The 55,561-nt window shown below is 68.5% G+C and carries 57 protein-coding genes and 1 other annotated feature (1 of these 58 cut by a window edge); of the genes, 31 read left to right on the top strand and 26 right to left on the bottom strand.

Annotated elements, in window-relative coordinates; all coding sequences use genetic code 11:
- Together QH470_RS06200 and QH470_RS06195 are read left to right on the top strand one after the other, a co-directional pair.
- On the top strand, positions 1-971 hold the 3' portion of the coding sequence (locus QH470_RS06200) for a thiolase family protein (RefSeq protein ID WP_280271299.1). Its footprint begins 175 nt before the window's first position; the window shows 971 of its 1,146 coding nt (coding positions 176-1,146); the start codon falls outside the window, past its left edge; it ends in the stop codon at positions 969-971.
- Positions 972-984: 13 nt separating this feature from the next.
- A complete protein-coding gene (locus tag QH470_RS06195) occupies positions 985-2,133 on the top strand; it encodes an acyl-CoA dehydrogenase family protein (RefSeq protein ID WP_280271298.1) in 1,149 nt (382 codons plus the stop codon).
- A gap of 8 nt (positions 2,134-2,141) precedes the next feature.
- Here the strand turns inward: QH470_RS06195 and QH470_RS06190 are convergent, their stop codons facing one another.
- On the bottom strand, positions 2,142-2,351 hold the full coding sequence (locus tag QH470_RS06190) for a hypothetical protein (RefSeq protein WP_280271297.1): 210 nt from the start codon (positions 2,349-2,351) through the stop codon (positions 2,142-2,144).
- A gap of 61 nt (positions 2,352-2,412) precedes the next feature.
- Positions 2,413-2,763 carry a hypothetical protein gene (locus tag QH470_RS06185; RefSeq protein ID WP_280271296.1) on the bottom strand — a complete coding sequence of 117 codons (351 nt, stop codon included), beginning with the start codon at positions 2,761-2,763 and terminating at the stop codon, positions 2,413-2,415.
- A gap of 246 nt (positions 2,764-3,009) precedes the next feature.
- Between QH470_RS06185 and QH470_RS06180 the strand changes: the two genes are divergently transcribed.
- Positions 3,010-3,921 (top strand): helix-turn-helix domain-containing protein, encoded by a 912-nt coding sequence (locus QH470_RS06180; protein WP_280271295.1) that lies wholly within the window; start codon positions 3,010-3,012, stop codon positions 3,919-3,921.
- Positions 3,918-4,109 carry a DUF397 domain-containing protein gene (locus tag QH470_RS06175; RefSeq protein WP_280271294.1) on the top strand — a complete coding sequence of 64 codons (192 nt, stop codon included), beginning with the start codon at positions 3,918-3,920 and terminating at the stop codon, positions 4,107-4,109. The genes QH470_RS06180 and QH470_RS06175 overlap by 4 nt, the downstream gene beginning before the upstream one ends.
- Before the next feature lie 99 nt (positions 4,110-4,208).
- Here the strand turns inward: QH470_RS06175 and QH470_RS06170 are convergent, their stop codons facing one another.
- Positions 4,209-5,159 (bottom strand): NADP-dependent oxidoreductase, encoded by a 951-nt coding sequence (locus QH470_RS06170; protein WP_280271293.1) that lies wholly within the window; start codon positions 5,157-5,159, stop codon positions 4,209-4,211.
- Between the two features lie 139 nt (positions 5,160-5,298).
- Between QH470_RS06170 and QH470_RS06165 the strand changes: the two genes are divergently transcribed.
- Both QH470_RS06165 and QH470_RS06160 read left to right on the top strand, forming a co-directional pair.
- Entirely contained in the window at positions 5,299-5,751 is a 453-nt protein-coding gene (locus QH470_RS06165; protein ID WP_280271292.1) for an ester cyclase, read from the top strand.
- A 41-nt stretch (positions 5,752-5,792) separates the two neighbouring features.
- A complete protein-coding gene (locus QH470_RS06160) occupies positions 5,793-6,422 on the top strand; it encodes a TetR/AcrR family transcriptional regulator (RefSeq protein WP_280271291.1) in 630 nt (209 codons plus the stop codon).
- A 13-nt stretch (positions 6,423-6,435) separates the two neighbouring features.
- On the opposite strand, the gene QH470_RS06155 is transcribed toward QH470_RS06160, so the two are convergent.
- On the bottom strand, positions 6,436-6,756 hold the full coding sequence (locus QH470_RS06155) for a TetR family transcriptional regulator C-terminal domain-containing protein (protein WP_280271290.1): 321 nt from the start codon (positions 6,754-6,756) through the stop codon (positions 6,436-6,438).
- A gap of 114 nt (positions 6,757-6,870) precedes the next feature.
- On the opposite strand from QH470_RS06155, the gene QH470_RS06150 reads away from it, so the two are divergent.
- The gene (locus tag QH470_RS06150) at positions 6,871-7,107 is read left to right on the top strand and encodes a hypothetical protein (protein WP_280271289.1); all 237 of its coding nucleotides are present in this window, start codon (positions 6,871-6,873) and stop codon (positions 7,105-7,107) included.
- A 10-nt stretch (positions 7,108-7,117) separates the two neighbouring features.
- Here QH470_RS06150 and QH470_RS06145 read toward each other — a convergent pair whose 3' ends face one another.
- The 3 genes from QH470_RS06145 to QH470_RS06135 all read right to left on the bottom strand — a co-directional run bounded on the left by QH470_RS06145 (position 7,118) and on the right by QH470_RS06135 (position 8,771).
- Positions 7,118-7,369, bottom strand: coding sequence for a hypothetical protein (locus QH470_RS06145; RefSeq protein WP_280271288.1), 252 nt, complete (start codon positions 7,367-7,369; stop codon positions 7,118-7,120).
- 1 nt (position 7,370) lies between these two features.
- Entirely contained in the window at positions 7,371-8,045 is a 675-nt protein-coding gene (locus QH470_RS06140) for a TNT domain-containing protein (RefSeq protein ID WP_280271287.1), read from the bottom strand.
- Positions 8,046-8,165: 120 nt separating this feature from the next.
- The gene (locus tag QH470_RS06135; protein ID WP_280271286.1) at positions 8,166-8,771 is read right to left on the bottom strand and encodes a TetR/AcrR family transcriptional regulator; all 606 of its coding nucleotides are present in this window, start codon (positions 8,769-8,771) and stop codon (positions 8,166-8,168) included.
- Between the two features lie 194 nt (positions 8,772-8,965).
- Here QH470_RS06135 and QH470_RS06130 point away from each other — a divergent pair, with 194 nt between their 5' ends.
- From QH470_RS06130 to QH470_RS06085, 10 genes are read left to right on the top strand one after another with little or no spacing between them, the layout of a single operon-like run.
- Positions 8,966-9,760 (top strand): SDR family NAD(P)-dependent oxidoreductase, encoded by a 795-nt coding sequence (locus QH470_RS06130; protein WP_280271285.1) that lies wholly within the window; start codon positions 8,966-8,968, stop codon positions 9,758-9,760.
- Positions 9,757-10,371: a carboxymuconolactone decarboxylase family protein gene (locus QH470_RS06125; protein ID WP_280271284.1), complete on the top strand. Its 615-nt coding sequence runs from the start codon at positions 9,757-9,759 to the stop codon at positions 10,369-10,371. The genes QH470_RS06130 and QH470_RS06125 overlap by 4 nt, the downstream gene beginning before the upstream one ends.
- Positions 10,368-11,639 (top strand): aromatic ring-hydroxylating oxygenase subunit alpha, encoded by a 1,272-nt coding sequence (locus tag QH470_RS06120; RefSeq protein WP_280271283.1) that lies wholly within the window; start codon positions 10,368-10,370, stop codon positions 11,637-11,639. The genes QH470_RS06125 and QH470_RS06120 overlap by 4 nt, the downstream gene beginning before the upstream one ends.
- Before the next feature lie 5 nt (positions 11,640-11,644).
- Entirely contained in the window at positions 11,645-11,980 is a 336-nt protein-coding gene (locus tag QH470_RS06115; RefSeq protein WP_280271322.1) for a hypothetical protein, read from the top strand.
- Between the two features lie 14 nt (positions 11,981-11,994).
- On the top strand, positions 11,995-12,834 hold the full coding sequence (locus QH470_RS06110; protein WP_280271282.1) for a TauD/TfdA dioxygenase family protein: 840 nt from the start codon (positions 11,995-11,997) through the stop codon (positions 12,832-12,834).
- Between the two features lie 30 nt (positions 12,835-12,864).
- The gene (locus QH470_RS06105) at positions 12,865-14,139 is read left to right on the top strand and encodes an aromatic ring-hydroxylating oxygenase subunit alpha (protein WP_280271281.1); all 1,275 of its coding nucleotides are present in this window, start codon (positions 12,865-12,867) and stop codon (positions 14,137-14,139) included.
- Positions 14,136-14,468: a hypothetical protein gene (locus QH470_RS06100; RefSeq protein WP_280271280.1), complete on the top strand. Its 333-nt coding sequence runs from the start codon at positions 14,136-14,138 to the stop codon at positions 14,466-14,468. The genes QH470_RS06105 and QH470_RS06100 overlap by 4 nt, the downstream gene beginning before the upstream one ends.
- On the top strand, positions 14,465-15,709 hold the full coding sequence (locus tag QH470_RS06095) for a metal-dependent hydrolase family protein (RefSeq protein ID WP_280271279.1): 1,245 nt from the start codon (positions 14,465-14,467) through the stop codon (positions 15,707-15,709). The genes QH470_RS06100 and QH470_RS06095 overlap by 4 nt, the downstream gene beginning before the upstream one ends.
- Positions 15,710-15,741: 32 nt before the next feature.
- The gene (locus QH470_RS06090; RefSeq protein ID WP_280271278.1) at positions 15,742-17,217 is read left to right on the top strand and encodes an aldehyde dehydrogenase; all 1,476 of its coding nucleotides are present in this window, start codon (positions 15,742-15,744) and stop codon (positions 17,215-17,217) included.
- Between the two features lie 2 nt (positions 17,218-17,219).
- Positions 17,220-18,392, top strand: a complete 1,173-nt coding sequence (locus QH470_RS06085; protein WP_280271277.1) for an acyl-CoA dehydrogenase family protein — start codon at positions 17,220-17,222, stop codon at positions 18,390-18,392.
- Positions 18,393-18,398: 6 nt separating this feature from the next.
- On the opposite strand, the gene QH470_RS06080 is transcribed toward QH470_RS06085, so the two are convergent.
- The 8 genes from QH470_RS06080 to QH470_RS06045 all read right to left on the bottom strand — a co-directional run bounded on the left by QH470_RS06080 (position 18,399) and on the right by QH470_RS06045 (position 29,432).
- Entirely contained in the window at positions 18,399-19,823 is a 1,425-nt protein-coding gene (locus QH470_RS06080; protein ID WP_280271276.1) for an aldehyde dehydrogenase family protein, read from the bottom strand.
- Complete coding sequence (locus QH470_RS06075) at positions 19,823-21,529, bottom strand: thiamine pyrophosphate-binding protein (protein WP_280271275.1); 1,707 nt, start codon at positions 21,527-21,529, stop codon at positions 19,823-19,825. The genes QH470_RS06080 and QH470_RS06075 overlap by 1 nt, the downstream gene beginning before the upstream one ends.
- An 8-nt stretch (positions 21,530-21,537) precedes the next feature.
- Positions 21,538-22,449 carry an SDR family NAD(P)-dependent oxidoreductase gene (locus tag QH470_RS06070; protein WP_280271274.1) on the bottom strand — a complete coding sequence of 304 codons (912 nt, stop codon included), beginning with the start codon at positions 22,447-22,449 and terminating at the stop codon, positions 21,538-21,540.
- Between the two features lie 34 nt (positions 22,450-22,483).
- On the bottom strand, positions 22,484-24,310 hold the full coding sequence (locus QH470_RS06065) for a flavin-containing monooxygenase (protein WP_280271273.1): 1,827 nt from the start codon (positions 24,308-24,310) through the stop codon (positions 22,484-22,486).
- A gap of 49 nt (positions 24,311-24,359) precedes the next feature.
- On the bottom strand, positions 24,360-25,754 hold the full coding sequence (locus tag QH470_RS06060; protein ID WP_280271272.1) for an aromatic ring-hydroxylating oxygenase subunit alpha: 1,395 nt from the start codon (positions 25,752-25,754) through the stop codon (positions 24,360-24,362).
- Between the two features lie 27 nt (positions 25,755-25,781).
- Complete coding sequence (locus QH470_RS06055) at positions 25,782-26,627, bottom strand: SDR family NAD(P)-dependent oxidoreductase (protein ID WP_280271271.1); 846 nt, start codon at positions 26,625-26,627, stop codon at positions 25,782-25,784.
- Between the two features lie 6 nt (positions 26,628-26,633).
- Positions 26,634-28,289, bottom strand: a complete 1,656-nt coding sequence (locus QH470_RS06050) for an SMP-30/gluconolactonase/LRE family protein (protein WP_425302618.1) — start codon at positions 28,287-28,289, stop codon at positions 26,634-26,636.
- A 336-nt stretch (positions 28,290-28,625) separates the two neighbouring features.
- Positions 28,626-29,432, bottom strand: coding sequence for a FadR/GntR family transcriptional regulator (locus tag QH470_RS06045; RefSeq protein ID WP_280271269.1), 807 nt, complete (start codon positions 29,430-29,432; stop codon positions 28,626-28,628).
- Between the two features lie 122 nt (positions 29,433-29,554).
- On the opposite strand from QH470_RS06045, the gene QH470_RS06040 reads away from it, so the two are divergent.
- The 7 genes from QH470_RS06040 (at position 29,555) to QH470_RS06010 (ending at position 36,929) form a co-directional block, all read left to right on the top strand.
- Complete coding sequence (locus QH470_RS06040; RefSeq protein WP_280271268.1) at positions 29,555-30,724, top strand: acyl-CoA dehydrogenase family protein; 1,170 nt, start codon at positions 29,555-29,557, stop codon at positions 30,722-30,724.
- Positions 30,725-30,762: 38 nt separating this feature from the next.
- Positions 30,763-31,713 (top strand): acyl-CoA dehydrogenase family protein, encoded by a 951-nt coding sequence (locus tag QH470_RS06035; protein ID WP_280271267.1) that lies wholly within the window; start codon positions 30,763-30,765, stop codon positions 31,711-31,713.
- Positions 31,710-32,486, top strand: coding sequence for an enoyl-CoA hydratase/isomerase family protein (locus tag QH470_RS06030; protein WP_280271266.1), 777 nt, complete (start codon positions 31,710-31,712; stop codon positions 32,484-32,486). Before QH470_RS06035 ends, QH470_RS06030 begins: the two co-directional genes overlap by 4 nt.
- Positions 32,483-33,643: an acyl-CoA dehydrogenase family protein gene (locus QH470_RS06025; RefSeq protein ID WP_280271265.1), complete on the top strand. Its 1,161-nt coding sequence runs from the start codon at positions 32,483-32,485 to the stop codon at positions 33,641-33,643. The genes QH470_RS06030 and QH470_RS06025 overlap by 4 nt, the downstream gene beginning before the upstream one ends.
- A gap of 11 nt (positions 33,644-33,654) precedes the next feature.
- Positions 33,655-34,770 carry an acyl-CoA dehydrogenase family protein gene (locus tag QH470_RS06020; RefSeq protein ID WP_280271264.1) on the top strand — a complete coding sequence of 372 codons (1,116 nt, stop codon included), beginning with the start codon at positions 33,655-33,657 and terminating at the stop codon, positions 34,768-34,770.
- 179 nt (positions 34,771-34,949) lie between these two features.
- A complete protein-coding gene (locus QH470_RS06015) occupies positions 34,950-35,303 on the top strand; it encodes a hypothetical protein (protein ID WP_280271263.1) in 354 nt (117 codons plus the stop codon).
- Between the two features lie 78 nt (positions 35,304-35,381).
- Positions 35,382-36,929, top strand: coding sequence for a class I adenylate-forming enzyme family protein (locus tag QH470_RS06010; RefSeq protein ID WP_280271262.1), 1,548 nt, complete (start codon positions 35,382-35,384; stop codon positions 36,927-36,929).
- An 8-nt stretch (positions 36,930-36,937) separates the two neighbouring features.
- Here QH470_RS06010 and QH470_RS06005 read toward each other — a convergent pair whose 3' ends face one another.
- The 5 genes from QH470_RS06005 to QH470_RS05985 form a co-directional block, all read right to left on the bottom strand.
- The gene (locus tag QH470_RS06005; protein ID WP_280271261.1) at positions 36,938-38,602 is read right to left on the bottom strand and encodes a class I adenylate-forming enzyme family protein; all 1,665 of its coding nucleotides are present in this window, start codon (positions 38,600-38,602) and stop codon (positions 36,938-36,940) included.
- Positions 38,603-38,631: 29 nt separating this feature from the next.
- Entirely contained in the window at positions 38,632-39,825 is a 1,194-nt protein-coding gene (locus QH470_RS06000; RefSeq protein ID WP_280271260.1) for a MaoC family dehydratase, read from the bottom strand.
- 13 nt (positions 39,826-39,838) lie between these two features.
- Positions 39,839-40,822, bottom strand: a complete 984-nt coding sequence (gene acuI / locus QH470_RS05995; protein WP_280271259.1) for an acrylyl-CoA reductase (NADPH) — start codon at positions 40,820-40,822, stop codon at positions 39,839-39,841.
- A gap of 138 nt (positions 40,823-40,960) precedes the next feature.
- The gene (locus QH470_RS05990) at positions 40,961-41,731 is read right to left on the bottom strand and encodes an SDR family NAD(P)-dependent oxidoreductase (RefSeq protein ID WP_280271258.1); all 771 of its coding nucleotides are present in this window, start codon (positions 41,729-41,731) and stop codon (positions 40,961-40,963) included.
- Entirely contained in the window at positions 41,728-43,248 is a 1,521-nt protein-coding gene (locus QH470_RS05985; protein WP_280271257.1) for a class I adenylate-forming enzyme family protein, read from the bottom strand. The genes QH470_RS05990 and QH470_RS05985 overlap by 4 nt, the downstream gene beginning before the upstream one ends.
- Positions 43,249-43,360: 112 nt before the next feature.
- Here QH470_RS05985 and QH470_RS05980 point away from each other — a divergent pair, with 112 nt between their 5' ends.
- The 3 genes from QH470_RS05980 to QH470_RS05970 are packed head-to-tail and all read left to right on the top strand — an operon-like array spanning position 43,361 to position 46,562.
- Complete coding sequence (locus tag QH470_RS05980) at positions 43,361-44,527, top strand: CaiB/BaiF CoA transferase family protein (RefSeq protein WP_280271256.1); 1,167 nt, start codon at positions 43,361-43,363, stop codon at positions 44,525-44,527.
- Complete coding sequence (locus QH470_RS05975; protein ID WP_280271255.1) at positions 44,524-45,795, top strand: acetyl-CoA hydrolase/transferase family protein; 1,272 nt, start codon at positions 44,524-44,526, stop codon at positions 45,793-45,795. The genes QH470_RS05980 and QH470_RS05975 overlap by 4 nt, the downstream gene beginning before the upstream one ends.
- Positions 45,795-46,562, top strand: a complete 768-nt coding sequence (locus tag QH470_RS05970; protein WP_280271254.1) for an enoyl-CoA hydratase/isomerase family protein — start codon at positions 45,795-45,797, stop codon at positions 46,560-46,562. The genes QH470_RS05975 and QH470_RS05970 overlap by 1 nt, the downstream gene beginning before the upstream one ends.
- 8 nt (positions 46,563-46,570) lie before the next feature.
- On the opposite strand, the gene QH470_RS05965 is transcribed toward QH470_RS05970, so the two are convergent.
- The 4 genes from QH470_RS05965 to QH470_RS05950 are packed head-to-tail and all read right to left on the bottom strand — an operon-like array spanning position 46,571 to position 50,780.
- Positions 46,571-47,425, bottom strand: coding sequence for an SDR family NAD(P)-dependent oxidoreductase (locus QH470_RS05965; RefSeq protein ID WP_280271253.1), 855 nt, complete (start codon positions 47,423-47,425; stop codon positions 46,571-46,573).
- Positions 47,422-48,336, bottom strand: coding sequence for an LLM class F420-dependent oxidoreductase (locus QH470_RS05960; protein ID WP_280271252.1), 915 nt, complete (start codon positions 48,334-48,336; stop codon positions 47,422-47,424). Before QH470_RS05960 ends, QH470_RS05965 begins: the two co-directional genes overlap by 4 nt.
- Positions 48,337-48,355: 19 nt before the next feature.
- Positions 48,356-49,606 (bottom strand): acyl-CoA dehydrogenase family protein, encoded by a 1,251-nt coding sequence (locus tag QH470_RS05955; RefSeq protein ID WP_280271251.1) that lies wholly within the window; start codon positions 49,604-49,606, stop codon positions 48,356-48,358.
- A gap of 34 nt (positions 49,607-49,640) precedes the next feature.
- Positions 49,641-50,780, bottom strand: a complete 1,140-nt coding sequence (locus QH470_RS05950) for an acyl-CoA dehydrogenase family protein (protein ID WP_280271250.1) — start codon at positions 50,778-50,780, stop codon at positions 49,641-49,643.
- A gap of 145 nt (positions 50,781-50,925) precedes the next feature.
- Between QH470_RS05950 and QH470_RS05945 the strand changes: the two genes are divergently transcribed.
- Genes QH470_RS05945 through QH470_RS05935 form a run of 3 tightly spaced genes read left to right on the top strand, consistent with a single transcriptional unit; the run spans position 50,926 to position 52,648 of the window.
- Complete coding sequence (locus tag QH470_RS05945) at positions 50,926-52,221, top strand: cytochrome P450 (protein WP_280271249.1); 1,296 nt, start codon at positions 50,926-50,928, stop codon at positions 52,219-52,221.
- The gene (locus tag QH470_RS05940; RefSeq protein ID WP_280271248.1) at positions 52,218-52,406 is read left to right on the top strand and encodes a ferredoxin; all 189 of its coding nucleotides are present in this window, start codon (positions 52,218-52,220) and stop codon (positions 52,404-52,406) included. Before QH470_RS05945 ends, QH470_RS05940 begins: the two co-directional genes overlap by 4 nt.
- An 11-nt stretch (positions 52,407-52,417) precedes the next feature.
- Positions 52,418-52,648, top strand: coding sequence for an HAD family hydrolase (locus QH470_RS05935; protein ID WP_280271247.1), 231 nt, complete (start codon positions 52,418-52,420; stop codon positions 52,646-52,648).
- A 34-nt stretch (positions 52,649-52,682) separates the two neighbouring features.
- Here the strand turns inward: QH470_RS05935 and QH470_RS05930 are convergent, their stop codons facing one another.
- Together QH470_RS05930 and QH470_RS05925 are read right to left on the bottom strand one after the other, a co-directional pair.
- Positions 52,683-52,997, bottom strand: a complete 315-nt coding sequence (locus QH470_RS05930; protein WP_280271246.1) for a 4a-hydroxytetrahydrobiopterin dehydratase — start codon at positions 52,995-52,997, stop codon at positions 52,683-52,685.
- A 168-nt stretch (positions 52,998-53,165) separates the two neighbouring features.
- Complete coding sequence (locus tag QH470_RS05925) at positions 53,166-54,056, bottom strand: phosphotransferase family protein (RefSeq protein ID WP_280271245.1); 891 nt, start codon at positions 54,054-54,056, stop codon at positions 53,166-53,168.
- 226 nt (positions 54,057-54,282) lie between these two features.
- Between QH470_RS05925 and QH470_RS05920 the strand changes: the two genes are divergently transcribed.
- A protein-coding gene (locus QH470_RS05920; RefSeq protein ID WP_425302617.1) for an IS3 family transposase occupies positions 54,283-55,529 on the top strand; the annotation gives its coding sequence in 2 pieces (ribosomal slippage) (positions 54,283-54,577 and positions 54,577-55,529; 1,248 coding nt in all).
- Positions 54,564-54,695, top strand: a sequence feature (AL1L pseudoknot). (Overlaps the previous gene by 132 nt.)
- Positions 55,530-55,561 lie beyond the last annotated feature (32 nt).

The following is a 55,561-nucleotide window of genomic DNA, read 5'->3' as shown; positions in this document are numbered from 1 at the left end:
TGGGCGATCAGTCCAGCAATATCGGGCGGTACGCGGTGCTGGCGGCGGGCTGGCCGGAGAGTATCCCGGGCACCACGGTGAACCGGGCGTGCGGATCCAGCCAGCAGGCAGTGGATTTCGCGGCGCAGGCGGTGCTGTCCGGGCAGCAGGAGGTCGTGGTCGCGGGCGGTGTCGAGGTGATGAGCCGGGTGCCGCTGGGCGCGGCCCGTGCCTCCGGTCAGCCGTACGGGCCGAAGGCGTTGGCGCGCTACGACGACTTCTCGTTCAATCAGGGTCTCTCGGCCGAATTGATCGCGCAGAAGTGGGGTTTCAGCCGCACGCGGCTGGACGAGTACTCCGCGCTGTCGCACGAGCGGGCCGCCGCCGCGCAGGATGCGGGCGTGTTCGCCGGTCAGATCGTCTCCGTCGCAACGGATTCCGGCGTGGTGACCGAGGATGAGGGCATCCGGCGGGGTACCACGGTGGAGAAGCTCGCCGGTCTGAAGCCCGCGTTCCGCGAGGACGGGGTGATCCATGCCGGAAATTCCTCACAGATCTCCGACGGCGCCGCCGCGCTGGTGCTGACCACCCCGGAGAAGGCTCGAGAACTCGGGCTGACCCAGTTGGTGCGCTACCGCGCGGGCGCGGTGGCGGGTTCCGACCCGGTGCTGATGCTCACCGGCCCGATCCCCGCGACCGAAAAGGTCTTGGGGAAGGCGGGTTTGGGGCTCGCCGACATCGGCGTGTTCGAGGTGAACGAGGCCTTCGCCTCCGTGCCGCTGGCCTGGCTGGCCGAGACCGGCGCGGATCCCGCACTGACCAATCCGCTCGGTGGCGCCATCGCGCTCGGCCATCCGCTGGGCGGGTCGGGCGCGGTGCTGCTGACCCGGATGATCCACCACATGCGCGACAACGGGATTCGCTACGGGCTGCAGACCATGTGCGAGGGCGGCGGTACCGCCAATGCCACTGTGGTCGAGCTGATTTCCTGAACGGAGGCACGGCGTGCGACGAGAATTGTTCACCGGCGACCACGAGGCGTTCCGGCAACTGGCACGGGACTTCATCGAGAAGCGGATCGTGCCGGACTACCCCGAGTGGGAGAAGTCGGGCGTCATGCCGTTGGAGATCTTCGCGGAGATGGGCGAACTCGGGCTGCTCGGGTTCGCGCTGCCCGAGGAGTACGGGGGTGCGGGGCTGCGCGACTACCGCTACAACGTGGTCCTGCAGGAGGAGGCCGCCCGCGCGCTGGTCACCCTCGGCACCGTGCGTACCCAGCTCGACGTGATCCTGCCGTACTTCCTGGAATACGCCGACGCCGCGCAGCGAGAGCGCTGGTTCCCGGGCCTCGCGGCGGGCCGGCTGCTCACCGCGATCGCCATGACCGAGCCGGGCACGGGTTCAGACCTGGCGGGCATGCGGACCAGCGCAGTGCGCGACGGGGACCACTATATCCTCAACGGCGCCAAGACCTTCATCACCGGCGGCCTGCTCGCCGATCTGGTGATCGTGGTCGCCCGCACGGCCACCGATCCGGACAATCGCCGCGCCGGACTCACGCTGCTGGTCGTCGAGGACGGCATGGCGGGTTTCACGCGCGGCCGCATGCTGGACAAGATGGGCTGCAAGGTGCAGGACACCATGGAGCTGTCGTTCACCGATGTCCGGGTTCCGATCGAGAACCGGCTCGGCGAGGAGGGTGCGGCGTTCGGCTACCTCGGCCACAACCTGCCGCAGGAACGGCTGACCGTGGCGGTCGGCTCGGTGGCCCAAGCCCGCGCCGCGATCGCCGCGACCATCGACTACACCAAGCAGCGCAACGCCTTCGGCACGCCGGTCGCCTCGTTCCAGAACACCAAATTCGAACTGGCCGCGATGTCCACGGAGGTGGAGGCGGCGCAGACGATGATCGACCGCGCGGTGCGCGATCTGATCGACGGCGTCCTGTCCGGCGCGGACGCGGCGCGCGTGAAACTGTTCTGCACCGAGGTCCAGGCCCGCGTGGTCGACCGCTGCCTGCAACTGTTCGGCGGATACGGGTACATGATGGAGTATCCGATCGCGCGCCTGTACACCGATGCGCGGGTGGCGCGGATCTACGCCGGCACCAGCGAGGTCATGAAGATGATCGTGGCGCGGGATCTGGGCTTGTAATTCCCGTGTCATGAGTTGAGGTAGTGCTCGATGTTCTCGAGGTGGCGGGACCGGATGAGTTCGTATCCGGTTTCGGCGTCGCACAGGCGGTAGCCGTCGGGGCCGGTGCCCGCGATCGAACGATCCATGCGGTATCCCGCCTTCTGAGCGCGCTTTTCGAGCCATGTCGCGCGTTCGCGGTCTGGGTCGTTGGTGAACATGTAGTCCGTGATCGGCATCAGTTGTAGCCGTCCGGGTTCACTCGCGCCGGCAGATCCAGCACCCTGCTTACGCACTGCTTCACAAAGTCCATGATTGTGGGGGCTCCCGATGGCTGTCCGGTTTTATGCGACCGGCTTCGATCAGTGTCTGTAGGGCGAAGCGCTGTCTCACGCAGCGGCATTCGCGATGTAATTGCATTTCCCGATGTGCTTCCGCGATGCTCAGCGGGCGTGTCGGTGCGGTACAGGTGGACAGGAATTCCTGTGCCGCATACGGATTCGCGTCGGCCGCGTGCGTGCGGTGCGTGGTGGTGATCGGGTGTTCGTCGTTGTTGTGGTCTGGGGGCCACAGGCAGGACAGTCCGATAGCGATAGGAAACGCGACCGCGGACACCGAGACGGTGGTCAGCGCGATGGTCCATGCGTTCATTGGATTGATTTCATTGGTGGTAGCCCCCAGATGCGTCTAACTTGGTGTGTCGTAACGGGAATCGCGCTCGAAAAGAACAGCACAGCCATGCGGTGACTGCCAGCGAAACAGGCTATTCAGTCCAATGTCGCTTGAATTTATGGTGTTTCCGCATGATCCGACTCATGTTGTACGACTCACCTTGCGTGTTAGCGTTGATTCGCTTTAGCGCGCGGAGTCATCACTAGGAACGGGGAGGTTCGGATAGTGACAGACCACAGCCAGGCAGAAGAGAGCCCACGGATACCCACGCTCCCCAGAAGGCAGCTCGCTCGGATCCTGCGGGACGGGCGCGACACGGCCGGACTCTCCATCGCGCGTGCCGCGATGTTGGTCGACCTGTCCAAAGCGGCGCTACAGCGGTATGAGACTGGACGGAACGCACGAATCTCGCGCCCGCACATCCGCGCGCTCTGTGAGCTGTACGAGTTCGACGGCGAGCGAACGAAGTTCATGCTGGAACTAGCGGAGGCGGCGAGGCAGCGCTCGCAGACCGAGAATTATGGGGACATCATCTCGGACACGTTCCAACTCTTCATCGGGCTGGAAACGATTGCTGTGAAACAGTTTTCATACTCACTCATTGTGCCTGGATTGCTGCAGACACGTGCATACGCTGAGGCGATCACAAGAAAGTACGTCGAAGAGAACGACGAGCTGACGGTTTTTGCAGTTGATCGGCTAGTGAATTTGCGGATCGACCGGCAACGCGCAATCAAACGATCCGTCGACCCGATGCGCTTGGAGGCGATAATCGACGAAGCGGCTCTCTATCAGCAGGTGGGTAACATGGATACCATGCGCGAGCAACTGGGCTACCTGCTCGATATGAGCCAGAGCCCCAGTGTGACACTCCGTATCCACCCGTTCTCCGCCGGATTTCCGCTCGGTATTCCGAACGCCACCTTCATGATTCTCGATTTTCCGAAGGCGCAATCGGGCGAAATACCGGAACCGCCACTCGCTTTTCTGGAGTCATCTTGGAGCGATGCCTACATGAACGACGCCAAAACGTTGGAACAATACATGAAGTTTGCTGAGTCGGTGCGCAAGGAGTCCTACAGTCAAAGCGATACCCGCAAGATCATAAGAACAGTAATCAAGAGGTATGAGAAATGAACTGGTTCAAATCAAGCTACAGCGCGAACGCCGGTCAGTGCGTTGAGGTTTCGTGGTTGCCTGACGGCCAGGTCGGCGTCCGTGACAGTAAGAACCCCGATGCGGGTCATCTGACGTTCGCGCCTGGTGAGTGGGACGCGTTCACGGCAGGCGTGGGGAGCGGGGAGTTCGAGCGTCCCAGCGCATAACCGCTATGCCGTAGGTTGCGCGGAAGTGATACGAGTCCGGTACCCGCCGAAGGGGTATCGGGCTCGTATCGTCTCTGGAGAACCCTCACCTGCGGCTCGTCATCGCTCGTGCTCGCCGATGGTTAGGACGAGTTTGCCGATGGTGCGGCCCTTTCCGACGAGTTGGTTGGCGGCGGCCGCGTGTTCCAGTGGTAGTTCCTTGTCGACGTGGACCCGCAGGGCGGAGTCGCGGACCAGGGTGGCGAGGGCCTCGAGCCCGGTGTGATCGGGCTCGACCAGATACGCGGTGGCTCGTACGCCCAATTCCGCTGCGCGGCGGGACATGCCGGGGGACCAGGCGCCCTGGGCGTTGACGAGAATGCCGCCGGGGCGCAGGCATTCGAGTGCGCGCAACGCGGCCTCGCCACCGAACATCTGGATCACGATGTCGGCGTCGCGGACCACCGTGGTGATGTCGGTGGTGGTGTAGTCGATGACCTCGTCGGCGCCCAGTGCGGTGACGAAGGCGTGTTTCGCGGCGCGGGCGGTGGCGATCACGTGGGCGCCGCGCGCCTTGGCGATCTGCACGGCCAGATGTCCGACGCCGCCCGCGGCCGCCGTGATCAGCACTCGGTCGCCCGGTCCGGCGTCGGCCACGTCGACGAGCATCTGCCACGCCGTGAGACCGGCCAGGGTGAGCGCGGCCGCCTGGGTGAAGCTCAGTTCGCCGGGCATGGGGGCGAGGTGGCGGGCGGGCGCGGTCACGTACTCGGCGTAGGCGCCCGCCGCGCGCGGGAACCAGGGCATGCCGAAAACCTTGTCGCCGGGACGGAATCGGGTCGTGCCGTATCCGACCTGCTCCACCACGCCGGCGACGTCCCAGCCGTTGACGAAGGGCAGGTCGAGCACGCTGTTGTAGGCCAGGCCGCGGGCGGTGTAGTAGTCGACCGGGTTCACGCCCGCCGCAACGACTTTGACCAGGACTTCGCCGAAAACCGGTTCAGGCCGGTCGATTTCGGCCAGACGCATGTTCTCGGGGTCGCCCCACTCCTGCTGTACCACTGCTCGCATGTGCCGTCCTTCCATCATGTATGTGGACGACCGTACTATTAGTTTTCGGGCTATGTCCAGTGTGTATTCATATATTGCGCGTTGAAGTGGGAAGATTTATAGTCCGATCGTCCAGAAAGTTCTGATTCGGAGGACGATGATGACCCCCACACCCACCGAGACGATCCAGGCCTATGCCGAGGCCAAGTCGCGGGCCGACACCGCGGCCGCCCTGGCCGTCTGTCACGACGAGGCGGTCTTCGAGACCATCCCGTTCCAGGCCGTCGCCCACGGCGCGACCGAGGCCGCGGCCCACTTCGACGGCTTCTTCCGCGCCTTTCCCGATTACACCGTCGAGCTCGAATATCTTTGCGAGGCAGGCGATCGTGTCTTCGGCGCGGGGCAGGTGCACGCCACGATGGCGGGTCCGCTCGCCGGTATCGCATCGACCGGGCGGCGCTTCCGGCTACCCTTCGCCTGCCACTGGCGGGTGCGGGACGGCCGCATCGTCCACGAGCGGTTCTTCTTCGATTTTCACCAGATGTGTGCACAGCTCGGCTTGTCCACCGACGACGCGGCGGCCCACTTCGCTGCTTGGCGGGCGGCCGCATAGGGCGCGGATTGTCCGGACGACCGTCCATTAGACTGGCCGATATGGATAAGCGGGTCCTGCGTGGTCTCCAGTCCCGGCAGCTCATTCTGGACCGGGCGATGGACATCGCCTCGGTGGAGGGGCTGGAGAGCCTGTCGGTGCGGCGGCTCGCCACCGAACTCGAGGTGAGCAAGAGCGGCGTGTTCGCGCAATTCGGCTCCAAGGAGGAGTTGCAGCTGGCGACAGTGCGGGCGGCCATCGACGTGTTCACCGCGAAGGTCGTCCGTCCGGCCCGCAAGACGCCGGCCGGGATCCGCCGGGTGCGGGCGCTGTCGGAGTCGTGGTTCCAGTACGTGCGGCAGCCGGTGTTCGAGGGCGGTTGCTTCTTCATCGCGACGGCACCGGAATTCGACTCCCGCCCGGGCCGCGTCCGGGACGCCATCGCCGCGGCTCGCCGCGATTGGCAGACCTTGTACGCCACCACGATCGCCGAGGCCCAGTCGATGGGCCAGATCCGCGCCGACTCGGATCCCGTCGATCTCGCCTTCGAGCTCGACGCCTTCGCCCGCATGGCCGCCGAGGACGCCGCCCTGTTCGATGACGACCAGCGTTACGACCGTGCCGAGGCCCTCATCCTCGCCCGCCTCCGCGCTGTCGCCACCGATCCCGCTCTGCTCGGCGAGAGTCGGTAGTCGGCGGGTCCGGCTAATGCGTTGTGCCGGTGAGCCGTTCGGCCAAGGTGAACAGTCCTTCGGTGATGTCGTGCGCGTCGGGCGTGTGGTCCGGATCGAGGGTCTGTTGCATCAAGACGCCGGACATCAGGGCCAGTTGGACCGCGCCGATGGTCTGGATGTCCCGGCTGTCGAGGGTGTCCTCGGGGATGCCGAGTAGTCCGGCGGCGAGTCCGCTGCGACCTTCCTGCATCGCGTGCGTCATGAGTTCGCGGACGCGAGGCGAGCGCTGGGCCTCGATACCGGCCTCGATCGAGACGAGCCACAGTTGCCGGTTCTCGGCGAGCACGCCCATGAGTTCCGGCCAACTCCCGCACTACCCCCTCCCCACAGCGGCGGCACACTGATCGGTCCTCAGTCACACTCGAATTGGTCACGCCTTCGGTACCGCGCGGGCAGCATTCACAGTGTGACCCACCATCTGTCGGTAAAGATCAGCGACGAACTCGAAGCCCGCTTGCGTGCCGTCGCAGGCGTCAACCGCTCGCAATGGGTGAGAGAAGCTCTCGAGGAGCGGCTCGAACGCGATATGTGGGAGCGGTCGAAGGAGGCTGACCGACTTCTCGGAATCGATGAAACTTGGCTGGAGCAGGAAAGAGCGGCCGTGGAGGCGGCGCAGCGCGCGGCAAGGTGGAATCTACCGTAGCGTGCGGGGTTCAGCTTGGCGCGTCGTGCCCGGTGAGGGACCGGTACAAGCAGGCCGACGCGGCCGGTTCGGTGCTGAACCGTTCTCGCACATCGTATTTGCCGCGTTCGTAGGCGCCGACCTCCCAGTCGCCGCTGGGGCCGGGCCGCAGGAACCAGAAATCGGTGGGCAGGGGGTCGTGGGTGTGCACGCCGTGGATCTGGAAGGACTCCGGCGGCAGCCCGGCCGCCAGCAGCGCGGCGCTGAGTTGTCGGCGATCCATCTCAGGCGGGCCTTTCTTCGACGAGGTATCCGTTCTGCAGCAGCCAGGTGACGTTCAGCGCCGCACCGGCCTCCGGCAGGTAGGTGGTCTGCAACAGGAACTGGGTTCCGCCGCCGGGCTGTTCGAACCATGCGGCGATGGGGCCCGCCTCGACCGTGAACGGCTTCAGCACACAGTAGAGGTGGTAGTTGCTCTGCGGGGTACCGGTGGGCGTGTTGAGGTTCTGCGGCGGCAGTGCGCGGGCCGGGAACGGGTCACCGGCCGGCGCGAGGAAACGCCCACCGGCGAAACCGAATCGGTCGATCCGCCGACCGGGCGACAATTGCTGCGGGTGCCGCACGGCGTGCCCGCCGATCACCTGGAAACCGTCTTCCGGCGGATAGATCCAGCCGGAGTCGTTGCGGTATTCGGCAACGAAATCGTCCGCGCCGAGCCCGCCGAACCGCTGATACCCGGCCAGCAGCGGCTGCACCGGCGGCCCCTGCGGCAGCGGATCCGGCCCGAGATACTGCCGGTCCGGGTCGTAGAAATTCGTCGTCGGTGGCGCGGTATCCGGAGTGCCGGGGTGGCAGGCCGCTTGCGAAGGCCCCGGTTGGGCATGTGCGGCGGGTGCCGGACCGGCCAGCAGAAGAAGCAGTGAGGCGAAGATCGCGGTGACGAATGACCGATAGCGCACGATTACCCCCAAGCTGTGAAAGTGATTGTGGCTCAGAGGGTAACGGGGGAGCGTGCCGTGTCGGTCCGGATCGGTGCGCCCGCGGGCGTGGCGTCGTGAGACACGCCAGAACTTCGTCGCTCAGGGTTGGGGAGTGGGGGGTTGGCGGTCGCCCTCCAGGTCGTGGAGGAGGGATTCGATGAGGTGGATGACGTCGGCGTGGCCGGCGGCTACCTCGAAGGCTTCTTCCATGCGGAGGAAGCGGGAGATGCTGGACATGAGCAGGACTACGGCGGCGGGGGTGTAGGTGTCGGATTCGTAGCCGTAGTCGGCGAAGATCTTGGTGACCGCTTCCAGTTGGAGGGTGCGGAAGCGCTTGGAGGATTCGGCGATTTCGGTGCGGATCGTCTTGCGGTGGTTGGCCAGGGCGACGAATTCCATCGTCAGCGCGTTCTGGGATTGTTCGTGGATCGACTCCCACAGCGACCACATCGGCTGCGGGGCGGACAGCGCCTCCACCTGTAGCTGGTAGCTGCGTTCGGCGCCGCGGCGGAACAACTCGGCGAACAGGTTGTCCATGGTGCCGAAGTAGTAGTACACGAGCGCGGAGTTGGCGCCCGCCCGTGCCGCCAGCCGCCGCGTGCTCACCGCGGCGTACCCCTCCTCGAGCATGATCTGCTGCGCCGCGTCGAGCAGGGCGGCGCGGGTGGCGGAGTTCTCGGGGTCGGCGCTGCGGCCCGGTTTCATCTGGTGGCCTCCTGGTCGGTGCGGCTCAGTGTACGGCCGTCCCGATCGGTGACCCGCCGGGGCGGCCGCGGGAAGTCCTCCGCGCGAAGGCTATTGACAGCCACGAACGGCCTGCCGTATATGTTAATCACTCGCCTAATTTAGGCAGTCGATTAACTCGGTCAGCCCGGTCCCCGAACAGAGGAGTCCGAACGATGAGCAGCTTCGCGGCCGCCGGCCGAACCTCTGATCCCGGCGGGCCGCCGCACGGCCGGGTCGCGGTCGTCACCGGCGGCGCATCCGGCATGGGATCGGCCATCTGCCGGGCCTTCGCCGGGCACGGCCATCGCACCGCCGTGCTGGACATCGATGCGGCCGCCGCGCAGCGGACCGCCGACGAACTGCGGGCCGCGGGCGGCACCGCGATGGCGTGCCCCCTCGATGTGACCGACCGCGGCGCGGTCGAGGAGGCGCTGGGCAAGGTCCGCGCCGAGTTCGGCCCCGTGGAGATTCTGGTGACCAGCGCGGGCGCGGTCGGGTTCGCGCCGTTCACCGAGATCACTCCGGCGCAGTGGCACCGCATCATCGAGGTCAACCTGACCGGCACGTTCCACTGCGTCCAGGCCGCGATCCCGGACATGGTGACCGGCGGCTGGGGCCGCATCGTGACGATCTCTTCGTCCAGCGCGCAACGCGGTTCACCGGGCATGGTGCACTACACCGCGGCCAAGGGCGGCGTCGTCGCCATGACCAAGGGCCTGGCGCGCGAGTACGCGACCCGCGGCATCACGGTGAACACCATTCCGCCCTCGGGCATCGACACCCCTATGTCGCGTCGCTCGCAGGACGCGGGCCACCTGCCCGACAACGCCACCATGGCGAAGGCGATCCCGGTGGGGCACCTGGGCACCGGCGACGATATCGCCGCGGCGTGCCTGTTCCTGTGCTCGGACGCGGCGGGCTACATCACCGGCCAGGTATTGGGCGTGAACGGCGGGTCCGTCATATGACCGCGGTACCCCGGCTGGCGCCGCTACCACCCGAGCAGTGGGACGAACACGCGCGAAATATGTTGCGGGGCAAGGTGAGCCTGGCCGACCGCTATCTGTCCGGCGCGCCCGACGCCCCGCCGATGCCGAACATCCTCGGCGTGCTCGGCCATCACGCCGAACTGGCCGGCGCCTGGCTGGCCTACAACGGCACACTGCTGGAGCGGTCCGCGCTCGACGCCCGGGACCGCGAACTGATCATCCTGCGGGTGGCGTGGCGCACCGACTCGTCCTACGAGTGGGTACAGCACGTGCGCCTGGCGACGCGCGCCGGTGTCACCGACGAGCAGATCGCCGCCGTGGCCTGCGGGCCCGGGTCGCCGGTGTGGACCCCGTCGGACCGAGTGCTGCTGTCGGCCACCGATCAGCTGCTCGACCGGCACGGCGTCGACGACGCCACCTGGGCGGAACTCGTGCGGCACTTCGACATTCGGCAGGTTCTCGAGGTGCTGTTCGTCGCCGGCTCCTACCTGTGCCTGGCGATGGTGTTCAACAGCGTCGGGCTGCAACTCGATCCGGATATGGCCCCGCCGCAGACTTTCGCACGACCGGAAACGGAGGAACGACCGTGACCCAATGGCCCAAGCCCGCCGAGGGCAGCTGGACGCAGCACTATCCCGACCTCGGGACGTCGATGATCTCGTTCGAGGATTCGGTGTCCCCGGAATTCTTCGAACTCGAGCGTGAGGCGATCTTCAAGCGCGCGTGGCTCAATGTCGGTCGTATCGAACAACTCTCGCGCACCGGCAGCTACTTCACCAAGGAGATCGAGGCCGCGCGTACCTCGGTGATCGTGGTGCGCGACCGCGAGGGGGAGATCAACGCCTTCCACAACGTGTGCCGCCACCGCGGCAACAAGCTCATGTGGAACGACTTCCCGCGCGAAGAGGTTTCGGGCACCTGCCGCCAGTTCACCTGCAAGTACCACGGCTGGCGCTACGACCTCGACGGCTCCCTGAATTTCGTGCAGCAGGAGGGCGAATTCTTCGACCTGAACAAGGACGAGTTGGGCCTGGTGCCCGTGCACTGCGACATCTGGGCGGGTTTCGTCTTCGTCAACCTGGACCCGAATCCGCAGCCGCGCCAGACGCTGCGGGAGTTCCTGGGCCCCATGGTCACCGCCCTCGACGGTTACCCGTTCGACAAGATGACCGAGTGGTACGTCTTCAGCGCCGACAACCAGAGCAACTGGAAGTTGTTCGCCGACGCCTTCCAGGAGTACTACCACGTCCCGGGTCTGCATCCGCAGCAGGTGCCCAATCCCGTCCGCACCGGAAAAGGCTTCGAGTGCGCGCACTTCCAGGTCGACGGCCCGCACCGGATGGTGTCCACGGGCGGCGCGCGCCGGTGGACGATGCCCGCGGAATACATGTATCCGATCGAGCGCATCACCCGCAGCGGCCTGGTCGGGCCGTGGGAGTCGCCGGATATCGGTGAGCTGCCGCCCGGACTGAATCCCGGTCGCATCGAACCGTGGGGGATCGACAATTTCCAGATCTTCCCCAATATCGAGATACTCATCTACCGCGGCTGGTATCTGCTCTACCGGTACTGGCCGACCTCCTACAACACCCACCGCTTCGAATGCGTGCTGGCCTACCAACCGGCCCGTACGGTGCGGGAACGGGTCGAACACGAGGTCTCCTCGGTGGTGTTCAAGGAATTCGCCCTACAGGACGCGGGCATGCTGACCGGCACCCAGACCGCGCTGGAATCGGCCTACCGCACCGCGGGCCTCACCCGATTCCCGGTCAACGACCAGGAAATCCTGGTCCGCCATTTCCACAAGGCCGTCGCCGACCAGGTCGGCGCGTACCAGCGCGAACTGGCGGGGGTGTGACCGTCGTGGCCGAGGACCTGCTACCCCCGGAATTCGCCGAGTTCGAGCCGTTCGCGCACACCTGGTGCCTGGCAACGGAATCCGAGCGCTGGGCGCGCCGCATGGCCGCCACCATGCCCGAGCTGGTGACCTTCCACGACGCCTTCCTGCCGCGTCTGGACGAGGCCATCGCCTACTGCGACAAATTCCCGCTCGACGACCTGCCCGACGACGCGCTGCACCTGCTGCACCTGGTGTATTCGCTGGTGATGGTCGCCATGGCGGTCGAGATCTTCCAGCAGACCAGACCGACCGACAGCGCCGACGCCGAGATCACCCGGGTCGCCGAGCCGCTGCCGTGAGAGGGACGAACGATATGACGATCACCATCGACAGGCTCGGCCACGAGGTCGGCGCGGAGGTCAAGGGCGTCGAACGCGATCAGCTGCTGGCCGACGACGCGGTCGCCGACGCGGTGCTGGCGGCCCTGGAGGACAACGGCGTGCTGGTCTTTCGCGACCTGCACCTGGACCCCGAGACGCAGGTGGCGTTCTGCCGCAAGCTCGGCGAGATCGACACCGAGGCCGGCCACCATCCGGTCAAGGGCATCTACCGGGTCAGCCTCGACACCACCAAGAACTCCTCGGCGAGCTATCTGCGCGCGACCTTCGACTGGCACATCGACGGCTGCACTCCGCAGGACGACGCCTACCCGCAGATGGCGACGATGCTGACCGCCAAGGCCGTGGCCGCCAAAGGTGGGGAGACCGAATTCGCCTCCACCTACAAGGCTTACGACAATCTCACAGAATCCGAGCGGACGCGGCTGGCGTCGCTGCGCGTCGTGCATTCGCTCGAGGCCTCGCAGCGGCTGGTGACCCCGGACCCGACGCCCGAGCAGCTGGCCGTGTGGCGCAGCCGCCGGGTGAAGGAACATCCGCTGGTCTGGACGCACAAAAGCGGGCGCCGCTCGCTGGTGCTCGGCGCCTCGACCGATCACGTCATCGGCATGGAGCCGAAGGAGGGCCGGGCGCTGCTGGACGACCTCCTGCAGCGGTGCACCGCCCCGGATCGGGTCTACCGCCACGAATGGTCGGTCGGCGACACCGTCATCTGGGACAACCGCGGCGTGATCCATCGCGCCGCGCCCTACGAGCCGGACTCGCCGCGAGAGATGTTGCGCACCACCGTGCTCGGTGACGAGCCGATCCGATAGCCACCGCCCCACCCACGCCAGGAGAACACCATGCCTCGTTGGCCCAAGCCCGCCGAAGGCAGCTGGACCCAGCACTACCCGGAACTCGGCACCGCACCGATGTCCTACGACGACTCCATCACCCCGGAGTTCTTCGAACTCGAGCGGGAGGCGATCTTCAAACGCGCCTGGCTCAATGTGGGCCGGGTCGAACAGCTTCCGCGCACGGGCAGTTATTTCACCAAGGAGATCGCCGCCGCGCACACCTCGGTGATCGTGGTGCGCGACCGCGAGGGGAACGTCAACGCCTTCCACAACATCTGCCGCCACCGCGGAAACAAGCTGGTGTGGAACGACTTTCCGCGCGAGGAGGTCTCCGGCACCTGCCGCCAGTTCACCTGCAAGTATCACGGCTGGCGCTACAACCTCGACGGCTCACTGAATTTCGTGCAGCAGGAAGAGGAGTTCTTCGACCTGGACAAGGACGCACTCGGCCTGGTGCGCGTGCACTGCGAGGTGTGGGCGGGTTTCATCTTCATCAATCTCGCCGCGCAACCGCGCCAATCCCTGCGAGAGTTCCTGGGCCCCATGGTCACCGGGCTGGAGGGCTACCCGTTCGACAAGCTCACCCAGCGGTTCACGTACCGGTCCGAGGTCGGCGCCAATTGGAAGCTGTACATGGACGCGTTCCAGGAGTTCTATCACGCGCCGGTGCTGCACGGTAAGCAGACGCCGGACAACTACTCCATGGCCGCCCAGCAGGCCGGTTTCGAGGCGCCGCACTACCGCCTCGACGGCCCGCACCGGCTGGTGAGCACGTCGGGCGTGGTCACCTGGGAACTCGATCCCTCGATGCGCAAGCCCATGGAGGACATCACCCGCAGCGGCCTGTTCGGACCTTGGGACGTACCGGATCTGGGGGAGATGCCCGCGGGGCTGAACCCGGCCGGTTGCGAACCGTGGGGCCTCGACTCGTTCCAGCTGTGGCCGAATTTCGTGATCCTGATCTGGTCCGGCGGGTGGTATCTGACCTATCAATACTGGCCGACCTCGCACAACACCCACACCTTCGAGGGCAACCTGTACTTCACGCCCGCCCGCAGCGCGCGCGACCGGGTGGCGCACGAGATGGCCGCGGTGACGTTCAAGGAGTACGGCTTGCAGGACAGCAGCACGCTGGAGGCGACCCAGATCATGCTGGAATCCCGTGCGGTGACGGCGTTTCCGCTGAACGACCAGGAGATCCTGCTCCGCCATCTGCACAAGGTGGCCGGCGACTGGGTCGAGGACTACCAGCGCGAGCGCGCGGAGGCGGTGCGGTCATGAGCAACCTGCTGCCGGCGGAATTCGCCGAACTCGAACCGTTCGCCGAAAAGTGGTGCCTGCCAACCGAAACCGAGCGCTACGCGCAACGGCTCGCCAGTACCATGGACGAGATGCAGCGGTTCTACGACGCGATCACTCCCCAGGCGGAGGAGGTGATCGGCTACTGCGACAAGTTCCCGCTCGACGATCTGCCCGACGAGGTACAGAACCTGCTGTACCTGCTGTATTCGATGGTGCAGGTGTCCTTCCCGGTGGAGGTCTGGAGCCAGCCCCGCATTCCGGACACGGGGGTGGCCGCGCTGGAGTGCGTCCTGGAGCCCAATCCATGAGCGAAAAACACACCGTCCTGCGCGCGGCCCGCTGGGTCGACGTGGCCACCGGCCAGGTGCACTCGCCCGCGTCGATCCTGGTGGAGGACAACGTCATTGCCGCCGTCGATCCGGCGGAGACGCCCGCCGACGCGCGAGTGGTCGATCTCGGTGACCTGACACTGCTGCCCGGGTTGATGGATATGGAGATCAACCTGCTCATCGGCGGCCCGGAGAATCCGTCGGGACTGCCCCACGCGATGCACGGCGTGCAGGACGACCCGGTGTACCGGACGTTGCGTGGCACGGTCAATGCCCGCACCACCCTGCACGCCGGATTCACCACGGTGCGCAATCTCGGCCTGATGGTGAAGACCGGCGGCTACCTGCTGGACGTCGATCTGGGCCGCGCCATCGAGCAGGGCTGGGTGGAGGGGCCGCGCATCGTCGGGGCCGGGCACGCCATCACGCCGACCGGCGGCCACCTCGACCCCACGATGTTCCAGCGCCTCGCCCCGCACATCATGCCGCTGAGCGTGGAGGAGGGGCGCGCCAACGGGGTGCCGCAGGTGCGGGAATGCGTGCGCTACCAGATCAAATACGGCGCCGAGGTCATCAAGATCTCGGCCTCGGGCGGGGTGATGTCGCACGGCACCGTCGCCGGCGCGCAACAGTATTCCGACGAGGAACTGGCCGCGATCGTCGACGAGGCGCACCGCGCCGGAGTCCGGGTCGCCGCGCACGCGCACGGCGACGCCGGGATCCGGGCGTGCATCCGCGCGGGCGTGGACTGCATCGAGCACGGGTCGCTGGCCTCCGACGACACCATCGCCATGATGGTCGAGCACGGCACGTTCCTGGTGCCCACCAGCTACCTGTCCGAGGGCCTGGACGTCTCCAAAGCCGCTCCCGCACTGCAGAAGAAGGCCGCCGAGGTCTTCCCGAAGGCGCGCGAGACGCTGCGCAAGGCGATCGCCGCCGGAGTCAAGATCGCCTGCGGCACCGACGCGCCCGCCGTTCCGCACGGCGACAACGCCAAGGAACTGTGGGCCCTGGTCGACCGGGGCATGACACCCGCCCAGGCCCTGCGCGCCGCCACCGTCACCAGCGCCGAACTCATCGGCGCGGACGACCGCGGGCGACTCGAACCGGGTCTGCTGGCCGACATCATCGCCGTACCGGGCGATCCCACGGCCGACATCACGGTGCTGCAGGACGTGCGGTTCGTGATGAAGGACGGCCGGATCGCCAAGCAGCCCTGAGCGACCGAGCACACCGACAAGGAGATCGCAACATGGCCAAGGCCGTGCCGTCACGGCAGCAGCTGTACATCGGCGGTGCGTGGGTCGCGCCCGGCACCACGGACACCATCGAGGTGATCTCACCGCATACCGAGCAGCCCGTCGCCCGGGTGCCCGCGCCGGGGCACGCGGATGTCGATCGCGCGGTCGCGGCGGCGCGCACGGCCTTCGACGAGGGACCGTGGCCGCGGCTGGACCCGAGCGAACGCATTGCCGTGGTGCGCGAATTGGCCGAGCTGTTCCGGCCGCGCCAGGAGGAACTCGCCCAGCTGATCACCACCGAGATGGGCGCCCCGATCACCTTTTCCCGCTCGGCGCACGCCCGGCTGCCCGGTGCGATGATCGGCGCCTTCGCCGATGTCGCGGCCAAACATCCGTGGCAGGAGACGCGCGCCGGAGCCTTCGGCGGTGTGGTCGAGGTGTATCGGGAACCGGTCGGGGTGGTCGCCGCGATCATCCCGTGGAACATGCCGATGTTCCTGACCGTGGCGAAACTGGTGCCCGCCTTGCTCGCCGGGTGCACGATCGTGCTCAAGCCCTCGCCGGAGACGGCGCTGGACGCCTACTTCATGGCCGATCTGCTCGAGCAACTGGACCTGCCGCCCGGTGTGGTCAGCATCCTGCCCGGCGACCGCGAGGTCGGCCGGTATCTGGTTTCGCACCCCGGCGTCGACAAGGTGTCCTTCACCGGGTCCACCGCCGCGGGCCGGGAAGTGGCCGCCGCGTGTGGTTCCGCGCTGCGGCGGGTCGGTCTCGAGCTGGGCGGTAAATCCGCCGCGGTCGTGCTCGACGACGCCGACCCCGAGACCGTCGCCACGGGGATAGCCGTGGCGGGCCTGATGAACAGCGGGCAGGCCTGCGTCGCACAGACGCGGATCCTGTTGCCGCGCAGCAGGTATCACGACTACGTCGACGCCCTGGCGGGCATGGTGGAGAACCTCCCCGTCGGTGATCCGTTCGACCCGGCGACCCGGGTCGGCCCGATGGTGACCGAGCGCCAGCAGCTGCGAGTCTCCGGATACATCGAGCAGGGGCGGCGCGAGGGCGCCCGGCCGTTGGTGGGCGGCATCGGATTCCCCGACGGCATCGACCGCGGCTGGTACGTGCGGCCGACGCTGTTCGTCGATGTCGACAACGCCATGCGGATCGCCCAGGAGGAGATCTTCGGGCCGGTGCTCGGGGTCATCGCCTACGACGACGAGGACGACGCCGTGCGTCTCGCCGACGCCACCGAATACGGGCTGTCCGGCTCGGTCTGGACCGCCGATGTCGACCGCGGGCGCGCCGTCGCACGCCGAATCCGCAGCGGCACACTGGGAATCAACGCGGCCTACAGCATGGACCCGGCCGCGCCGTTCGGCGGGGTGAAGGCCAGCGGCATCGGGCGCGAGTTCGGCCCGGAGGGACTGGACGGGTTCCTCGACACCAAATCGGTCTCCGTCGCGGCGGACGCCCGGAGCGGAGGATAATCGTGCGATTGAGCTTCGACGAGGACGTGGAGCGTTTCCGCGCGGAGTTCGTGGCCTTTCTCGACGAGCATCTGCCCGCCGAGGCCGAGGCGGTCGAACGAGCCCGCTCCACCGCGCACATCCCCGAGTGGGCACGCCGCTGGCAGCGCGTGCAATTCGAGCACGGCTGGCTGATCCCGGGCTATCCGCCGCGCTTCGGCGGCCGCAACGCCGGGGTCCTGGAGCAGTACGTGCATCAGGAGGAACTGGCCAAGCGGCGGATCTATCAGACGTTCAACCCGCAGGGACTGGGGATCGTCGCCGCCTCGCTGATCACCTTCGGCACGCCCGAACAGCAAGAGCAGTGGGCGATCCCGATCCTGCGCGGCGAGCGCACCGCCTCGCTCGGGATGAGCGAGCCCGGCGCGGGTTCGGACCTCGCGGGGCTGCGCACCCGCGCGGTGCTCGACGGCGATCACTTCGTGGTCAACGGCCAGAAGATCTGGACCTCCGGCGCGCACGACGCCGATGTGCTGCTCGCCTTCGTCCGGACCGACCCGGACGCGGCCAAGCATCGCGGCATCTCGGCCCTGCTGATCCCCACCGACACCCCGGGCGTGGAACGCCGCCCCTTCGCCTCGGTCACCGCCAGGCACGACGTGGACTTGAACGAGGTGTTCCTCAGCGATGTCGTGGTGCCCGCCGGGAATCTGGTCGGCGAGTTGCATCGCGGCTGGGCCGTGGCGAACGGCTCGCTGGGTCACGAACGCACCCTGCTGTGGCTCAGCTACGCCGACCGGCTCGACCATCTGGTCGAGCAGTTCCATCCGGTGACAGAACTGGACGCCGACCGCTATGCCGGTCTGGTCCTCGACAGTTACGCCCTGCGCCTGCTCGGCTCGGCCGCCCTGGCCCGCGCGGCCCAAGGCGACGTCGATGTCGCCGCCCTCTCGGTCCTCAAGCTGTTCGGCTCCGAAGCCATCCAGCGCGCCACCGAAAGCGCCCTCGCCGCAACGGGTTCCGACGGACTGGACCAGGACGTCGTCACCGCCCACTTCAGCCCGCTCAACCCCGAGGCCACCGCCCCCGGCTGGTTCGAACGCTACGCCCGCACCTTCGCCCACACCATCGCCGGCGGCACCTCCGAGATCCAGCGCAACATCATCGCCCAACGCGTCCTCGGCCTGCCACGATGACCGGGATCACTCGGTCGCGTAGCCCAGGATGGCCTTGGTTTCCAGGTACTCCTCGAAGCCGTTCTCGCCCCATTCGCGGCCGTTGCCGCTCTTGCGGTAACCGCCGAAGGGGGCGTGGAAGTCGAAGGCGTCGTTGACCGTTACCCAGCCGGCGCTGATGCGGCGGGCGACGGCGCGGGCCTGGTCGAGGTCGGCGCCGGCGACATTGGCGGCGAGACCGTACTCGGTGTCGTTGGCGATCTCCACGGCCTGGTCGAGATCGTCGTAGCCGAGGATGGTCAGGACCGGGCCGAAGATCTCCTCGCGGGCGATGGTCATGTCGTTGGTGACGTTCGCGAACACGGTCGGCTTGACGTAGTAGCCCTTGGTCAGGCCCTCGGGTCGGCCGGTGCCGCCCGCGACGAGAGTGGCGCCCTCGTCGATGCCCTTTTGGATGAGAGCCTGGATCTTGTCGAACTGCGCACCGGACACCACCGGACCCAGCGCGACGTCTCCGGTCGGATCACCCACGGACAGTTGCGAAGCCGCGTCCCGGGCCGCCGCGATCGCGTCGTCCATGCGGGTGCGCGGCACCAGCATCCGCGACAGCGCGCTGCAGGTCTGGCCGGAGTTGTTCATCAGGGTCGCGACGGCGCTGCCGACATTGGCCGCCAGTCCCGCGTCGTCGAGGACGACGTTCGGGCTCTTGCCGCCCAGCTCCTGGGTGACCCGCTTGACGGTGGGCGCGGCGTTCTTGGCGATCTCGATGCCCGCGCGGGTGGAACCGGTGAAGGAGATCAGGTCCACGCCGGGGTGCGCGGACAACGGCGCGCCCACACTCGGGCCGTCGCCCTGCACCAGATTGAACACCCCGGCGGGAATCCCTGCGGCATCGAGGATTTCGGCGAAGATCTGCCCGCTGAACGGCGACTGCTCCGAGGGCTTGAGCACCACCGTGCATCCGGCGGCCAGGGCGGGGAAGACCTTCACCGCGATCTGGTTCAACGGCCAGTTCCACGGCGTGATCAGACCGCAGACCCCGATCGGCTCCTTGACGATCAGGGTGGCGCCGCGCGGCTGTTCGAAGGAGTAGTTCTCCAGGATCTCGATGACCGTCGCCAGATGCCCGGCGCCGAGATCGACCTGGAAGCCGCCCGCCAGCGCGGCCGGGGCGCCCATCTCCTCGGTCAGCGCCGCGGCGAGATCCCTACGGCGCCTGCCGTATTCGTCACCGATCGCGCGTAACACCGCGAGCCGATCGGTGACGGAGGTGGCCGCCCAGCCCGGGAACGCCTGCCGCGCGGCCGCCACCGCCTGATCCACGTCGGCGACCGAGCCGCTCGCGACCCGCCCGGCGACCTCCTCGGTGGCCGGGTTCACCACGTCGAACGTCCGCGGTTCGGCCGGATCGACCCACTTGCCGCCGATGTAGAACTTCGAATATTCGCGCATCACTGCTGTCCTTCCGCGTACCAGGTGCGGAACTCGTCGTAGCTCGGCATCTCCTCCGAGTTCGCCTTCGGATCGACGGCGACGTGGATGACGCCCGGCCGCCCGCTGGCGTAGGCCCGCTTGATGGCCGGTGCGATGTCCTCGTCGCGTTCGACGTATTCGCCGTAGCAGCCGAAGCCCTCGGCCACCTTGTCCAGCCGCACGTCCTTGCTCCAGTGCACGCCGGTCTCGAGCGACCCGTGCCCGAAGGTGCGCTTGTAGACGCCGACCTCCAGGCCCCACGCATAGTCCACGGCGACCACGCAGACCAGCGGAAGATTCAGGCGCGCAGCGGTTTCCAGCTCCGCGATCTGGAACTGGAACGACGAGTCGCCGGTGACCAGCATGACCGGCCGCTTACCGCCGTCGGCCACCGAGGCGCCCACGGCGTAGGGCAGGCCGGTGCCCAGATGCCCGAAGTTCTGGTTCCAGATCACGTCGTGCGGCTTGGCCTGGGAGTAGGTCCAGCCGAAGATCGTGGTGGCGCCGCCGTCGCGGACCATGATGCCGTCCGGCGGGAAGGCCTTGGTGGCCTCCACGATCATCCGCGCGGGATGCACCGGCGACTCGCCGGCGGGCGCGGTCTCGGCCAGCTCCGCCAGCTGCGCGGCGTCCTGTTCGATCCAGCGCCGCAGCTCCGGCGTCGGCGTGCGCGGAGTGTCTTGCAGCGCCTCCACCAGCTGCGGCACGATGGCCCGCAGATCGCCGACCAGTGGCACATCGATCGGCCGGTTCACGCCGATGGCCGCCGGATCCTGTTCGATCAGAATCCATTTCCGGTTGGCCTCGTTCGCCACCCAGTGCCGCCCGCGGCCGAAATGCACCGGCTCGCCGAGTTCGGTGCCGATGGCCAGCACCAGATCCGACTGCACCACCGCCTCCAGCCCGGCCTTGGAGAAGCCGTACGGGAAGGTGCGATCCTCCAGTCCCTTGATGTAGGAGGTACCGCCGGAGGTCTGCAGCACCGGCGCCGCGACGAGATCGGCCAGCGCCTTCACCGACTCCCCGGCCCGCGCGGTGTGCACCCCGTGCCCGACCAGCAGGATGGGCTGCTTCGCCGCGCGGATGTATTCCACCGCCTCGGCCACCTTGTCGGGACCGGCGGTCTGGCCGACGAGCCGATAAGCCTTGGGGGGCAACACCGGTGGCACGTCGAGTTCCTCGGTGATCACGTGCGACGGGTACTCGATGTACACCGGCCCCGGCGTGCCCGACAGCGCCTTGCGCAGGCCCTCGCGGATGATCTCGTCGGTCTGGTCCGCGTATTCGATACTGGCGCTGTACTTCACGGAGTTCTCGATCAGCGGCGCCTGCTGCACGAACTGGATCCGGCCGCGCCGCACCCGCTGCTCGGTGATGCGGGCGCGCTGTCCGCCGAGGAAGACGATGGGGGAGTTCTCCACCTTGGCGCACATCACCGAACCGGCCAGGTTCGCGATCCCCGGGCCGAGTGTGGCGATGGCCAGCGCGGCCTTCCCGGTCATCCGCGACACCGCCTCGGCCATGAACCCGGCCGACTCCTCGTGGTGCGGCGCGACGACATTCCAGCCGCGCTCCTCGGCGAGATGGAACAGGTGCACGAAGTTCGGGTCGGGGATGCCGAAAATCGTCCTGATGCCCTCGGCTTCGAAGAGGTCCAGAATGCGTTCGTAAACCTTGACTGCCATGCTTGTCCTCACTTCCCTGCCCTGGCCATCGCGAAGCTGCCGCCGATGTGGTCGACGTGAGCCGACGCGGGCGGCAGGATCCAGGAGTTGTCGGTATTGCGAATCTCGTCGATGCGCGCGGCGACCTCGCCGACGGTCCACGAGGGCTGATACACGCCCGGCGTCTCGGCGATGTAGGCACGCGCCACCCGGCCCGCGATCGACACCAGCAATTCGCCGCTGAGCGTGCAGGTTTCGTGCGCCAGATAGCCGACCGCGGGCGCCACGAGTTCCGGCCGCATGTCCGGATAGGCCGAGGTGTCGATGCCCGCGGCCATCCGGGTGAGCGCGGAGGGCACGATGACGTTGGACTTGACGCCCACCTCCGCCCCCTCCAGCGCGACCACGTTGGACAGCCCGATCACCCCGGCCTTGGCCACCGCGTAGTTGGCCACCGCCTTGTTGCCGTAGAGACCGCCGATGGAGGAGGTCAGGACCACCCGCCCGTATCCGGCCTTGCTCATGACCGGGAAACCGGCGCGCACCACGTGGAAGGCGCCGCGCAGGTGCACATCCACGACGGCCTCGAAATCCTCGTAGCTCAGCTCGGTGAGCGACCCGTAGCGCACGTTTCCCGCGTTGTGGATCAGGATGTCGAGGCGGCCGAAGTGGTCCAGCGCCGATTCGACGATCGCCCGCCCGCCCGCGGGCGTGGCCACCGAGTCGGTATTGGCGACCGCCTCGCCCCCGGCGTCCGTGATGGCCTGGGCGGCCTCCGCGGCCACATCGGCCTCGAAGACGTCGCCGCGGGTAGTGCCGCCGACATCGTTGACCACCACCTTGGCGCCCAGGGCGGCAAGGAGTTCGGCGTAGGCGCGCCCCAAACCACGACCGGCGCCGGTGATGACGGCGACGCGATCGTCGAATCTCAACTCTGACAAGGTGTTCGGTCCTCTCCGGGGTCGTCGGGGCGGGTCATCGGCCCAGCGCCAAACCCTCCAGGTCGCCGGCGTCGCGCCAGCCCTGCAACATCTCCTCCAGCACGTAGAAGCCGCCCCAGAACGGGTCGCCCAGGAACGAGCGGCCGTTCGGCTCGCCCTCGCTGTTGTAGTAGCCGGGCGTGCATTCCGAGACGAAGGTGCTGTTGTCGACGGTGTTCGCGCGGATGGTCTGCACCCAGCCCTCCTCGGCGTCGGCGGTGGGTTCCACCACGGCGACGCCGCGCTCCTGGGCCTGCTTCACGATGTAGGCGATGTGATCGGCCTGCTGCTCGAACATCAGGGTGGTGGCCGCGGTGACGCCGCCCTGGATGAACCCCGTGAAGTAGATGTTCGGGAAACCGTGCGTGGTGATGCCGTGCAGCGTCCGGAAACCCTTGCCCCAGTGCTCGTAGAGCGAGCGGCCGCCGCGGCCGGTGAACGGCTCGATGTCGTACTGGCGCTCGAGGGAGGTGGTGATCTCGAAGCCGCTGGCGAAGATGATGCAGTCCACCTCGTGCTCGACGCCGTGGGCGATGATGCCGTTCGCGGTGATGCGCTCGACGCCCTTGGTGTCGGACACATCGACCAGGGTCACGTTGGGGCGGTTGAAGGTCGGCAGGTACTCGTCGTTGAAGACCGGCCGCTTGCACATATTGCGGTAGTACGGCTTGAGCTTCTCCGCCGTCTCCGGGTCCTCGACGATCTCCTCGACGCGCCGGCGCAGCCGCTCCATCGCCCGGTAGTCCTCGATCTCCTTGAGTTCCAGGAACTTCGCGGGATCGGCGAGCGCGGCCCACCCGCCGGTTTCGTTCAGCTTCGCGGCCAGGTTGCGCGCGACCTCGGTCCAGCCGTCGCAGATCAGGTCCGGCTCGCCGGGGCTGTAGAACGCGAAGGCGGCGTTGTGGAAGTTGCGCTGCCGCTCGGCCCGCCAGCCCGGCCGCAGCGACTTCGCCCATTCCGGATCGGTCGGGTAGTTGTCCCGCTCGAAGATGTAGGACGGGGTGCGCTGGAAGACGGTGAGATGCTTCGCGCCGCGCGCCAGATGCGGAATCGCCTGCACCGCAGTGGAACCCGTGCCGATGATCGCGACTCGCTTGTCGCCGAGGCGGTCCAGGCCGCCGTGCAGATTGCCGCCGGTGTACTCGTAGTCCCAGCGGGCGGTGTGGAAGGTGTGGCCCCGGAAATCCTTGATGCCGGAGATCCCGGGCAGTTTCGGGCGGTTGTAGGGGCCCTGGCACATCACCACGAAACGGGCGCGGATATCGTCGCCCCGATTCGTGCCGATCCGCCAGCGCTTGATCTCCTCGTCCCATTCCAGCGAGCGCGTCAGGGTATGGAAGATCGCCTTGTCGTAAAGGCCGAAATGTTTGCCGATGCGCTGCGCGTGTTCGTAGTTCTCGTCGCCGTGGGTGAACTTCTCCGTCGGCATGTAGCCGGTTTCCTCGATCAGCGGCAGATACGTGTAGGCATCCGAGTCGACCTGAATTCCGGGGTAACGGTTCCAATACCAGACCCCGCCGAAATCACCGCCCAGCTCCACGATCCGGAAATCGGTGACGCCCGCCTGCAGCAGCCGGTGCGCGGTGATGAGCCCGGCGAAACCGCCGCCGAGCACGACCACCTCGATATCGGCGTCGATCGGTGCGCGCGGCGTCACCGGCAGATGCGGATCGCTCTCGTAGAATTCCGCGAACTCGTCCTCGGCCTCGAGATACTGCTGCTGGCCCTCGGGCCGCAGCCGCTTGTCCCGCTCCGCCAGGTACTTGAGGCGTAACGCTTCCTTGTCGACGTCGGGCGTTACCGTGGGTTCGCAGTGCTGCATTCGGATGTCCTAGATCTCTTGCTCGAAGTTCGTGGGTGGGACGCCACGGTCAGGTCAGCTCGCGGGGCTCGCCGGTGCCCATGTACGAGGCGAGGTTGTGATGCAGGTTGACGATGCTGCGTTCGCGGTACGGATTGGGCTTGGCGCCGGTGAAACCGCGCGACTTCAACCCCTTTTGCACGGCGGCCATATTCGAGAAGTCCTGCGGCAGAACGGTTCTCCAGTTGGGGTCGCCCTCGGGGGTGTACTCCCATTCCGTTTCCGGCTCCTCGCCGGGCGGGAACAGCTCGAACACCGCCGCCTCGAAGAGGCACTTGTCGGGGTCGTAGCCGTAGGGCCGGAACCGGTAGCACAGCATGTTGTTCAGCGCGTGGCCGATCTGGAAGTTGGGGAAGATCTGCCACGCCGTCCCGGCCTGGGCGACGATGTCGGGATCGACCTTCGGCCAGACCACGCCGCGCGCCTCGTCCTCGGAGCGGGCGGTGTCGAGCCAGTAGCGCAGCACCTCGTTGGCCGGGGTGCCCTCGGGCAGCTCGTCGACCAGCCGGTTCGCGACGTCGACCAGGGTGCGGGTGGTGTTGGTGTTGGCGTTCTCCCAGGTGAAGTTCTGCAGCGTCGCCGTCGACACCCGCGCGTCGGGACCGGCGCCCAGCCGCACCTTGGCCTGGTTCTCCTCCATGCCCTTCGGCGCGTCGTAGCCGATGTTGCTGTGCTTGCCCTGCGCCCGCGCCCAGCCGAGGAACTGGCCGAAATTCATGAACTCCGGGTGGGTGTAGGGCACGTGGTAGGTCTCCATGAACGCCTCGAAGGCGACCTTCCAGTTGCAGTCGAAGGTCAGCCACCGGCGCCACCGGTAACGCATGTTCTCCAGCTCGAAATGCTCGAGCAGACTGGCGGCGGGCTCCAGGTACTCGCGCAGCGGGCCGGCGTCGGGGTCCAGATTGATCCAGATCCAGCCGCCCCAGGTGTCCACCCGCACCTGATTCAGTCCGTCGTTGCGGTTCAGCCCGCACGGCCAGTCCTCGCGTTCGGCCACGAAGGTGTTGTTGCCCTCCAGGTCGTAACGCCAGCCGTGGAAGCCGCAGACGAACTGCTTGCGGCTGCCGCGGGCGTGGTGCTCACCCGGCGGGGTATCGATGAGGCGGCGGCCGCGATGCGCGCACACGTTGTGGTAGGCGCGGATCGTGTCGGGAGCGGTGCGCACCACGATGATCGAGTCGTCCTGGATCTCGTAGGTGAGGAAGTCGCCGACGCGGGGAATCTCCTCGACCCGGTCGACCTGCTGCCACACCTTGGCCCAGAGTTTGTCGCGCTCGGCGCGCGCGTACTCCTCGGAGATGTACGCGTCGACGCCGATGACCAGCGGCGTCGACAGCGGTCCGGCCGCCTGCGGCGCCGTTGTGCCCGTGGAGTTTTCCGAGTGGGTATCGACGGTTTCGGTCATCACATCCTCCTCATGAGAACCGCGGTGTCAGCGTGTGATGGCGGCGCGGAACGACTCGTCCTTCAGGAACAGCGAGGTGTTGTCGGCGCCGAGGTGGGTCCATTTGAGATTCAGCCCGCCGTCGACCAGCAGCGTCTGCCCGGTGATGTAGGTCGACAGGTCCGACAGCAGGAACAGGATCGGCCCGGCCTGCTCGTCCGGGGTGCCGCGGCGGCCCATGGCGATGGCCAGCCGGTCGCGGTCGGGGTCCTCGTCGACGTAGGCGCCCGAGGCCGGGGTCTCGGTGACGCCGGGGGCGACGGCGTTCACCCGGATGCCGTCGAGGGCCAGCTCGACGGCCATGGTGCGGGTCGCCGACACCAGCGCGGCCTTGGCCGTGCCGTAGGCGATATGGAAAGGGGCGGTGTTCATTCCGCTGATCGAGGAGATCGACACGATCGACCCGCCGCGCCCGTGCGACTTCAGCTCCGCGGCCACCGCCTGGCTCATGAAGAACATCGTTTCCAGGTTCTGGGTGAACAGCCCGCGCCAGTCCGCCCGGGTCACCCGGGTGGACGGCATCCAGGTCGACGGTGCGGCGCCGCCGGCGACATTGACCAGTCCGTGCAGTTCGCCGTCGGCCCGGCGGGCGTGCTCGAGCACCGTCGCGATGCCCTCGTCGGTGGCCGCGTCGGCCGCGACCGGCAATACCGAAAGCCCCTCGGCCGCCAACGGTTCGACGTGTTTCGCCAGATTCTCCGCCGACCTGCTGACCGCGATCACGGTGGCGCCCGCACCCGCGACCTTGCGGGTCACCGTGGTGCCGATGCCGCCGCCGCCCGCGCCCGAGACGATGACGACGCGGCCCCGGAGCCCGAATCCGTTGTCACTCACGGCCGCTCACGCCTCCTCGCGCAGCGCCAGGACGCTGCCCTCGGCGTCGGCGGAGACGTAGAGGGTGCCGTCCGCCGCGGCGGCGATGCCCGCGAACGGTCCCATCGGACCGGAGAACGGCGGCGTCCCGAGCAGTGGCTTGGGCACCACTCCGGGCGGCGCGCCGATCGGGAGGCCCGAGGCGAGCGTGGTGCGTGCCTTGGTCTCGAGATCGACCCGGACCACGGTTTTCGCACCGGCGTCGACGATGTGTAATTGCCCGTCGCGCACCAGGATTCCGTGCGGCGTCTCCAGCCCGTCCACCACCGTGTCGACACCGGCGGGACCGACCGAGACCACGCGTCCGGCGCCGGATTCGGAGACCAGGACCGTGCCGTCCGGGCCGAAGGCGATCCCCAGCGGCGCGTTCAGCCCGGCGGCCAGCACCTCCACCTCGCCCGGCCGCACCGACAGCACCCGGCCCGCGCCCAGCTCGGCGGCGACGATCGCGCCGCCGGGGGCGAGCCCGACACCGTAGAGCTGGTCGAAACCGTCCGCCACGACCTGTGGCTCCTGGGCCGAACCCGGGCGGTAGTAGGAGATCTGACCGGTAGAGGTGGCGCAGACGAACTCGCCCGGACCCACGGCCGCGACGCCGCGCACATAGCCGGGGTTACCCGGGCTGAAAAGCGAGGCGACAGTGTGCAATTCGCCGTCGCGCAGGACGTAGAAGAAGGTGCCGTCGGCGACGTAGAGGCTGCCGTCGGGGGCGACGGTGAGATCCAGCGGCCAGAGCAGGCCGCCGGGCAGCACCGGCTTTGTCTCGCCGCCGGTGCGGATTTCGGTGATCGCGCCGGAGAAGTGCGACACGAACAACCGGTCGCCGACGAAGGTGCAGTTGTCCAGGCCCGGCTCCAGGCGCGCCAGCACCTGCCGGTCGCCGGTGCGCAGATCGATGCGCAGCACCTCGCCCGACGCCGCCTGGGTGGAGACGAGGAAGCCGTCGGCGTCGAATTTCACCGAGTCGGGGGAGCCGAGATCGCCCGCGACCCGTTGCGGCGCACCGCCGTCGGGGTCGATGCGCCAGATGTCGTTGGTGCCCATGACCGGGTAGTAGAGGAGGCCGTCGGGGCCGACCTCCATGGCGTTGGGCATCGGCAGGTTGTCCTGCAGCACGCGCGGCGCACCGCCGTCGAGGGGCAGTTCCATGAGCCGTCCGCCGATGCGGCACTCGTTGACGAACAGGCGGCCGTTGTGCACGGTGATGCCGTTGGCGCCGGGCAGATCGGCGCGGAGCACGCGGGTGCGGCCGTCGGTGCCGCGCACGCTGACTCGCGCGTCCATGTACTCGGTGGCGACGAGATTGCCCTCGGGGTCGAAGGCCAGGTCGTCGGGGGCGACGATGTCACCGCCCTTGGCGCTGACGGTTTCCAGCTCGCCGGTGCCGACGTCGAGTGCGCTGATCTGGCTGCCGGCGACCTGGGCCACGTAGATGCGGCCGTCGGGACCGGTGCGCAGACCGTTCGCGCCGAACAGGCGGCTCGGCGGGGTGAGCCGTTCCAGGCTCCAGCCCTGCGCGAGGGTGGTCGATGCGGTGCCGCTGTAGCGCGCCCCTGTAGTCAAGGCGGGGCCTCCGAGTGGTGAGAAGTTTGTTGGTCTTGTGGTGTCGCTGACCTGCTGCATTACGGAAATGTCATTCCGCTGGCATGCACCGCAGGCCGTGTAACGCGCATCACGCTACTTCAATCCTCATAAGGATAGCAATACTTGTGCCGTTACTTACCGTGGAGTAGTCGGTCGCCCGGCTGTTGTGGGTATGCGCGACTGTGTTCGGAAAGCGCACGGGTGCATGGCTATTCGCCGCTCGAGGCGTCAGGCGTGGCCCGGTGGCTGGACGGCAGGGCGGCGATGTCGATCCCGGTTGCCTCCGGCCGTTCGTCCGATAATAGATTCTCATGAAAAGAGAATACGATTACCGTCCGGCTGGCGGACCGGCTTCGCCCAACCGGGGAGACGTGGTCAGATCCGGGTGCGCGGACCGGACCGCATGGCGAGGCGGGCGCCGCTGCGGGAGGCGTTGACCACGCCGTCGTCGAAACGCTCGAGGACCACGGCCTGGGTCGCGGCCAGGTGGGTGCGGTACAACTGCTCGGCCTCGTCGGCCCGGCCCGCCGCGATGTCCTTGACGAGGCGGCGGTGCGTGCGCACCGCCTCGGCGGCCTCGGCGGGGGACGGGTACTCGCCGCGGCGGGCCTGCGCCTCGGCCCACGTCTCCTCCTGGACCGACCACAGCGCGACCAGGGTGCTGACCACGTAGCGGACGGTGAGGTTCGGGGTGAAGGAGACGATGAGGTCGTGGAATTCGCGGGCGGTGTGGGTGAAGGCCACGCCGTCGTCGACGAGTTCGGCCGACTTGTCGACGTTCTCGGTGAGCGCCGGTATCACGGTTTCCGCACGGTCGGGCCGCCTGGCGCACTCGGCCGCGCAGGTCGGCTCCAGCATGCGCAGGCCGGTGGCGAGGTCGCCCAGGGTAACGTGCGCGGCCTGCAGGGCGAGCCCGAGGTGATAGGCCGCCGACATCTCGTCGGGCCGGTGCACCTCCGCGCCGCCGACATTGCCCCGGCGCACCGTGACCAGGCCCTCGGTCTCCAGGATGCGCAGCGCCTCGCGGATCGAGGGGTAGCTGACGCCGAAGTCCTGCACCAGCTGGTCCTGGGTGGGCAGCCGGTAATTCTCGTCGCCGGCCAGGATGCGCGAGCGCAACTCGGCGGCAACGGTTTCGGCGATCCGGCGCTGCGGCACGCGGCCGCGCTTGGCTGCGGTCATGCGGGCCGCCGCCCGGGGATCGTGCACGCGCGCGTCGCCTCGGTCATGGCGGCAGTGTAGTCAACGGCGAACTGACCATACAAATATTGCTATCCTTATGAGGATTGAAGTACTGTGCGGCAATGGACTTCACGATGGGTGAGTCCGCCGCGGAACTCCGGGCCGAGTTGCGGCGGCTGATAGCCGAGGAGGTCCCCGCCGATTATCTCGGCGCGTTCACCGACGATCCCGCCGATCTGGCTGTCGCCCAACGGTTCTGCCGGGTGCTCGCCGATCGGGGCCTGCTCTGCGCGGCCTGGCCGGAGGAGTTCGGCGGCCGCGGCGCCTCGGTGTGGGAGCAGACCGTCGTCCGCGAGGAGATGTGGGCGCACCACGAACCCCGCGGGGCGCAGTATATGGGAGTCAACTGGGTGGGGCCGACCATCATGCGGCACGGGACGCCCGAACAGCAGCGCAAGCATCTGCCGCCGATCGCGCGCGGCGAGGTCATCTGGTGCCAGGGTTTCAGCGAGCCCGACTCCGGGTCCGACCTGGCGTCGCTGCGCACCGCCGCGCGCCGCGACGGCGACGGCTGGCGCATCTCCGGGCAGAAGATCTGGACCTCCTACGCCACCATGGCGCAGTGGATCTTCCTGCTCGCGCGCACCTCCTCGGAAGGCCGGAAACAGCAGGGGCTCACGGTCTTTCTGGTGCCGATGTCGGATCCGGGGATCGAGGTCCGGCCGATCCGGTCGATGCTCGGGCCGCACCATCTCAACGAGGTGTTCCTCGACGGTGTCCGCGCGACCGAGGCCGACGTGCTGGGCGAGGTCGACCAGGGCTGGTCGGTGGTCGGGGAGGTGCTGGCCTTCGAACGGGTCGGCATCGCCCGCTACGCCCGCTGCGACCGCCTGCTGCGCGCGGCCCCCGAGGTGCTCGGGCCGCGCTGGGAACAGATTCCGGCCGAGTTGCACGCACGCTGGATGCGGGCGCTGACTCGTGCCCGGCGGGCCCGGCTGCTGGCCTATCAGGTGGTCGCCACGCAGAGCACCGGGCAGGTGTCGCCCGCCGACACCGCCGCCTATCGCATCGCGGTGACCAGACTGGATCAGGAGAGCGCGAGCGTTCTCAGCGAACTGTCCGGCTACGTCACCGGAGACGGCGACGCGCAACGCCGCTTCCGCCGCGCCGTGGAGGACCACTGGCGCTATGCCAACGCCGCGACCGTCGCCTCGGGCAGCGTCGAAATGCAGCAAATCCTCTTGGCCCGATCGCTCTTGGGCCGGTCCCGCCGAGCGGGTGCGGCCGCATGAGCGAGGCGAATTCGGCAGTGCGGCCGCAGGAACATCGTATGGAAATCGAATTAACCGGCGAGGCAACGGAATTCGGCAAACAGGTGCAGCGGGCGCTGGCCGCGGCCGGGGGCGACGAACTGGTGCAGGCCGCCGAGCGTGACCCGGGTCGCCGGGCGGCGCTGGTCGAGCCCGTACTCGGTGCGCTCGGCGCCTGGGAACTGGAGCCGCGGCGCGATGGCGAGGAGTTGGAAGCGGCGGCGGCGCTGTGCCGTAGTGCGGGATACTGGGCCGCGCCGTATCCGGTGGCGGAACGTCTGGCCCGGCCTGGGGACGGGAGCGCCGACGGGCTGCTGGTAGTGGCGGGGGACGAACCCGTGGCGGCGGTCGAGGGGCTCGATCTGCGCTGGGCCACAGTGAGTTTCGAGGGCGTACGGGGCGCTGCGACACCGCGCGCGCCGCTGTCGCCCGCGCGTGCGACGGCGTTCGTGACGCGGTTGGACATCGAGCCGGTCGACGGTGACGGCGGCGCCGATCTCGCGCTCGCGGTGCTGCTGCCGTGCTGGACGCTGCTCGGGATGCTGGACCGCGCGGTGGAATTGGCTCGCGATCATGTGCTCGTGCGGGAGCAGTTCGGGCGGCCGCTCTCGGAATTCCAGTCGGTGCAGTTCCAGCTGACCGACGCCGAGGTGGAGCGCCGCGGCGCGGACATGCTCGCCCGCTACGCGCTGTGGAGCTGCCAGGCGCGCCGCGACGACGCGCTGGTGGACGCGCTCACGCTGCGTTCGGCGATGCTGGCGGCGGCGGACACGGTCTTCCGGATCGCCCATCAACTGCACGGCGCCTCGGGTTTCTGCGACGAATCGCCGCTGTCGTGGCTGTCGCGCTACAGCCTGCCGCTGCGCCGCCTCCCGCTCGGTGCGGTGGCTACCGAGGACCTCCTGATCCGCCTGGCCGGGCGGGACGGCCCGGCGGGATTGTTCGAAGCGAACGGGGAGTACGGCCGATGAGTGACGACCTTCCTCCGGTGCTGACCGTGACGGCCGAGGGGCCGGTCCGGCTCGTGGTGATCAACCGTCCGGACGAGCTGAACGCGGTGAACGCCGACCTGCATCGGGCGCTGGCGGAGGTGTGGCGGGAACTGGCCGCGGACCTCGAGGCGCGGGTGGTGATCCTCACGGGTACGGGCCGGGCCTTCAGCGCGGGCGGTGATCTGGAGTGGATCACGTCGTTTCTGGACGATCCGGCGGCCCGGGACGAGAGCATCCGCGAGGGCGCCCAGATCATCGAGGAGATGCTGCGCTTTCCGCTGCCGGTGATCGCCGCGGTCAACGGTCCGGCGATGGGGCTGGGCGCCAGCATCGCCGTACTGTGCGATGTCGTGCTGCTGTCCGAGCGCGCGTATCTGGCCGATCCGCACGTGGCGGTCGGGCTGGTCGCGGGCGACGGCGGGGCGGCGTTCTGGCCGCTGCTCACCCCGATCCTGCGGACCCGCGAATACCTGTACACCGGTGACCGGATCGACGCCGCCACGGCGGTGGAGGTCGGGCTCGCGAGCCGGGTCGTGGCGCCGGACGATCTGCTGCCCGAGGCGCGCAAGCTGGCCGAGCGGCTGGCCGCCCAGCCGCCGGAGGCGTTGCGCGGCACCAAGAGAGTCGTGAACATGTACCTGTCTCAGGCGCTCGCCGGGCCCATGCAGGCGGGGTTCGCCGCCGAGGTGGTCAGCATGCAGACCCCGGAACACCGGGAACGGCTGCTCGCGCTGCGGGACCGGACGCGGTGACCGGGCGCGAGCTCGAGGAGTTCCGCGCCGAGGTGCGGGAGTGGTGCCGCGCGCACGTGCCGTCCGACTGGCGGCAAACCCAGACCGGCGCCTCCGACGCGGAATTCGTTCGCTTCCAACAAGACTGGTTCCAGCAGCTGCGCGCGGCCGGATACGCCGTGCCGCACTGGCCGGTCGAGTACGGCGGCGGTATGCCGGTCGCGGAACAGATCGTGCTCTACCAGGAACTCGCCGCGCACGACGCGCCGCGGCTGGTGCTGGCGTTCGTGGCCGTGCACCACGCGGCGGCGACCCTGCTGGCCGCCGGCACCGAGGAGCAGCGGCGGCGGCACCTGCCCGCGATCCTCGACGGCGAGATCTGGGTGCAGGGCTTCTCCGAGCCGGGCGCGGGATCGGACCTGGCGGCGTTGCGCACCACCGCCCGCCGCGCGGGCGACGAGTATGTCGTCACCGGGCAGAAGGTGTGGGCGAGCGGCGCGCAGTACGCCGACTGGTGCCTGCTGCTGGCCCGCACCGACCCGAATGCACCCAAGCGGCAGGGCATCTCGTACTTCCTGCTCGACATGCGCACCCCCGGCGTCGAGGTGCGGCCGATCCGCCAGGCCACCGGGGAATCGCACTTCTGCGAGATCTTCCTGGACGAGGTGCGGATCCCCGCGGACCGGCTGGTGGGTGCGGAGAACACGGGCTGGCGGGTGGCGCAGCAGACCTTGGGCGCCGAACGCGGGCTGACCATGCTGGAATTGGCGGAACGGCTCGGCAATGCCGGTTTCCGGTGGCTGGCCGAGGCCTGTGCCCCGATCGACGACCCGGTGGTGGCCGACCGCCTCGCGACCTTGGAGATCGAGCTCACCGGGCTGCGCGCGCTGTGCCGGGATCTGGTGGAGCGGCACGCGGCCGCGACCGCCGGTCCGGCCGACGCCTCGATCGTGAAGCTGTACTACAGCGAATTGCTGCAGCGGCTGACCGATTTCGGGGCGGAGGTGGGTGGCATGGCCGCGCAGACCGTCGTGCGCAAACCGATGTCGGGCGGCTGGGAATCGGGCGCCTGGGTGCTCGACTTCGTCGGCTCCTGGGAGTGGACCATTCCGGGCGGCACCAGCGAAATTCAGCGCACCATCATCGCCGAGCGCGGGCTCGGCCTGCCCAGGGCGTAGGCGGGAGCGTGATGAGCGAGTTCGAGGAGATCCACGACGAGTTGCGCGCGGTGGCGCGCGGCCTGCTCGCCAAGACCGGACACGAGACCGCCGCCGACTGGTCCGCTCTCGCGCGGGCGGGATGGCCGGGGCTGGAAGCGCCGGCGGAATTCGACGGCGCGGGAGCCACTTTCGCGGAGGTGGCGGTCCTGCTCGAGGAGATCGGCCGGGCGGCGGCACTCACGGCGTTTCCTTCGGTCGCCGTCCTGGGGCTCGGAGCGCTCGGCATGCTGGCACCGGATGCCTTGCGCGACAAGATATTTCGGGAAGCCGTGGCGGGCGGAGCGGTACCGGTCGTCGCCCTGCCGGGAGAGTGGGGAGCGGGCGCTGATACGGGCTCTCCTGTGGCGGACCCGCAGGCCGTTACGGCGGGAGTTACCTTCGCGCTCGCGGGGGAGTCGGGCGACCAATTCCTTTCCGGTGCGGCAGAATTCGTGTGTGACGTGACGGCGGCGCGACCGCTGCTGGTCCCAGCCCGCACGCCGGATGGGGACGTCGTGATCGCGGTGGTCGAACCGGGGGCGGCGGGGCTGACTGTCACCGCGCAGCCCGTGGTCGATGCGACGCGAGTGTTCGGCCGCGTGGTCGCAGACCGGGTCGCGGTAGCGCCGGGTGCGGTGTTGCGGTTCGCGGGGGACGGTGCGGCGGCCCTGCGCCGGTTGTACGACCGTGCCGCGATCGCCACCGCGTGCGACAGTCTGGGGCTGAGCGTCGCCATGCTGGACGCGACCGTCGAATACGTCCGTGTGCGAGAGCAATTCGGTCGTCCGGTCGGCTCGTTCCAAGCAGTTCAGCACGCCTGCGCGGACATGCTGGTCCAGGTGACGGTGGCCCGGCAACTGGTGACGGCGGCCGTGCGCGGCGAGGCCTCGCAGTCGCCGGACGCCGCGGTGGCGGCCTCGCGGGCGAAGGCATACGCCACCGAGGCGGCGGTACGGGTCGCGGGCAAGGCAATGCAGCTGCACGGCGGCATCGGTTACACCTGGGAGAGCGGAATTCACGTCTATCTGAAGCGCGCGACGCTCAACCGGTCGTTGTTCGGCACGCCGGCCGCCCACCGTGCCCGGCTGGCCCTTCGATTCCGCTGAGATTGCGCACGGCGACCACCACCGTGGTGCCGTGGATGAGTGGCTACCCACGGGTGGTGTGAGTTCCGGGGCGGCGAGACGCCCGGCCCCGCTAGGGTGCTCGGGTCGGGCGTTAACGATCGCTAGCAGTTTGCCGACACCAGTGTGTAGTCCGTTCTACCTAGGGAGGAGCAAGAATCGTGCGAAATATCGTCCGTGCCGGGCTGTCCGCCGCTGCGGTGACCGCTGCCGGAATCATGGCGCTCGCGCCGTCGGCGGCTGCCGCGCCGACGTACTACGACCCCGAGATCTGGTCCTGCGGCCACCTTTTCCGCACTCCGCTGGAGGCGCCGCGGCCGGGCACCGCGGCGTACTGGAGCCCGTTCGGCACCGCGAATATCGTCTGCTACGACGACGGCAGCGGGTTGGCGCGCTACTACCAGCGCGACCCGGGCGGCGCGTGGCACGACATGAACGAACTGGCTCCCGGCAACTTCTTCCCGGTCATCTTTTCGACCACCATCCCCGACCACGCGCACTGGCGCGCCGGATGATCACGGACCGATCCGCGGCCTCCGGCAGCGCGTGAATCACATTCTCATAGCTAGAGAATGTTGATCTATCCTGGGTGAGTGTCAGCGATCGAAACCCGCCCGACCGTTCCCGTGTTGTTGCGGCGCAGTGCCGACGAGTTCGGATCCGAACGCTATGTGGTGACGCGGGACGACGGACTGACCTACGCCGCCGCCGAGCAGCGGTCGGGCGAGATCGCGCGGCGGTTGCTGCGTGCGCGGGTGGGGAAGGGGAGCCGGGTCGGACTGTTCTTCCCCAACGGTGTCGAGTGGATCGTCTGGTGGCTGGCGATCTGCCGCATCGGCGCGGTGGCCGTTCCGCTCAGCACCATGTATGCCCCGGCGGAGATGCGGAAAGTATTGCGGCTGGCGGATATTCAGGTGTTGATAGCCGCGGGCGCGGTACTCGGGTCGGATACGGGGGAAATCCTCGAGGCCGCGCTCCCCGGCTTGCCGGAAGGGACGGCCGGGGATCTGCACCTGATCGAAACCCCGTATCTGCGGGACATCGTCCTGGTCGGCGACGCCCGCCGCGGCTGGGCGACGCGGTGGCACGACGGCTTGCCGGCGGTCCCGCCGGACATCCTGCGCGCCGTCGAGGCGGAGGTCTCGCCCGCCGACCCGGTGCTCATGATCCACACCTCCGGCTCGACCGCCGACCCCAAGGGCGTGCTGCACACCCACGGCACACTGGTCCGGCAGACCAGTACGTGGGCGGCGGCGATCCGGCATGCCACCGGCGTAGACGCGACCCCGCGCGTGCTCTGCGCGATGCCGATGTTCTGGGTCGGCGGCCTTCTCGCCGCGGCGGGAGCGCTGCACGCACCGGCGACGCTGCTGCTGCAATCGCGCCTGGAACCGGGGAGCGCGCTGGACCTGATCGAACGGGAACGGGCCACCGGCGTGATCGGCTGGCCGGCCTTCACCCAGCGCCTGCGCGAACATCCGAGTTTCGAGGAGCGAGATCTGTCCAGCGCGCCACTGCTGCGGGACGGGCCGCTCGACCTCGCGATGATCGGTGTGCCGGACCGATATCCGGTGCACCGCAGCCTGACCGAGACCGCGGGCAGCTTCCACCGCACCGAAACCCGCATCGTCGGCAAGGACGGCCACGAGGTCCCCGACGGCACCGTCGGCGAACTGCTCATCCGCGGCCTCGGCGTGATGGCGGGCTACAACAAACGCGAGCGGTCGACGGTCTTCGACGCCGACGGCTGGTTCCACACCGGCGATCTCGTGTACCGCGACGCGGGCGACCCCCGGCTGTTCTATGTCGGCCGCACGAGCGAGGTGATCAAGCCCGCCGGCGCGAACGTATCCCCGCGCGAGGTCGAGGCGGTCGTCGAAACCTTCGACGACGTGCTGCAATGCGTGGTCGTCGGCCTCGACCACCCCAACCGCGGCGAGGAGGTCTGCGCCGTCGTGGTCCCGGCCGCCCCGGTGGTGGACCTCGACTCCCTCACGACCCGCGCCCGGGCGCAGCTCTCCGTCTACAAGGTCCCCACCCGCTGGATCGTCACCACCGCCGCGTGCATCCCCACCCTGCCCTCGGGCAAACTCGACCGCCGCCGCCTCCGCGGCCTCGTCGCCGACGGCACCCTGAAGTAGCGAATTGCCTACGCGCCCAAACGTTCTGCCGCCAGCTTCCGCAGATCACTGGACTTGATCTTGGCGCTGCCGGTCAGGGCGATATCCGTCTCGTCGAAGAACAGGACGTGGCGGGGGACCTTGTAGCTGGCCAGGCGTTCGCGGAGGTAGGCGCGGATCTCCTCGGCGTCGAGCCGGGCGTCCGCGTGCGGGACCACGCACGCCACGACGATCTCGCCGAGGGTGTCGTGCGGGACGCCGACGGTGCGGACGACCCGCACGCCGGGGAAGGGGAACAGGGTCTCGTCCACCTCGCGCGGGGAGACGTTCGCGCCGCCGGTCTTGATGATGTCGGTGAGGCGGCCCTCCCAGTACAGGCGGCCCGCGTCGTCGAGGTAGCCGCCGTCGCCGGTGTGGAAATAGCCGTCGGCGTCGAGGGTTTCGTCCAGCGGGGTGCCGAGGTAACCGAGCATCAGGGTAGGGCCCTTCACGCAGATCTCACCGCGGTCGCCGCGGGCGAGCACCGCGCCGGTCAGCGGATCGACGATCTTGACCGTATTGCCCGGCAGCGGTACGCCGCTGCTGCCCGCGATCTCCTCCTCGGGCGTATTGGCCGGGAAACACGTTGTGATGGTGAATGTCTCGGTATTGCCGTACGCGTGACCGGGTTCGGTGTACGTGGTCGACACGCTGGGATGCCGGGCGGCCGCGGTCGCCACGTCCACGAAACGCAGACTGGCGAGATCGGTGGCCGCCCAGTTCGGCGCGCCCTCCAGCTGTGCCCACTGATGCGGCCACGCGACGGGGAAATTGACCCGTTCGGCCTGCATGAGACGCAGCGCCGCCACCGCGTCGAAGGTCGATTGCAGCACCAGCGAACCGCCCGCGGCCAGCGTCGCGCCCAGGGCCATTCCGAAGTTGCCGGACCAGAAGAAGCCGTTGGCCGTCCAGCAGCGCACGTGATCGTCCGGCCCGAAGTCGTACATGCGCCGGAAGCGCCACATCTGGATGGCGACGCCGCGGTGCGCGCTGCGGATGCCCTTCGGCTTGCTGGTGCTGCCGGAGGAGAAGAAGATGACCGCCGTATCGCTCGGCCGCACCGACGCCGCGGCGGCGTCGACGAGTTCCTGCGGTTCGGCGTCCCCGCGCGCGAGGAACTCCTCCCAGGTCTCGATCGCGCCGCCCGGCACCGGTTCCCCGACCATCGAAAGATGGCGCAGGAAGGGGTATTTCGCCGACCGCACCGCACCGGGGGCCGAATCCGCGACCGCCGGTTCGAGTTCGGTCAGGGCGGCCGCGAAATCCTTTCCCGCCACGGCGCGTTCGAACAGCAGCACCGACACCCCGGACACCGCGAGCAGATGATCCAGCTCCGCCGGAGTCGAGAAGGTGCTCAGCGTGACCGCGACGCCGCCGGCCAGGGTCGCGCCGAACACCGCGGCGAGCCACTCCGGACGGTTCGTCATCAGCACGCCGACCCGGCCGTCCTTGCCGATCCCCGCCGCCCGCAGGGCACGGGCGACGGCGTTCGCGCGCTCCCACAGTTCGGTGTAGGTCCAGCGGGTGTCGCCGGCGGCGAGGGCCTCCCGGTCGCCGTAGCGCTCGGTCACCTCGCGCAGGAAACCGGGCAGTGTCAGCGGCCCCAGACCCGGTTCCGCCGCCAGCGGCGGTCCCGAGACGATCGCATCGGTCACGGCGGGCTCTCCCTCTTTCCGTGCCGCCGTCAGTACGGCAGCTCGACCTCGGCGGTGCAGTCCACGAGCACACCGAGATCCTGATTGGTGAGTTTCAGCCGCACCTGGACCAGCGGCACGCCCCACACCGATTCGGTTTCCTTGCCGATGATCTCGGCGTCGAAATAGGTGACGTCGCCCTCGAACGCGGGCAGGCGGAAGTTCGCCTTGGTGTGCCGCACCATGCCGTCCAGGCCCGCCCAGTAGGCGAGATAGTCGGTGCACCAGGCGCCCATGGTGGCCCCGTACCCGTAGGCGCGGGCCATGCCGACCTCGTCGGCCTTCTCGCCGTCGATGTGCCCGCGCGAGGGGCCCACGTACAGGCCGTCACGTTTGCGCGGATCGATGCGCGCGCCCTCCTCGTCGAACGCGAAACCCTCGGTCCAGCCCGGATCCTGGTAGATCCAGGGGTCCTCGATGCCCGGCGGCGCGGTCCAGTGGAACGTGCCCCAGATATTGAACAGGAAGGCGCGGTACTCGGTGGTGAAGGTCGCGATGCTGTGCGGCCCGATCACCCGGCGCGGCAACCGATCCCCGACCTTCACCTCGTCGAAGTGCGGGGAGACACCGGCGCGGTTGGACAGGATCCACTCGTGCCGCAGCGCCTCGATCTCCGTGAGTTCGGTTGCGGTCCAGGACTTCACGGTCCCGTTCTGATTGCTGTACATGCCCCGCTTGTGCGCCTCGTCGGCGAGATAGCGGATGGCGGTGGACCGTTCCTTCGCCACCAGGGCGCCGTGCTGGTTGGTATGGGTGGTGTCGCCGCGCGACAGCATGGTGGGCCCGGCGAATTTCGTCTCCACGATCTTGTAGTCGTGGAAGCGGCGGGTCTGGAACAGCTTGTCGCCGGGGCGCACCGGGCAGCCGTAGAACCACCACTCCTCGCCGCCGAAGATCAGGTGGCTGCCGGGGATGTGGCCGACGCAGGCCGGTTGCGCGCCGTGCCCGTAATCCAGTGCGACGGCGATGGATTGGGGCGCGACCAGCCCGCCGTACCGGGACTCCCGGGCGAACTCCTCGTCCCAGTGCAGCGGGTTGGGGTAGTCCATCGCCATCACCCAGCGCCGGATGTCGGAGGTGCTGCACGGATCCCACAGCTGGCCGCCGCCGACCGGCTTGCCGACCCGGTGGTCGACGTCGCTGAGATCGAGTTCGACGGTGGACTCGCTCGTCTTCTTGCTCACGGGGTACTCCTCATCACCGATTCACATCGACGACGAAGCGCCCGCGCACGGCGCCGTCGATGAGTTGCCCGGCCGCCGTGATCGCCTCGCCCAGCGGGATTTCCCGGGCGATCGAGTCCAGCGCGGCGGGGTCGAGGTCGCGGGCGAGCCGGGCCCAGGCCTCCAGGCGGCGCGGCTTGGGCGCCTGCACGCTGTCGATGCCGAGCAGCGTGACGCCGCGCAGGATGAACGGTGCGACCGTGGCGGGAAAGTCCATGCCCTGGGCCAGCCCGCAGGCGGCGACCGCGCCGCCGTAGCGGGTCTGCGCGCAGACATTGGCGAGGGTGTGGCTGCCGACGGTGTCGATCGCGCCCGCCCAGCGCTCCTTCTGCAGTGGTTTGCCGCGCTCGGCCAGCTCGGCGCGATCCACCACGGTGCCCGCGCCGAGGTCGTGCAGATAGCTTGTCTCCGAGGACTTTCCGGTCGCGGCGGCGACGGTGAACCCGGCCTTGGCGAGCAGTGCGATGGCGATGCTGCCGACCCCGCCGGTGGCGCCGGTCACCAGGATCTCGCCCTGCTCGGGCCGGATGCCGTGCCGCAGCAGCGCCTCGACGCACAGGCTCGCGGTGTAGCCCGCGGTGCCGATCGACATCGCCTGGCGGGCGGTGAACTCGGTGGGCAGCGGCACCAGCCAGTCGCCGTCGAGGCGGGCGCGCTGGGCCAGGCCGCCCCAGTGGCCCTCGCCGACGCCCCAGCCGTTGAGGATCACGGAGTCGCCCGCGGACCAGTCCGGATGCGCGCTCTCGGTGACCACACCGGCGAGGTCGATGCCGGGCACCATCGGGAAGGAGCGCACGATCGGCGACTTGCCCGTGATTGCCAGGGCGTCTTTGTAGTTGAGCGTGGAGTACGCGACGTCGACGCGGACATTTCCCTCCGGCAGGTCCGCCTCGTCCACCTCCGTCGGCGCGACCTTCGGTCCCGTGTCGCCTTTTTCGATGAGCAATGCCGTAAACATTCGCCGGCGAGTTCCTTTCTCCGCCATGGGATGGCCACCCGCGCACATGATGTTCTCTACGCGAGAATCTAATTCTCCATTATGGCGAATAATGCTTCCATTGTTGTTTCTGCCTGTCAACCGGCGTTCCACGGCCGGTCAGCGAGCGGTCCAGCCCCCGTCCACGACGATGGTCTGGCCGGTCACGTAGCGGGCGGCGTCACCGGCGAGCCAGACGATGGCGCCGACGATGTCCTCCGCCTTCGCCTCGGTGGGCAGCGGTGTGTTGCGGCGCAGGTAGCGCGCGCCGCGTTCGTCGTCGTAGAGACTGTCGGTGATCTCGCTGCGGAAGAAGCCGGGCGCCACCGTGTTCACGCGGATCGAGTGTCGCGCCCACTGCACGGCCAGCTCGGTCGTGAGACCTGAGAGCCCGGCCTTGCTCGCGGCATAGGACGCCTGCGGGATGCCGGGCACCCCGACGCGGCCGCTGATCGACGAGACGTTCACGATCGCGCCGCGGCCGAGGTCGCGCATGTGCGGGAACACCGCCTGGGCCAGCCGGAACGGGGCGACCAGATTCAGTGCGAGGGTGTTGTCGATCGCCTCGGCGGTCTCGGATTCCGCCGGAGCGTCACCGAATCGGTTCCCGGCCGCGTTGATCAGGATCTCCGGCGGCCCGAGCGCGGCGGCGACCGCCGGGACCACCGCTTCGACGTCCACGGCCAGATCGCAGGGCACGGGGTGGCCGTCGATCCGCGCGGCGAGTTCGGCCAGCCGGTCCGCGCGCCGGGCCACGACCGCGACCCGTGCGCCGAGTGCGGCCAGGGTCTCCGCGACGGCCTCGCCGAGGCCGGACGACGCGCCGGTGACGATCGCGACCCGGCCGTCGAGGCCGAACAGCCGGGCGACGCGGTCCGATGGCGTGCTCACTGTGGCCTCGCGGCGGGAGGGACGAGTTCGGTGAGGCGGGTGCGCTCGATCTTGCCCATCGCGTTGAGGGGCAGGGCGTCCACCCGTGACCAGATCTCCGGCACCTTGTAGCCGGCCAGTTCGCGGCGGCACAGGGCGGTGAGTTCGTCGAAATCGACTGTGGGGCCCGAACTCTCGATGAGTGCGGCGACCCGCTGGCCGAGGCGTTCGTCCGGCACCGCGCAGACCGCGACCTTGGCCACGCCCGGGTGCGCGCCGATGACGCGCTCCACCTCCAGCGGGTAGACGTTCGCGCCGCCGCGGATGATCACCATCTTCTTGCGGTCCAGCACCGAGAGCTGTCCCGCGGCGTCGACGGTGCCGATGTCGCCGGTCGGGAACGGGCCGGGCGCTGCGGGCCGTACGCGGCCGTCGGCCCAGTAGCCGAGCAGCGGAGTCCACAGTCCGGCCCAGGGACCGGTGGTGGCCCCGGCCAGGCACAGTTCGCCGGGCTCGCCGGGCGGCAGCCGGTGGCCCTCGTCGTCGTAGGCGGCCACGTCGTACTGCGGCAGGACGCGGCCACTGCTGCCCGGAACCCAGTGTGTCCCCGGCGGATCGATCGCCACCACGGTCGGGGCCTCGCTGAGGCCGTAGGTGGCCCGGGGGACCGGTCCGTGGGTCGCGGCGAAGGCGGTGCGTACGGAATCGGGGGTGTCGCTCGCGCCGCTCCACACCTCGCGTAGCGAGCCGAGGTCCAGGTGCGGGCGGCGCGCGAGATCGTAGAGCTGGGCGGGCGCGCCGTTCCAGACCGTGACGCGATGCTCGGCGATCCACTCGGCGACGCCGTCGACGTCGCGCCGGTCCATGATCACCGCGCACCCGCCGGCCTGCGCCGTCAGCAGCGTCGACAGCACCAGCATGTTGAGCACGGTGAACGGGAAGCTGTCGCCCTTACGCAGGTCCGGGCCCCAGCCGCGGGTCGCGACCAGGACCGCGCCGGGCAGCAGCAGGTTGCGCTGACTGTGTACGACGGCCTTGGGCGTGCCGGAAGTGCCACTGGTGAAACCGATTCCGGCCGGGGCATCGAGGTCCTGGTCCACCCGTGGCGCGGGAGCGGCGCCCTCGAGCAGGGCCTTCCAGCGGTCGGGGTCGACCGTGGCGGGCGACTCCACCCGGCAGCGCGGCCCGGCGAGGACGGCGGCGGGTTCGCACAGATCGGCCAGGTGCTGCTGCTCGCTCGCCGACAGTGCCTCGCCGATGCCCGCCCAGACCGCGCCGATGCGCTGCGCGCCGTGGAAGGCCGCCACGATGTCGAGATCGTTGGGCAGACAGGCCGCGACCCGCTCGCCCGGACGCACGCCCAGTGCCCACAGCGCGCCGGCGGCGCGGTCGGCGCGCTCATCCAGCTCGGCGTAAGTCCAAGCGCCCGAGGCGGCTTCGAGGGCCGTGGCCTCCGGACGGGCGGCGAGTGCCACGTCCAGCACCCGGGCGATCGGCCGGAGAGGTCCCGGTGGGCGTTCGCCATTGACAGTGTCCACGCTGTCCTTGATATCACTATCCTTACAAAGATTCATCAGATAGACCGGATTGCGCCGAGAACCGGAAGCGCGCGGCCCCGGGGCCGGTTCGGTCGTGAACAAGGACGTGGCGATGGAACATGCAGGTCCGCTGTCCGGAATCCGGGTCATCGATCTGACGGCGATGGTCATGGGTCCCTATTGCACGCAGATCATGGCCGACATGGGCGCGGAGGTCATCAAGATCGAACCGCCCGCCGGCGACAACACGCGCTACATCTCCGTCGGACCCGAACGTGGCATGGCCGGCGTGTTCGTCAACGTCAACCGGGGCAAGCGCAGTGTGCTGCTGGATCTGCGCACCGAGGACGGGAAGGCGGCGCTGCGCGATCTCATCGCGGAGGGTGACGTCTTCATCCACTCGATGCGCGCCGCGGCGATCGCCCGGCTGGGCTTCGCGTACGCGGACGTGGCGGCGGTGAATCCGGCGATCGTCTACACCAACTGCTACGGCTACGGCCGCCGCGGCCGCGACGCCGATCTCACGGCCTACGACGACACCATCCAGGCCGAATGCGGATTGCCGTATGTGCAACAGCAACTCACCGGCACCGCGAGCTACGTCGGGACCATCATGGCCGACAAGATCGCCGGGCTGACCGCGCTGTACGCGACCACGATGGCCCTGTTCCACCGCGAGCGCACCGGCGAGGGCCAGGAGGTCGAGGTCGCGATGTTCGAGACCATGGCCGCGTTCATGCTCGTGGAACACGCGAACGGCGCGATGTTCGACCCGCCGCTGGGCACAGCCGCGTATCCCCGGGCGGTGACGCCCAATCGCAAGCCCTATCGCACCGCCGACGGATACCTCGCCGCACTGGTCTACAACGACAAGCAGTGGACGGCGTTCGTGGAGGCGGTACACCCGCCCTGGGCCGGACCGGAGTGGGCCACTCTCGAGCAGCGCGCGGCCCGCATCGACACCGTCTACGCGCTGCTCGCCGAGACCTTCGCCGAGCGCACCACCGGCGAATGGCTGGAACTGCTTCGCGCCCTGGATATTCCGGCCGCGCCGGTGCGCTCGCTGGACGACCTGTTCGACAACCCGCACCTGCTCGACTCCGGCTTCTTCGAGACCGTGGACAGCCCGCACGGCCCGGTGCGCTTCCCGGGGCCGCCCACCTGGTTCTCGCGCACCCCCGGCCGGGTGGCGGGGCCGGCTCCGCGACTCGGCGCCGACACCGAAGACGTGCTGAGCCGAGCGCGCGCCGCCCGGACGAACGGGCGGGTGCGGGGATGACGGTGGTGCTCGCGGCGGGCGACCTGGATCTGCGCGAGATCCTGCGCCCCGGTGACCGCATCGTGGTCGGTCAGGCCTGCGGCGAACCGCCGACGCTGATCGAGGCACTGATCGCGCAGGGCGGCGAGATCGGCGGGCTGTCGGTGTTCATCGCGACCAGCTTCTCGGGTCTGTTCACCCCGGCCGCGACCGACTCGTTCGCGCTGTCGAGTATGGGGGCGATCGGTGCGCTGCGGGCCGTGAGCAAGGCGCATCGCCTGGCGATCGTGCCCTGTCATGTGAGCCGGGTGGGACCGCTGATCGAGGCCGGAATCCTCGGCTGCGACGTGGCTTTCGTCCAGGTGAGCCCGGCCGACGCGGACGGCATGCACAGCATGGGACTGATCAGCGACTACGTCCGCGCGGCGGTCGGGGCCGCCCGGGTGGTCGTCGCGGAGGTGAACGATCAGGTGCCGCACACCTGTGGCGAGCGGCTGGCGCCCGCCGAGATCGATTACGCGGTAATGGTTTCCCGGCCTCCGGTGCGGGTGCCGCCCGCGCGGATCGGGCCGGTGGACGAGGCCATCGCCAGGCACGCCGCCGCCTACATCGAGGACGGCGCGGTGCTGCAGACGGGCGTCGGCGCGGTGCCCGACGCCATTCTGCGACTGCTGCACGACCGTACCGACCTCGGGGTGCACTCCGGCATGATCGGCGACGGACTGGTGGACCTGGTGGAGGCGGGCGTGATCACCAACGCGCGCAAGAAGATCGACCGCGGCGTGTCGATCACCGGCGCGCTCATCGGCACCGAGCGCCTGTACCGGTTCGCCGACCGCAACCCGGCGATCCGCATGTGCCCCACCGGATACACCCACGACGCGGCCGTGCTGGCGCGGCTGGAGCGGCTGGTCACGGTCAACTCGGCGATGGAGGTCGACCTGACCGGGCAGGTGAACGCCGAGCAGAGCGGTGCGGCCTACCTCGGCGGCACCGGCGGCCAGGTGGATTTCGTGCGGGCGGGCGCGCGGTCGCCGGGCGGGCACGCCCTCGTCGCGCTGCCCGCCACCGCCAAGGGCGGCACCGTCAGCCGGATCACCGCCGCCCTGTCCGGGCCGGTCACCACGGCACGCAGCGACGTGGACGTGATCGTCACCGAATTCGGCGCGGCCGAACTCACCGGGCAGACCCTGGCCGAGCGCACCCGGCGGCTGATCGCCGTGGCGCACCCCGATTTTCGCGACGAACTGGAACGGGCGGCCGACGTCGTCCGGCGGAGAGGTTTCTGATGTCCGAGGCCGTGTTGTTCGATGCCCGTCCCGACGGCATCGCCGTGCTCACCCTGAACCGCCCGGAGCGCCGCAATTGCCTGGACCCGGATGTGCGGGCCGGGCTGTTCGAGGCGTGGGACCGGTTCGAGCACGATCCGGCGCTGCGGGTCGCGATCCTCACCGGCGCGGGCGCGAAGGCGTTCTGCGCCGGAGGCGATCTGGAGGAGATGGTCGCGACGGGGATGGGCGTGCCGCCGCGTGAAATGTTCCCCGTGCCCTATGACACCGTGGAGCTGTCCAAGCCGACCATCGCCGCGGTGAACGGCGCCGCGTTCGCCGGAGGCTGGATGATCGCGCAGGCCTGTGATCTGTGCGTGGCGAGCACCACCGCCACCTTCGCGGTCACCGAGGTGAAGGTGGGCCGCAGCTCGCCGTGGGCCGCGCCGCTGATCCACATGATCCCGCAGCGGATCATGATGGAGCTGCTGCTCACCGGAAAGCCGATCGACGCCCGCCGGGCCTACGAGATCGGCCTGGTGAACCGGCTCGCCGAACCGCACGAATTGCTGGACACGGCAATCGAATTGGCGACCGAGATCCTCACGGGCGCCCCGCTGTCGGTGCGGGCCGCCCGCGACACCGTCATGCTCGCCACCGAGATGGGCCGCGCCGCGGCGTTACAGGCCGCCCGGCACGCCTCGGTCGAGTGCTACACCAGCGAGGACGCGCAAGAGGGACCGCGCGCCTTCGCGGAGAAGCGCAAGCCGCAGTGGCGAGGCCGCTGAGATGCCGCTCAGTCTTGCTCGCGGAGCAGGCGAAGGGGCGCGTGGTTGGCCCAGCCTTCCTGGGGCCAGTTGAACCAGCCCGAGGAGGCGTAGGTGCCGCCGTCGGGGTGCAGGGTGGTGCCGGTGAGGTAGGCCGACAGGCCCGACGCCAGAAACACCACGCAGTGCGAGATGTCGGTGGCGGCGCCCACCCGGCCCATCGGGATGGCGACGCGGACGCCCGCCGGATCGTGTAAGGCGTTGTCGGAGTGCGGCATCCGGGCCAGGCTCGGCGTGGGGACGTAGTCCGGCGCCACATTGTTGACCCGGATGCCGTCCGGGGCGACCTCCACGGCGAGGGTGCGGGCGAACTGCTCCACGCCCGCCTTGGCGGCCGCGTAGACGGCGAAACCCGGTGCGGCGCGGTGGGCTTCGATCGTGGTGATGTTGACGATGCTGCCGCCGCGCCCACCCGCCCGCATCCGGGGCACGGCCAGCGCGCAGGCGTGCAGCACGGTCCCCAGGTTGGCGCGGATCAGCGCGTCCCAGCCCTTGGGCGTCGTCTCGGTGAACGGGGCGCGGAACGTGCCGCCGACCACATTGACCAGCGTGTCCACCCGGCCCCAGCGCGCGTCCACCGCGTCGAAGAACGACTCCAGCGTCGCCGGGTCGCGGGCGTCGCCGAGCTGGACCTGCGCGTCGTGGCCGTCCGCGGCCAGCTCGCGCCCCAGTGTCTCGGCGGCCTCGGAGTCCTTGTCCAGCACCGCGATTCGTACCCCGTTGGCGGCGAGGTCGGTCGCGATCGCGCGCCCGAGGCCACCGGCGCCGCCGGTCACCACGGCTACCGTGCCGTCCAGACCCGCCCGCTGCTCGAACCAGTTCACCACGCCGCCTTACTGAGGTAGGTGTCGCCGAAGGCGGAGATGAAGTCGAGGGTGGCCCGGTAGTCGCGGGTCCGGTGCGAGACCACCACCCAGTCCACGCCCGCCTCGGCCGCCGCCGCCAGCGCCGCGCGGTGCCGGTCGGCGTCGAGGTCCGGATTCTCCAGTCCCGCACCCTGATACGAGTAGACCAGGTCGATGTGGTCGGTCCGCCCGGCCGCTGCGGCGTCCGAGCGGATCTTCGCGATGGCGCGGCCGACGTCCGCGAGGGTGCCGAGGGCCGGGGTGCGCGCGGTCGTGCTGAGTTCCGCGCCGCCGGTCATCGGGATCCACCCCTGCGCGTGCGTGGTGACCCGGCGGCGGCTGAGCGCGGAGTTGCCGCCGATCCACATCGGGATGGGCCGCTGCACCGGCCGCGGCCGGGCCACCACGTCGCGGGCGTTGAAGTGGCGGCCCGCATAGCTGAACGGCTCGCCGCTCCAATGCCGGGGCAGCACCTCGAGCGCCTCGTCGAACAGGGCGTTGCGCTCGTCGAAATCGACTCCAAGGGCGTGGAATTCACTCTTCTGGTAGCCCGCGCCGAGCCCGAGCAGCATTCGCCCGCCGGACAGCTTGTCGAGGGTGGCGGCCGTCTTCGCCAGCAGCATCGGATTGCGGTACGGCGCGACCGACAGGTAGGTGAGCAACCGTAGCCGCTCGGTCGCGGCCGCCGCGAAGGCCAGGGCGACGAACGGGTCCAGCGTCTGATGCCCGCCCGCGCCCAGCCAGCGCGCGCCCGGCGCCGGGTGCTCACTGAGCGAGATCGCGTCGAAACCGTACTGCTCGGCCGCGGCCGCGACCTCCGGCAGCGGGCCCGCGTCGAGCAGATCGCCCTCGTAGCCCGCGGATTCGGGGTAATGGAAGATGAATCGCATTGTGGGTGCTCGTCTTTCGTCAGCGTCGGCCGTGTTCGACCTGGTTGAACGGCACGTTGCGGTCGGCGGCGTACTCGCGCGGCATACCGAGCACGCGCTCGCTGATCACATTGCGCGCCATCTCGGTGCTGCCTCCGGCCAGGCCCCAGGCCGCCCGGAACAGGTAGTCCAGACCGACCTGCGCGGTGTCGGCCGGATCGCCGGGGGCCTGCGTCGCGGCCGTCGGTCCGGCGATGCGCACCGCCGTATCGATTTGCAGCCAGGCGTTCTCGGCGCTGAACAGCCGCGTGATGGCGCCCGCCGCGGGCGGTAGCGCGCCGCTGGTGATCGCGGCCGTGACGTGGTCGATGAGCTGGTCGCGCACGACGTTCATGGCGCGCGCCGCGCCGATGTCCTCGCGGGTGCGCTGATCGTCGAATTGCCCGGTGGCACGGGCGAGTTGGACGAGCTGGTCGGCCTCGCCGCCCAGGTGCGGGCGAGCGCCGCTGGTGTAGGGCGAGGTGCCGCCCAGCGCGGCCCGCTCGTGGCCCAGCAGCTGTGAGGCCGCCTCCCAGCCCGCGTCGATCTGGCCGAGCACCGCTTCGGGCGGCAGCGCCACGTCGTCGAAGAACTCCTGGCAGAACTCGGTCGAACCGGTCACCTGTTTGATCCGCTGCACCGTGACGCCCTCGGCGTGCACGGGCACCAGGAACAGGGTGAGCCCGCGGTGCTTGGGCACGTCCCAGTTGGTGCGGGCCAGGCAGAGTCCGTAGTCGGCGGCGTACGCGCCGGAACTCCAGATCTTGGAGCCGTTGAGAATCCAGCGCTCGCCGTCGCGGTCGGCGCGGGTGGTGAGCCCGGCGAGATCCGATCCGCCCCGCGGCTCGGACAGGAACTGCACCAGGATCTCCTCGCCGCGCAGTACGGCCGGCAGATGGGCGCGCTTCTGCTCCTCGGTGCCGAGATCGAGCAGGGTGGCCGCGCAGATGGCCAGCGTCGGCACGTTCAGCAGCAGCGGCATCTCGTAGGGGATCGACTCCTCGGTGAAGGCCAGCTGATGCGCCGAAGACAGGCCCTGCCCGCCGTACTCGGCGGGGAAGCAGATCCCGGCGAAACCGCTGTCGTACAGGATGCGCTGCAATTCCCGGGCCCGGTTCCACGCCTCCTCGGTGTAGGACTCGACATGTCCGGGGGGCGCGGGCGGCAGGTTGTCGCGCAACCAGTCGCGGGCGCGGGCGCGGAATTCGGCGACGGGCTCCAGTTCGGTGGCGGGCTCCAGGTCGATGGCCATGGCAACGCTGCCTTTCGGGGTGTCGGGGTGCGGCTCAGGCGGCCGCGGGGTCGAGCAGGTCGGTGATGTGGCGGTGGTGTTCCTCCGGCGTGCCGTACAGCGCCCGGCCCAACGTGATCCGGCGCAGGTACAGGTGCAGGTCGTGCTCCCACGTGACGCCGATGCCGCCGTGCAACTGCACGCAGTCCTGGGTGATTACCGGAGTCTTCGCTCCCACATAGGATTTCGCGATGCTGACGGTCTCTTCGGTGGCCGGTGCGTCGTCGTCCCAGGCCGCGGCGGCGGCGGTCGAGGTGGCCCGGCACGCCTCCAGCCAGGTCTTGTTGTCGGCCATGCGGTGTTTGAGTGCCTGGTAGGAGGACAGCGGGCGGCCGAAGGTGTAGCGATCGGACAGCCAGCCCAGCGTGGCGTCCAGCGCGCGATCGGTGGCGCCGACCATTTCCGCCGCGGTGAGCGTGGCGGCGGTGAGCGCCTGCGCGCGGACGGCGGGTGCGGTGTCGTCTCCCGTGTGCACCACCGCGTCGGCGGTGATCGCGACGTCGTCGAACGTCACCCGCGCGGTGCGCCGGACCAGGTCCAGGGTCCAGCCCGGGGTCACCGTGACTCCGGGGGCATCGGCGCGCACCAGGACCTGCACCGGTCCCTGCGGACCGCTCGCCGTGACCAGGAACAGGTCCGCCTGATCGGCGGACTCGACCCGATCCTTCACTCCGGTGAGCCGGTAGCCGGCGCCGTCGGGTGCGGCCCGGGTGCCCATCGGGTCGATATTCAGGGGCGGAAAGCCGCGGCCGGGCTCGTAGATCGCCCAGGTCGCCACCTCGGTACCGGCGAGCACGGCGGTCACGGCCGCCGAGTGCGCGCTCGCGGCCGAGGCCAGGCCCGCGAGCACGGCGTTGGTGGTGACGAACGGCCCCGGTGCGCACGCTCGGCCCAGTTCGGTGGCGATCAGGGCCAGTTCGGTCATCGGCCGACCGGAAATCGTTCCGCCGCCGAGGCTTTCGGGCGCCAGCATGGCCGTCCAGCCCAATTCCGCGCCGCGCCGCCACCACTGGCGGTCGAAGCCGGTCCCCGCCTCGCCGAGCGCGCGGACGGTGCTCACGGGCATCGTGTCGGCGAGGAAATCACGCGTGGTCGTTTGGAAGAACCGCTGGTCCGCGGTGGGGTCGTGGGGCATTGTGCCGGTCCTCTGGTTGACGCCGAGCTAGACTTGTGGAAATCTCATACTCACAGATGAGAGTCATATTCTCAATCGTGGAAGTCAACTGGCAACGTGGGTCGGGCGGTGTTCCGGCCGGAGTGTCGAAGGGAACCGTCGAGTCGTGAAAAACTTCGAAGAGCTGGACTTCTTCCTCGGACGGGAACTGGTCGACGATCCGTATCCGTATTTCGACGCGTTGCGCGCGCAATGCCCCGTCACCCGCGAGAAGCACCACGACGTGATGATGGTGACCGGGTACGACGAGGCGCTCGAGGTCTACAACGACGTCGATCGATTCTCCTCGTGCGTCTCGGTGACCGGGCCGTTTCCCGGCTTTCCGGTGCCGCTGGACGAGACCTCCGACGTGAACGCGCTGATCGCCGAGCACCGTGACTCGCTGCCGATGAGCGACCAGTTGCCGACTCTCGATCCGCCGGTGCACACCGACCACCGCGCCCTATTGATGCGGCTGATCACTCCCAAGCGTCTCAAGGAGAACGAGGCGGCGATGTGGGAGATCGCCGATCGGCTGCTGGACCAGTACCTGGCCGGCGGTGGGGGCGATGTCATCCGGGATTTCGCCGGTCCGTTCACGCTGTACGTGATCGCTGACCTGCTGGGTGTGCCGGAGGCCGACCAGGAGGAATTCCTGCAAGCGCTGCAACGGGATCCGCACCGGGAGGGCTCCAGCGTCGGCAGCACCGACGGGGAAGGCATGTCGCACAACCCGATCGAGTTCCTGTACGCCCGCTTCTCCTCGTATGTCGAAGACCGGCGCGCCAATCCGAAAGGTGACGTGCTGACCAGTATGGCGACCGCGACGTTCCCCGACGGGCGGCAGCCGGAGGTCATCGATGTCGTGCGGGTGGCGGCCAATCTGTTCTCCGCCGGGCAGGAGACCACCGTGCGGCTGCTCAGCTCCGCGCTGAAGCTGCTGGCCGAGCGTCCCGACATCCAGCAGTATCTGCGCGAGGACCGCAGCCGGATCCAGAACTTCATCGAGGAGTCGCTGCGGATGGAGAGCCCGGTGAAGGGCGACTTCCGGCTGGCCAAGGTGCCGACCACGGTCGGCGGGACCGAGGTGCCGGTGGGTACGGTGCTGATGGTGGTCAACGGCGCGGCCAACCGGGACCCGCGCCGCTTCGACGATCCCACCACGTTCGAGGCGAGCCGTTCGAATGCCCGCCAGCACTTGGCTTTCGGCCGCGGCGTGCACACCTGCCCGGGTGCGCCGCTGGCCCGCGCGGAGGCCCGCGTGGCGATCGAGCGGCTGCTGGAGCGCACCGCCGAGCTGCGGATCGACGAGAGCGTGCACGGACCGGCCGACGCCCGCAAATTCCACTACCTGCCGACTTTCATCCTGCGCGGGCTCACCTCACTGCACCTGACGTTCGACCTCGAGGAGAAAGCGCGATGAAGGTCACCATCGACGACGACCGATGCCGCGGTCACGGCGTCTGCCTCGGACTGTGCCCCGAGGTGTTCGAGCTGACCGACTACGGCTACGCCGAGGTCACCGTCACCGATGTGCCCGAGCAGTACGAGCAGGCGGTGCGGGACGCGGAACAGGCCTGCCCGGAACGGGCCATCGTGATCGAGTAAGCGGTGCCGGGGTGGGTCCGGCCGGGAGGAGTCGGACTGTCGTCATCGGTGATGCTCCGAACGATATCGCTTGTGCACGTCACGCCGGTTTCCAAGCTATCGCTATCGCACACAGGATTTCCCGTAACGAACTGGAGCGGCATTCGCCCGATGCCGCCCTGGATCGCCTGGATACAGATACGGTGCTCTCGACCGTGACTGGGGTAATCGAGCGCTCAGTGACCGACGTGGTAGATACGTGAGACGTTGCGCCGGTGTGCAGTCGAGCACCTGTATCTAAACGTGGTCTGGTGTAATCGGAGTCGCCCCACTGGCTACTGCGGTCCGGTCGATATCTCGTGCGAGGTCGAAGTCAAGGTCGGTCAGTTTCCGACCGGCATCGTGGGTCGTAATTCGGAACTCGATCCGCTCCCAGGTGATCAGCATGTCGGGGTGGTGACCGACCTCGCGAGCCTTCGCCGCGACGTACACCGCCAGGTGCACACACTCGTGATAGGTATGGGCGAACGTGCGCGTGATCTCGTCCCCGTCACGCTTCCACCCGGGTAGTGCTTCAAGGCGGCCGGCGATCTCGATGTCGTTCAGCGGCACTGGGGTCACGTAATCGATCCAACCAGGGTTCGCAGTTGTTGTCCTGCCGAGGTGTTCTCCCAGGCATGAGCCTGGGAGGGAAGGGCTTTCAGTTCGCCGCGGAGCCAAGCCGACCGATGACCTTGCCCAGAGGGCGGCAGCGCCGGTGGTTCGTGGAAGCCGGCAGGTTCATAGCGCTGTCCAGGTCCAGGGCTTCGGTACCAGTCCTCGGAGGCACGCGATGCGGTGTTTTGCTTCGGTAGCAACGGCTTGCCCGGCGTCTGATCGGCTGATCGCGAACCCTACCCATCGGAGTTCTTGGATATCGGCGAGCACCCTATAGCTCGACCATTGGGTTACGTCATAGCCGCCGTATGCGTCGACGAAACCTTGATACTGGTTATCGGTGATCCGCCGGAAGTCCGTGTAGTCGACCGCCAACTGAACGAGATCCCACTCGCGCCGACCCAGCGATACTTTGTCAAGGTCGAGCACGATGGGATCGTTTGAGGGCGGTACGACGAGGTTCCCTTGCCAAGCGTCGCCGTGTATGACGCATTGCTCGGTCGTATCGTAGATCTCGTTGTACAGCTGCCGTAGTCGCGCATGGTGGGCGACGAGCCAAGATCGGTCGCGTTTGTCGATCGTGGTTGCGGACTCAATGCGTTCTCGCAGTCCGGCGAACGGGGCGTAGTTCGGTAGGTCGAATTCTGCCGGTGGTGTCAGAGCATGCAGTCGCCGGAGCATCCTCCCTAATTCTTCGGGTGTCGATGGCCTGTGGTCGGGAATCAGCTCCCACCAGGTGACAGGACGTTCATCCACCACTGTCGGTTGCGGAATTCCGCCCACAGCCCGAACCGTGGCAATGCCGGAACGATTGAGCCACTGAGAGATACGCAACTCTCGCTGTGTGGTCTCGTAGCTTTGCGGCTTGCCGATTCGGGCCACGATCGCGTTGGGCAGCTCGAAGATTACATGTGAACCCTCGCGAATAATCACGGCGCCGTCGGATTCGATGCCGGTGAGTTTCGCTGCCCGAGTCAGTATCTCGCCTGCCGTTGGCGCCGCGGAACGGCTCACTGAAGCGCCTCTCCCGAATCGGCGGTGAGAGCGCCATACAGTTCGTCTACTTCCGTGATACGCAGGTGCTTTATAGACACGTGAGCCAGCGTCCGCATTTCGTCGCGAATCCGTTGAGACTGAAAATCTTTCGCCTTGTCCGCGGCTTGCAATCCGATCGCAGCCGCTTCTTGAACCGTCCTGGACTGGTTGGAGACTCCCGATTTAGCAAGGGAGACTGTCAGTCATGGGTGCACCACGGAAGTTCGACGAGGAGACTCGTGCGCGAGCGGTGAGGATGTACCAGGACCGGATCCGTGAGCACGGTGAGTCGATGGCGGCCGCGCGCCGGCATGTGGGCGCGTTGCTGGATATCAAGCCGGCGACGTTGCGGAACTGGGTCGAGAAGGCCGAGCAACCGGCTGCTGCTCCGGCTCCGGTGACCGTGTCGGAGTCCGAGGAGTTGAAGGTGCTGCGCCGCGAGGTGGCCGAATTGCGAAGGGCCAACGATATTTTGCGGACTGCGAGTGCGTTTTTCGCGGCGGCGGAGGTCGACCGCCGACTGCGGTGATCGTCGACTACATCGACGCTCACCGGGACCGGTTCGGGGTCGACCCGATCTGCCGCGTGCTCACCGAGCACGGGGTCAAGATCGCCCCGTCCACCTACTACGCCGCGCGCAAACGCGGCATCAGCGCTGCGGTCTGGTCCGACGCGCATGCGGCCAACGTGTTGTTCGACCTGTGGACGGCCAACCGGCGCGTCTATGGGGTGCGCAAGCTCTGGCACGCGGCCTGCCGCGCCGGTCACGATCTCGGCCGCGACCAGGTTGCGCGCCTGATGCGGCTGGCCGGTCTCGACGGCATCGTGCGTGGGCGGCGCACGACAGTCACCACCGAACGAGACCGCGACCAGCCTGCACGGTATCCGGATTTGATCGGGCGGGCCTGGTCGCAACCGGCACGGCCGGATCAGTGGTGGGTCGCCGATTTCACCTACTGCTGGACGGTTTCCGGGTTCTGCTACACCGCGTTCTGTGTCGACGTGTACTCACGCCGCATCCTCGGATGGCGGGTGATGACCAGTAAGACAACACCTTTGGTGACATCGGTGCTCGAACAGGCATTATTCACCCGTCGCAGAACTGATTTCCGTTTCACTGCAACAGGTTTGGTGCATCACTCCGACGCCGGTAGTCAATACACATCGCTGGCTTTCACCGAAACACTGCGTGACTCCGAGATCGCCGGATCCATTGGCAGCGTTGGGGATGCCCTCGATAATGCCCTGATGGAATCGGCGATCGGGCTCTACAAGACCGAGCTGATCGACCGGTATCCGGCCTTCACCGGCCGGGCCGAACTCGAACGGGAAACGGCCTCCTGGGTGCACTGGTACAACACCCAGCGCCTCCACTCGTCGATCGGCTACCTGCCGCCGGTCGAATACGAACACCTCTACCATCAACAGAGCATCTCAGCCGAGGTGGCCTGAACCCGAGTCTCCACCGGATCCAGGACGGTTCA

Origin of the sequence: Nocardia wallacei (assembly GCF_029868745.1) — a bacterium.
GTDB classification, from domain to species: Bacteria; Actinomycetota; Actinomycetes; order Mycobacteriales; family Mycobacteriaceae; genus Nocardia; species Nocardia wallacei_B.
Note: the sequence above shows the minus strand (reverse complement) of the source record. Positions and strands in the feature narration are given on the sequence as shown.

Excerpts from the sequence above, each read along its gene's own strand:
- QH470_RS06190 (WP_280271297.1), bottom strand. The coding sequence starts at position 2,351 with ATGCCGATCACGGACTACATGTTCACCAACGACCCAGACCGCGAACGC.
- QH470_RS06185 (WP_280271296.1), bottom strand. The coding sequence starts at position 2,763 with ATGAACGCATGGACCATCGCGCTGACCACCGTCTCGGTGTCCGCGGTC.
- QH470_RS06175 (WP_280271294.1), top strand. The coding sequence starts at position 3,918 with ATGAACTGGTTCAAATCAAGCTACAGCGCGAACGCCGGTCAGTGCGTT.
- QH470_RS06170 (WP_280271293.1), bottom strand. The coding sequence starts at position 5,159 with ATGCGAGCAGTGGTACAGCAGGAGTGGGGCGACCCCGAGAACATGCGT.
- QH470_RS06165 (WP_280271292.1), top strand. The coding sequence starts at position 5,299 with ATGACCCCCACACCCACCGAGACGATCCAGGCCTATGCCGAGGCCAAG.
- QH470_RS06160 (WP_280271291.1), top strand. The coding sequence starts at position 5,793 with ATGGATAAGCGGGTCCTGCGTGGTCTCCAGTCCCGGCAGCTCATTCTG.
- QH470_RS06155 (WP_280271290.1), bottom strand. The coding sequence starts at position 6,756 with ATGGGCGTGCTCGCCGAGAACCGGCAACTGTGGCTCGTCTCGATCGAG.
- QH470_RS06145 (WP_280271288.1), bottom strand. The coding sequence starts at position 7,369 with ATGGATCGCCGACAACTCAGCGCCGCGCTGCTGGCGGCCGGGCTGCCG.
- QH470_RS06135 (WP_280271286.1), bottom strand. The coding sequence starts at position 8,771 with ATGAAACCGGGCCGCAGCGCCGACCCCGAGAACTCCGCCACCCGCGCC.
- QH470_RS06130 (WP_280271285.1), top strand. The coding sequence starts at position 8,966 with ATGAGCAGCTTCGCGGCCGCCGGCCGAACCTCTGATCCCGGCGGGCCG.
- QH470_RS06125 (WP_280271284.1), top strand. The coding sequence starts at position 9,757 with ATGACCGCGGTACCCCGGCTGGCGCCGCTACCACCCGAGCAGTGGGAC.
- QH470_RS06110 (WP_280271282.1), top strand. The coding sequence starts at position 11,995 with ATGACGATCACCATCGACAGGCTCGGCCACGAGGTCGGCGCGGAGGTC.
- QH470_RS06105 (WP_280271281.1), top strand. The coding sequence starts at position 12,865 with ATGCCTCGTTGGCCCAAGCCCGCCGAAGGCAGCTGGACCCAGCACTAC.
- QH470_RS06100 (WP_280271280.1), top strand. The coding sequence starts at position 14,136 with ATGAGCAACCTGCTGCCGGCGGAATTCGCCGAACTCGAACCGTTCGCC.
- QH470_RS06095 (WP_280271279.1), top strand. The coding sequence starts at position 14,465 with ATGAGCGAAAAACACACCGTCCTGCGCGCGGCCCGCTGGGTCGACGTG.
- QH470_RS06090 (WP_280271278.1), top strand. The coding sequence starts at position 15,742 with ATGGCCAAGGCCGTGCCGTCACGGCAGCAGCTGTACATCGGCGGTGCG.
- QH470_RS06080 (WP_280271276.1), bottom strand. The coding sequence starts at position 19,823 with ATGCGCGAATATTCGAAGTTCTACATCGGCGGCAAGTGGGTCGATCCG.
- QH470_RS06075 (WP_280271275.1), bottom strand. The coding sequence starts at position 21,529 with ATGGCAGTCAAGGTTTACGAACGCATTCTGGACCTCTTCGAAGCCGAG.
- QH470_RS06065 (WP_280271273.1), bottom strand. The coding sequence starts at position 24,310 with ATGCAGCACTGCGAACCCACGGTAACGCCCGACGTCGACAAGGAAGCG.
- QH470_RS06060 (WP_280271272.1), bottom strand. The coding sequence starts at position 25,754 with ATGACCGAAACCGTCGATACCCACTCGGAAAACTCCACGGGCACAACG.
- QH470_RS06050 (WP_425302618.1), bottom strand. The coding sequence starts at position 28,289 with ATGCAGCAGGTCAGCGACACCACAAGACCAACAAACTTCTCACCACTC.
- QH470_RS06045 (WP_280271269.1), bottom strand. The coding sequence starts at position 29,432 with ATGACCGCAGCCAAGCGCGGCCGCGTGCCGCAGCGCCGGATCGCCGAA.
- QH470_RS06040 (WP_280271268.1), top strand. The coding sequence starts at position 29,555 with ATGGACTTCACGATGGGTGAGTCCGCCGCGGAACTCCGGGCCGAGTTG.
- QH470_RS06035 (WP_280271267.1), top strand. The coding sequence starts at position 30,763 with ATGGAAATCGAATTAACCGGCGAGGCAACGGAATTCGGCAAACAGGTG.
- QH470_RS06030 (WP_280271266.1), top strand. The coding sequence starts at position 31,710 with ATGAGTGACGACCTTCCTCCGGTGCTGACCGTGACGGCCGAGGGGCCG.
- QH470_RS06020 (WP_280271264.1), top strand. The coding sequence starts at position 33,655 with ATGAGCGAGTTCGAGGAGATCCACGACGAGTTGCGCGCGGTGGCGCGC.
- acuI (WP_280271259.1), bottom strand. The coding sequence starts at position 40,822 with ATGTTTACGGCATTGCTCATCGAAAAAGGCGACACGGGACCGAAGGTC.
- QH470_RS05980 (WP_280271256.1), top strand. The coding sequence starts at position 43,361 with ATGGAACATGCAGGTCCGCTGTCCGGAATCCGGGTCATCGATCTGACG.
- QH470_RS05975 (WP_280271255.1), top strand. The coding sequence starts at position 44,524 with ATGACGGTGGTGCTCGCGGCGGGCGACCTGGATCTGCGCGAGATCCTG.
- QH470_RS05970 (WP_280271254.1), top strand. The coding sequence starts at position 45,795 with ATGTCCGAGGCCGTGTTGTTCGATGCCCGTCCCGACGGCATCGCCGTG.
- QH470_RS05960 (WP_280271252.1), bottom strand. The coding sequence starts at position 48,336 with ATGCGATTCATCTTCCATTACCCCGAATCCGCGGGCTACGAGGGCGAT.
- QH470_RS05955 (WP_280271251.1), bottom strand. The coding sequence starts at position 49,606 with ATGGCCATCGACCTGGAGCCCGCCACCGAACTGGAGCCCGTCGCCGAA.
- QH470_RS05950 (WP_280271250.1), bottom strand. The coding sequence starts at position 50,780 with ATGCCCCACGACCCCACCGCGGACCAGCGGTTCTTCCAAACGACCACG.
- QH470_RS05940 (WP_280271248.1), top strand. The coding sequence starts at position 52,218 with ATGAAGGTCACCATCGACGACGACCGATGCCGCGGTCACGGCGTCTGC.